The organism is Stenotrophomonas sp. SAU14A_NAIMI4_5 (assembly GCF_003086795.1).
Lineage (GTDB): Bacteria > Pseudomonadota > Gammaproteobacteria > Xanthomonadales > Xanthomonadaceae > Stenotrophomonas.
Genome location: NZ_CP026003.1, coordinates 3500330 through 3558000, shown reverse-complemented (window position 1 = coordinate 3558000; position 57671 = coordinate 3500330). Strand labels below are relative to the sequence as shown.

The window sequence follows — 57671 nt, the reverse complement described above, 5'->3', positions numbered from 1 at the left end:
CGTTTCGCCGGCGTCGGTATCGAGAACACCGAGGAGAACCGTCGTGCCTACCGCGAGCTGCTGCTGACCACGCCGAAGCTCAATGAGCACATTTCCGGCGCCATCCTGTACGACGAAACCATCCGCCAGTCGACCAAGGACGGCGTGCCGTTCGCCAAGTACATGGCCGACCACGGCATGATTCCGGGCATCAAGGTGGACAAGGGTGCACACCCGCTGGCCGGCTGCCCGGGCGAGCTGGTCACCGAAGGCCTCGACGGCCTGCGTGAGCGCCTGCAGGAGTACTACAAGCTGGGTGCGCGCTTCGCCAAGTGGCGTGCGGTCATCAACATCGGCGACAACACCCCGTCGGGCACCTGCATCGAGTCCAACGCCCACGCGCTGGCCCGCTATGCCGCCCTGTGCCAGGAATGCGGCCTGGTGCCGATGGTCGAGCCGGAAGTGATCATGGACGGCGACCACGACATCGAGACCTGCTACGAAGTCACCGAAGCCACCCTGCGTTCGCTGTTCGACGCGCTGTACCAGCAGAACGTGCTGCTGGAAGGCACCATCCTGAAGGCCTCGATGGTCATCTCCGGCAAGGGCTGCGATGAGCAGGCCGACGCCGAGGAAGTGGCCGAATCGACCGTGATGTGCCTGAAGAGCACCGTGCCGGCGATCCTGCCGGGCGTGGTGTTCCTGTCTGGTGGCCAGACCGACGAGCAGTCGACCGAGCACCTGAACGCGATGAACCAGCTGGGCAACCTGCCGTGGCCGCTGAGCTTCTCCTACGGCCGCGCCATGCAGCAGGCCGCGCTGAAGCTGTGGGCCAAGGACATGAAGGGCAACTACGCCGCTGCCCAGAAGACCGTGTACGAGCGCGCCAAGGACAACGGTCTGGCTGCGCTGGGCAAGTGGAACGGCTGAGCCGCCCGCTTCCCCGCATGAGGTAATACCGCAGACGCCGGCATCATGCCGGCGTCTGCTTTTGTGGGTATCGTTGCTGCTTCCGCGCGCAGGGCCTGTGCGTGCGGGATGTCCGCCAGGGCCAAGGAGAGTTCAATGCGTACCACCGCGATCGCGCTGGCCATCGCCACGGTGCTGTCCGTGGCAGGCTGCAGCCGCATCGGCCAGCCTGCGCCGACGCCCAAGGCGCCGGTCCTGCAGTTCGACAAGCCCGTGTCCGGCGAGATCACCTCGCGCAGCGGCATGAATTTCAACGATGGCAGCCACTACCAGCTTTACCAGATCACCGTGCAGGACAAGCAGCGCGTCGGCATCACGCTGACCGGCACCGTCCGCGGTGCGATGACCGTCTTCCACGACGGCAAGGTGGTGGCCCGCAGCCGCACCCACTACGAGGGCAGTGACGTTGCCGTCGCGTTCCGTGCCGAGGGCGGCGGCAGCTACCAGGTGGCGGTGAACGCCAATGCGCCGGAAACCTATGGTCCGTTCCGGCTGCGCGCGGAAGTGCTGAAGCCCCATGACGGCTCGCCGATCATCAACGCGGGCCATGTGTCCGACCTGCTGCTGGAGTCGTCGCAGGCGTACACGCTGCAGGTGGACACGGCCGGCCTCTACACCATCGACCTGCGTTCGGACGTGTTCGACACCCTGCTGGCGCTGGAGGGCGAGGGCCAGGATGCCGAGAACGACGATGGCGGCGAAGGCAGCGATTCGCGCCTCAGCCTGCTGCTGCAGCCGGGCCGCTACACGCTCAACGTCAGCAGCCTGGATGAGGAGGAGAACGGCGCGTTCACCCTGGATGTCCAGCGCAGCAACGCGCCGGCCGCGATGGTCGAGCAGGACGGCACGACACTTCCAGCGTCGGGCAGCGTGTTCACCACGCTTGATGGCGAAGGCCGCCGGCGTTTCCTGCTGCGCCTGGACGCGCCGAAGCAGGTGCAGTTGGATGCGGTGTCCAGCCAGGTCGATACCGTGCTGCACCTGGTTGGCGGCGATATCGACATCGAGGACGATGACGGCGGCAACGGCACGGACGCGCGCCTGCAGGAGACGTTGCCGGCCGGCCACTACACGGTGGACGTGTCCAGCGTGGAGGGCGATTCCGGCCTGGTGGAGCTGCGCATCCAGTAGATCCACGCCATGCGTGGATGGCCTTTCATCCAACTGCGCTGCCGCACCTCAATGCGCGGCGACGTACCCGGCATCACCCAGCGGCGGCAGCGGCAGGATGCGTTCGGCCTCCACCGCCTGGCCGGCCGCACTCAGCGCCTGCTGGTAGGCCTTCGCCGTGGCGGTATTGAACGCCACCAGCACGATGCGCATCGGCTGCGCATGGCTGCGCTGCCACGCCAGCGTTTCGGTCACCGCCACCTGCGCGGCCTGGTACAGCGGGTAGCCGTAGACGCCGCAGCTGATGGCCGGGAACGCGATTGACTGCACGCCCAGCGATTCGGCCAGCTGCAGCGATTTCCAGTAGCAGTTGGCCAGCAGGGCGGGTTCGTCGCGTTGGCCGTCATGCCAGACCGGGCCGACCGTATGCAGCACGTGCCGCGCGGGCAATGCATAGGCGTCGGTGGCACGCACTTCACCGGTCGGGCAGCGCACACCCGGGCGCAGTTCCGGCAGGCGCTCGCACTCGGCCAGCAAACCTGGGCCAGCCGCACGGTGGATGGCACCGTCCACACCGCCCCCGCCGAGCAGGGTTTCGTTGGCCGCGTTGACGATCGCATCCACCGCCAGGGTCGTGATGTCGCCCTGCCACACTTCGATCTTCATGCGTCCGTCTCCTGCCTGTTGTTGTTGCGCGCCGTGCCCGCGCTGGCTGCACCCACCGTAGTGGAGAGGGCATCCATGCTGCGTCATGACCGTCTCACGCGCTGCGATTACGGCCTTCACGCACGATGGGGGCAATAACCTTCACGCAGGCTGAAGTGGTAGCGCCGGGCCATGCCCGGCGGAAAAAGAAAACGCCGGGCATGGCCCGGCGCTACCGTGGGTTGACGACCCCGTGCCGCTTACGGCAGGCCGGCCAGCCAGTCGTCGTCGGAACCTTCGTTCACATCGGCGAACAGCGGCGTGGAGAAATAGCGTTCACCGGTGTCGGGCAGCATCGCCAGGATCACCGCGCCCGGTTCGGCGCGGGCAGCTACGTCCAGCGCGCTGGCGAGCGTCGCGCCGGCGGAGATGCCGACGAAGATGCCTTCCTCCGCCGCCAGGCGGCGCGCGGTGGCGATGGCGCGGTCGTCCTCGACGGTGAGCAGTTCATCGACCACGTCGCGGTTGAGCACGTCCGGCACGAAATCCGGGGTCCAGCCCTGGATCTTGTGCGGCTTCCAGTCATCGCCCTTCAGCAGGGCGGCGCCGGCCGGTTCGGTTGCCACGATGCGGGTCTGCGGGCGGGCGACCTTCAGCACTTCGCCGACGCCGGTGAGGGTGCCGCCGGTACCCCAGCCGCTGACAAAGTAGTCCAGGCGCTTGCCGGCGAAGTCGCGCAGGATCTCCGCCGCCGTGGTGTTGCGGTGATAGGCGGGGTTGGCTGGGTTGGCGAACTGGCTGGCCAGGAACCAGCCATGCTCTTCGGCCAGCTCGCGCGCCCTGCGCACCATGCCGCTGCCGCGTTCGGCGGCCGGGGTCAGGATGACCTTGGCGCCATAGGCGCGCATCAGCTTGCGGCGCTCCACCGAGAAGGTCTCGACCATGGTGGCGACGAATTTGTAGCCGCGCGCGGCGGCGACCATCGCCAGGGCCACGCCGGTGTTGCCCGAAGTAGCCTCCACGATCGTGTCGCCGGGCTTGAGCAGGCCGCGTTCCTCGGCGTCGAGGATGATGGCCAGCGCCAGGCGGTCCTTCACCGAGCCGCCCGGGTTGAACGACTCGACCTTGGCGTACACGGTGACGCCCTGCGGGGCCAGGCGCTGCAGTTTGACGATGGGGGTGTTGCCGATGGTGTCGAGAATGGAGTCGTACAGGGCCATGGAAGCGCTCCGGAAGCGGGCCGCGCCGGGGGCCGGCGGGCGGAAGGGGGAGGCTGGCCGTTCAGGCCAGCGGCTGCCGGCTGACCGTAGCGCCGGCTTATGACGCCCGGAAATGACCAGATACCTTTCTTAAACAACGTTTGGTTATAAGCTGGTGATGGCAATAGACCCTAGAGTGGACCTCCGCCCCCCGCGCCCCCGCCCGCCATGACGCTTACCCAGCTGCGCTACCTGGTCGCCATCGCCGACGCCGAGATGAACATCACGCTCGCGGCCTCGCGCGTGCACGCCACCCAGCCTGGCTTGTCCAAGCAGCTCAAGCAGCTGGAGGACGAGCTGGGCTTCCTGCTGTTCGTGCGCAAGGGGCGCAGCCTGGAATCGGTCACCCCGGCCGGTACCGAAGTGATTTCCCGCGCCCGCGCGGTGCTGGCCGAGGCCAACAACATCCGCACCTATGCCGCCAACCAGCGGCGCGAGAGCCAGGGCCAGCTGATCCTGACCACCACCCATACCCAGGCGCGCTTCGTGCTGCCGCCGGCGGTGGCGGCGATCAAACAGGCCTACCCGCAGGTGAGCGTGCACCTGCAGCAGGCCGGTGAGGCCGATGCGCTGGACCGCCTGAACCAGGGTGATGCCGATATCGCGATCATCAGCACGGCCGGTGGCGAGCCGACCGATGGCATCGCCGTGCCGCTGTTCCGCTGGCGCCGGCTGGTGGTGGTGCCCAAGGGCCACCCGCTGGACCGTGCCGGCCGCGCGCCGGACCTGGCCGCGCTGTCCCGCCAGCCGCTGATCAGCTACGAATCCTCCACCCGCCCCAATTCCTCGCTGCAGCGCGCGTTTGCGGCCAACGGGCTGGTGCCGGACCTGGCGCTGACGGCGCTGGATGCGGACCTGATCAAGACCTATGTGCGCACCGGCCTCGGCGTCGGCCTGCTGGCCGAGATGGCCGTGAGTGCCAACGACGAAGACCTGCGCGCGTGGCCGGCACCGGAGCCGATCACCGAGTGCATTGCGTGGGCGGTGCTGCCGCGTGACCGGGTGCTGCGCGATTACGCGCTGGAGCTGGTGCATGTGCTGGCACCGCAGATTGATCCGCGCGACCTGCGGCGGGTGCTGGATGGCAACCAGGCGGCAGCGTGGCCGGTGCCGCCGACGTGGGAGTCGCTGACCCAGACCATCACGGTCTGAGGGGTGGGTTTTCGGCAGGGCTTGCAGCCCTGCACCTGCCGGTAGTGCCGGCCGCTGGCCGGCAACCTCAAGAGCAACAGCGGGCATTCCGTGGGATGGCGGGGCACTGTGGGTTTGCGGGGACGCCGTAAACCCATCCATGGGGGCTTGGTCGCCGCATCCATGCGGCTCACACCCCGCAAACCCACAGTGCCCCGCCTTCGACAGTTGGCCGGCGGCTGTTGGAACCTGCTGCTGCTGGTGGGTGCCGACCGTTGGTCGGCACAACTGTCAGATATCGAAATTCTTCTGGGGTCAGAGCTCGGCCAGTAGATCCACGCCATGCGTGGATGAAATCTGTCAGATATCGAATGAATTCATCCGTGCCGACCAACGGTCGGCACCCACCATCAGCAGCAGGTTCCGACAGATCGCAGGAAACTGTCGAAGGCGGGGTGGGTCCGGTTGAGGGGGCGTGAGCCGCATGGATGCGGCGACCGAGCTTACATGGACGTACTTGCAGCGTCCCCCTCAACCGGACCCACCCCGCCATCCCACGGAATGCCGGCTTTTGAAGTTGACGTTGCCTTGGCTCGAAGCAGGTGCAGGGCTGCAAGCCCTGCCAGGACAAAAAAACAGGGCCGGACCCCGCCAGGGCCGACCCCCGCCTGGCGCCCTCTGCCAAGCAGCCTCGACTGTACGATGACAACGCACGACAAAGTGCGGCCGGATACATCCCGACATACGCCGACATTGCGCCCCCGAGCCTTGCATGGAACGGGTTCACGGCGCCACCGCAGCGCCGGTTCCACGCCGGTAAACGCTTGGCACATACCGCTTTCGCAGGCGCTTGCCTACACTCGGCGGCCATGCAACAACCAGGACCTTTCATGTTGGCTCGTATTGCTTCGACCCTGGCCCTTGGCCTCAGCCTGGCCGTCCTGGCCGGGTGCGCAGGCAAACAGGAGGCCGCCGCGCGTCGGCAGGGCGAAGCCGTGCCGGTCACCGCGCAGGTCGTGCAGCCCTCGCAGTGGAACGACACCCTGCAGGCGCTGGGCACGGCCAAGGCCCGTGAATCCATCAGCGTCACCGCCAAGGTCAGCGAGATCGTCGACCGCGTGCACTTCGAAAGCGGCCAGCAGGTCGCCGCCGGTGCGCCCATCGTGACCCTGCGCGGGCAGGCCCAGGAGGCGGCGCTGGTGCAGGCGCAGGCGACCTTCCACGAAGCCGACCAGCTGTACAAGCGGCAGCGCGAGCTGGCCACCCAGCGTCTGGTCTCCAGCGCCACCCTCGATACCCAGAAGTCGATCCGCGACGCCGCCGAAGCGCGCGTGGCGCAGATGCAGGCGGATATCGGTGACCGTCGCGTGCGTGCACCGTTCGCCGGCGTGCTGGGCATCCGCCAGGTCAGCCCGGGCACGCTGCTGACCCCGACCACCGTCATCGCCACCCTCGATGACATCGAGCGCATGCATGTCGATTTCCAGGTGCCCGAAGTGGAAATGGCCGCGCTCTCCAACGGCGACAAGGTCAGCGCGACCAGCGTCGCCTGGCCGGGCCGCACCTTCGAAGGCGAAGTGACCACCATCGATGCACGCGTCGATCCGGCCACGCGTGCGGTGACCGTGCGTGCCGACTTCGCCAACGCCGACCACGCGCTGCGCCCGGGCATGCTGCTGGACGTGCGCCTGTTCCGCCCCGAGCGCCCGGCGCTGGTGGTGCCGGAAATCGCCGTGGTGCAGGTTGGCCGCGATACCTTCATCTACCGCATCAAGGCCGACGACACCGTCGAACGCGTTGATGTGACCACCGGCGCGCGTCGTGCCGGCGTGGTCGAGATCCGCCAGGGCCTGCAGGGCGGCGAGCGCATCGTCGTCGACGGCACGGGCAAGCTGCGCGCCGGCCTGAAGGTCGCCGCCACCGACGCCGCGCCGGCCAACGGCACCGCACCGGCCAAGGCGCCGGCCGCGGCACCGGCCGAGGGCAACGGCGGATGAAACTGTCGGACATTTCCATCCAGCGGCCGGTGTTCGCCGTGGTGATGAGCCTGCTGCTGGTGGTGCTGGGCATCATGTCCTTCACCCGCCTGACCCTGCGTGAGCTGCCGGCCATCGATCCGCCCATCGTCTCGGTGTCGGTGGACTACACCGGTGCTTCGGCGGCGGTCATCGAAAGCCGCGTCACCCAGGTGCTGGAAGATGCGCTGGCCGGCATCGAGGGCATCGACACGATCAACGCGCGCAGCAGCAACGGCCGCTCGCAGGTCAGCATCGAATTCACCTCCAACCGCGATATCGAAGCGGCCGCCAACGATGTGCGCGACGCCGTCAGCCGCGTGGCCGACCGCATGCCCGAAGAAGCGCGGCCGCCGGAAATCGCCAAGGTCGAGAGCGATGCCGACCCGATCATCTGGTTCAACATGTCCTCCACCACGATGGACACGCTGGAACTGAGCGACTACGCCGACCGCTACGTGGTCGACCGCTTCTCCAGCCTGGACGGTGTGGCGCAGGTGCGCATCGGTGGCCGCCAGCGCTATGCCATGCGCATCTGGCTGGACCGCGACCAGCTGGCCGCACGTGGGCTGACCACCGGCGATGTGGAGACCGCGCTGCGCAACGAAAACGTGGAACTGCCGGCCGGCCGCATCGAATCGGCCGACCGCGATTTCACCCTGCGCGTGGAGCGCAACTACATCAAGCCCGAAGACTTCGCGACCATTCCGCTGGGCAAGGGCCGCGACGGTTACGTGGTGCGCATGGGCGATGTGGCGAAGATCGAGCTGGCCTCGGCCGAACGCCGCGCGTACTTCCGCAGCAACGGCGAACCGGGCATCGGCCTGGGCATCGTCAAGACCTCCACCGCCAACTCGCTGGACGTGGCACGCACCGCGCGCGCTGAGGCCGAGCGCGTGGCCAAGACATTGCCGGAAGGCACGCAGATCTTCGTCACCTTCGACAACACCACCTTCATCGAAGCGGCCGTGGACCGCGTCTACGCCACCCTGGTGGAGGCGATGCTGCTGGTGCTGGCGGTCATCTGGCTGTTCCTGGGCAGTTTCCGCGCCGCGTTGATTCCCGCCGTCACCGTGCCGGTGTGCCTGGTGGCCGCGTTCATTGCGCTGTACGCCTTCGATTTCTCCATCAACCTGCTCACCCTGCTGGCGCTGGTGCTGTGCATCGGCCTGGTGGTGGACGATGCGATCGTGGTGGTGGAAAACGTGCAGCGCCGCATCGACCTGGGCGAACCGCCGCTGGTGGCGTCCAAGCGCGGCACCACGCAGGTGGCCTTCGCGGTCATCGCCACCACCGCCGTGCTGGTGGCGGTGTTCCTGCCGGTGGGGTTCCTGGAAGGCAACACCGGGCGCCTGTTCCGCGAACTGGCCGTCGCGCTGGCCGCGGCGGTGGCGTTGTCCGCGTTCGTGGCCCTGACGCTGACGCCGATGATGGCCTCCAAGCTGCTCAAGCCGCACACCGGGCAGGCCCCGCGCGGCCTGCATGGCTTCGTCAACCGCCGCCTGGAAGGCCTGGCGGGTGCGTATGGCCGCGTGCTGGAACGCCATGTCGACCGCACCTGGATCTACCTGCTGGTGATGCTGGCCGCACTGGCCGCCACCTGGGGGCTGATGAAGATCCTGCCGTCCGAACTGGCACCGGCCGAAGACCGTGGCTCGTTCCAGATCATGATCGACGGCCCCGAGGGCGCCGGCTACGACTACACCGTGCAGCAGGTGCAGCAGGTCGAAGCGCTGTTGGCCCCGCACGTGGGCCCGGACAAGCCGATCGTGCGCGCCAACCCGCGCGTACCCGGCGGCTGGGGTGCCAGCGAGGAAATGCATACCGGCCGCGTCAGCGTGTTCCTGCAGCCGTGGCGGCAGCGCACCGACAGCACGCCGGACGTGGCCAATGAACTGCAGCAGGAACTGAACACCCTGCGCGGCGTGCGTGTGCGCACACAGGTGGGTGGCGGCCTGGTGCGCAGTGGCGGCCAGCCGTTCCAGATCGTGCTGGGCGGCCCGGCCTACCCGGAAATCGCCCAGTGGCGCGACCGCGTGCTGCTGCGCATGGCCGACAACCCCGGCCTGGTCGGCGCCGATTCGGACTACAAGGAAACCCGCCCGCAGATGCGCGTGAACATCGACCGCCAGCGTGCGGCCGACCTCGGCGTGCCGGTCACCGCCATTGGCTCCGCGCTGGAAACCATGATGGGTTCGCGCCGCGTCACCACCTTCGTCGACAACGGCGAGGAGTACGACGTGCTGGTGCAGGCCGGCCGCGATGGCCGCGCCAGCCCCGCCGACCTGGCCGCCATCCGCGTGCGCGCCACGTCCGGCGAACTGGTGCCGCTATCCAACCTGGTCACCCTCAGCGAAGTGGCCGAGGCCGGCACCCTGAACCGCTTCAACCGCCTGCGCTCGATCACCATCAGTGCGGGTCTGGCGCCGGGCTATCCGCTGGGCGAGGCCATCGCCTGGGCGCAGCAGGTTACCCGCGAGGAGTTGCCGCAGTACGCGCAGATCAACTGGAAGGGCGAGTCGCGCGAGTTCCAGAGCGCGGGCGGCGCGGTGCTGCTGACCTTTGCCATGGCCCTGCTGGTGGTCTACCTGGTGCTGGCCGCGCAGTTCGAAAGCTTCATCCACCCGCTCACCATCATGCTGACCGTGCCGCTGGGCGTGCTCGGCGCGCTGGTTGGCCTGTGGGTGAGTGGCGGCACGGTGAACCTGTTCAGCCAGATCGGCATCGTGATGCTGGTCGGCCTGGCGGCCAAGAACGGCATCCTGATCGTCGAGTTCGCCAACCAGCTGCGCGATGACGGGCGCACCGTGCGCGCGGCCATCATCGAATCGGCCGTGGTCCGCCTGCGCCCGATCCTGATGACCTCGATCGCCACCGTGGTCGGCGCCATCCCGCTGGTGGTGGCCGGCGGCCCGGGTTCGGCCAGCCGCGGCACCATCGGCATCGTGATCATCTTCGGCGTCACCCTGTCCACGTTCCTGTCGCTGTTCGTGGTGCCGGCGTTCTACGCACGCCTGGCTCCGTACACCCGTTCGCCGGAAGCAGTGAAGCGCGAACTGGAGAAGCAGGAAGCCGAATCGCCTTCGGTCGGCGGCCATGCCTGACCGGCATGCAAGTGGGGTCGGATCCCTTTCCCAAGGGGAAAGGGCTCTGACCCCCAGCCTGCAGGGCCAGGGCTTCACCCTGCGCCCCTGGCACCCCGACGACCTCGAATCGCTGCTGCACCACGCCAACGACCCCGCTGTCTCGCGCGGCCTGCGTGACCGCTTCCCGTACCCGTACACCCGCGAGGACGGCGAGGCCTTCCTGGCCGGCCGCGTACTCGCTCCCGGCACCCTCAACCTGACCATCGAGATCGACGGTCACGCCTGCGGCAGCATCGGCGCGCAGCCAGGCACGGCCGAGCGCGGGCATACCGCCGAACTGGGCTACTGGCTGGGCCAGGCGCAGTGGGGGCAGGGCGTGATGACCCGCGTCGTGGCCCTGTTCGCTCCCTGGGTGATGGACGAGCTGCGCCTGTTCAGGCTGCAGGCCGAGGTGCTGGACTTCAACGAAGGCTCGGCCCGCGTGCTGCTGGCCAATGGCTTCGCCGAAGAGGGCACGGCCCGCTGCGCCGTCTACAAGCGCGGCGCCCTGCACGACCTGCGTCGCTTCGCGCGGGTACGCACACAGCTGCCATGCCCGGCGGAGAACATGCCCCGCATCTGGCGCTACCGCAGCGACCTTCGATCAGGGAGAATCGGTTCCGTCCCTTCCAGCCGACGGGACGTCCTCACAACCCGCCGACTGGAGAGAGCGCGCGTGGAAGCAACCGTACATTTCATCAACAGCATCATCTGGAGCAAGGCACTCATCGTGGTGTGCCTCGGCGCCGGCCTGTATTTCAGCCTGCGCACCCGCTTCATGCAGATCCGCGGCTTTTTCGAGATGTGCCGCCTCACCGTGCAGGGCGAGAAATCCGACGCCGGCGTGTCTTCCTTCCAGGCCCTGGCCATGTCGATGGCCGGCCGCATGGGCATCGGCAACATCGCCGGCGTGGCCACCGCCATCGCCTTCGGCGGCCCGGGCGCCATCTTCTGGATGTGGGTGATGGGCTTCCTCGGCGCGTCCACCTCGTACGTGGAATGCACCCTGGCGCAGATCTACAAGACCAAGGATGCCGAAGGCCGCTACCGCGGTGGCCCGGCGTACTACATCGAAAAGGCCATGGGCCTGAAGTGGTATGCGCTGGCCTTCGCCATCGCCACGATCATCGCCGCCGGTTTCCTGATGCCGGGCGTGCAGGCCAATGCCATCGCTGACAGCGTCATCAACGCCTGCCGCGGCACCGCCGTGTGCGGCCCGCTGGACGGCCAGATGCTGGGCATGAGCTCGGTCGAAGCGCTGAAGCTGGGCATCGGCATCGCCGTGGCCCTGCTGCTGGGCGTGGTCATCTTCGGTGGCGTCAAGCGCATCGCCAACTTCGCCGAAGTGGTGGTGCCGTTCATGGCGGCCGCCTTCATCCTGATGGCCATCGTCATCATGATCATCAACTACGACCGCGTGCCGGAAATGTTCGGCATCATCTTCGACAGCGCGTTCGGTACCCATGCTGCGTTCGGCGCGATGATGGGCCTGGCAGTGGAGTGGGGCATCAAGCGCGGCATCTACGCCAACGAAGCCGGCCAGGGCTCGGGCCCGCACGCGGCTGCGGCGTCGGAGGTCTCGCACCCGGCCAAGCAGGGTTACGTGCAGGCGTTCGCCATCTACTTCGACACCATGATGGTGTGCACCGCCACCGCGTTCCTGATCCTGGCCAGCGGCACCTACAACGTGTACTCGCCTGCGGGCGCCAGTGCGCCTCCGATTTTCCAGGGCCTGGCCGGTATTCCGGAGGGCGCCGGCTATGCGCAGGCGGGTGTGGAAGCGGTGCTGCCAGGCTGGGGCGCGGCGTTCGTCTCGATCGCCATCTTCTTCTTCGCCTTCACCACCATCATGGCCTATTACTACATGGCCGAAACCAACCTGACCTACGTCAACCACAACAAGAAGCGCCCGCTGACCGTGCTGGTGCTGCGCCTGGGCATCATCGCCATGGTCGTGTTCGGCGCATTCCATAATGCGACCCTGGCCTGGGCGCTGGGTGATATCGGCGTGGGCCTGATGGCCTGGCTGAACATCATCGCCATCCTCATCATCCAGAAGCCGGCCATGTTGGCGCTGCGCGACTACGAACGACAGAAGAAGCTGGGCCTGGATCCGACGTTCGACCCTGATGCCCTGGGCATCAAGAACGCGGACTTCTGGCGCCAGCGCAAGCAGGAGAGTGTGTAAGTGAACAACCCTTGGAACAACCGCCGTCCGTCCGCCCGTCCGCCGCGCGCAACGCCGTTGCCGCGCGCGGAGGTGCCGGCTACCGGCGGTGGCGGTGGCGGCCGCGGCGGCAACGATGAGCTGCGCCTTTTCGGCCTGAATGCCGTGCTGGCCGCCTTCGAAGCGCGCCCGCAGGCGCTGCGCAAGCTGTACCTGCTGGAGGCGCGCATTCCGCGCCTGCAGCCCTTGCTGAAGTGGTGCGTGGCCAACCGCGTGGGCTACCGCGTGGTGGAAGACGGCGACCTGAACAAGCTGGCCGGCACCACCCACCATGAAGGCGTGGTGGCCGATGTGGTGCGCGCCCCGGTGCTGCCGCTGGCGCAGTGGCTGCAGCAGGTGGGCGAAGGCCCGGCACTGGCGCTGTGGCTGGATGGCGTGGGCAACCCGCACAACCTGGGCGCGATCCTGCGTTCGGCCGCGCACTTTGGCGCGAAGGCGCTGCTGCTGCCGGCCGGCAGCACGCTGGCCCTGTCCGGTGCCGCCGCGCGCGTGGCCGAAGGTGGTGCCGAGGCGCTGCCGCTGGTGCAGCTGCCCGATGACGCGACCGCCATGGCGCAGCTGCGTGCGGCGGGCTTCGGCCTGGCTGCGACCCTGGTCGAGGGTGGCCAGGACGTGTTCCGTGCCGAGCTGCCGGCACGCCTGGTTTACGTGATGGGCGCCGAGAGCGAGGGCATGGACCGCGCGCTGGCCAGCCAGTGCGACCAGCAGGTGTCCATCCCCGGCAGCGGCGCGGTGGAAAGCCTGAACGTCGCCTCCGCCACGGCGGTGCTGCTGGCACAGTGGGCCAGCCGCCGCAGCTGAGTGCCCGGATCGGGGTCAGAGCCCTCGCCACAGGCGAGGGATCCGACCCCCCAGCAGTTGAGCCCCCGGACCGGGGTCAGATCCCTCGCCAAGGGCGAGGGCTCTGACCCCATGCAGTTGCTAAGCATGCTTTGCAATCCGCAACGCCTGCTGGTTATTTGAAACTTTCCTTATTGGTCCGCCATTTCCGGCGACGCAGGGTGGAACTCCATCCCTCGTTGTAACCGGAGTGGCTGTCATGTCCCACCTGCAACGCACCCTGTCCGTCTCCCTGCTGCTGGCCTGTGCAGCCAGTACCAGCGCCCGTGCTGATGCCAGCGAGCACAGCCTGGAAAACGTAAATTTCATGGGGCCGCTGATCACCCCCAATCCCGCCGGCCTGCCGCAGGGCCGCTGGTTCCTCGAACCCTACCTGGTCCGCGTCGACAGCAACGCGCGCTACGATGCTGACGGCGAGCGCCAGCGCAGCGCGCAGGACAGCGGTGCATGGGCCGTGGTCATGCCGGTGATGTACGGCTTCAGCGACCGCCTGATGGGCCAGGTCAACCTCAGCGCCTCGCGCGCCGAATCCGGCAGCGGGCAAAGCGGCGGATTCCGTGCCGGTGATACCACCGCCCGCCTGCAGTACCTGCTGCAGGCGCCGAATGCCGATGGCACCCGGCCCGCGGTGTCGCTGGCGCTCACGCAGCGCTTCAGCACCGGCAGCCACGACCGCATCAGCGGCAATCCGCTGGATGCACAGGGCGATGGTGTGCAGCGCACCAGCCTGGCGCTGGGCGTGCAGCAGGTGGTGTGGATGCCGAACGGACGACCACTGCGCTGGCGCGGGCAGCTGATGGCTGGGCCTGCGCCCGCGCGAACGGCACTGTCCGGCGCCAGCATCTACGGCACCGGAGCGGGCTTCCAGGGCCACATCGCGCGAGGCTCGGTGATGGGGTTTTCGGTGGCCGGCGAGTACAGCTTCAACGACCGCTGGGTGGGGGTGATGGAAGTCGCCGCCAGCCGCGAAACCGGCCAGCGCCTGATCGGCTTCATGCCCACCGCCGACGGCAGCGGACGTCATGTCAATGAACTGCGCCCGGCCAGCCGCTCGCTGACCCTGGCGCCGGCGGTCGAGTACCACTTCAGTCCGTCGCTGGGCCTGATCGCCGGCGTCGAGTACACCGTGGCCGGCCGCAACACCGGACACATCGTCAGCCCCCAGGTCGCCCTGGGCGTGTTCTTCTGAGGGGCTGGCACATGATGAGCATCGAATCGATCGTCAACGTCCTGCTGGGCATCATCTGGAGCCCGTGGCTGGTCGTGCTCTGCCTGCTCGCCGGTCTGTATTTCAGCGTGCGCACGCGCTTCATCCAGCTGCGCGCGCTGCCGGACATGCTGCGGCTGATGTTCCGCCATGAGCGCTCTGCGGCAGGCGTCTCACCGTTCCAGGCGTTGTCGTTGTCCCTGTCCAGCCGGGTCGGTGTCGGCAACATCGCCGGTGTCGCCATGGCCATCGCATTCGGTGGCCCGGGCGCGATTTTCTGGATGTGGATCGTCGCCTTCCTCGGTGCCTCCAGCGCCTTCATCGAATCCACGCTGGCGCAGATCTACAAGGAGCGCGATGCCAGCGGCCAGTACCGTGGCGGCCCGGCGTACTACATCGAAAAAGGCTTGGGCCAGCGCTGGTATGCGGTGCTGTTCGCGCTGGTCACCGTGCTGGCCGGGGCGATGCTGGCGGGCACGCAGTCCAACGCCATCACCAGCGCGGTGAACGAGGCCTGGGGCATCCCGGTGGTGGGCACTACGGCGGTGCTGCTGGTCATCCTGGCGGCCGTGCTGTACGGCGGCGTGCGCCGCATCGCGCGGGTGGCCGAGTGGGTGGTGCCGATCATGGCCTTGGCCTATCTGCTGGTCGCGGCCGTGGTCATGGTCATCAACATGGACAAGGTCCCCGAGGTCTTCGCGCTGGTGCTGCGCAGCGCGTTCGGGGTGGACGCCGCGTTCGGCGCGATGATCGGTACCGCCATCCAATGGGGCGTGCGTCGCGGCGTGCTGTCCAACGAGGCGGGCATGGGCAGTGGCGCGCATCCGGCTGCGGCGGCGGAAGTCTCGCACCCGGTCAAGCAGGGCCTGGTGCAGTCGTTCTCGGTCTACATCGACACCATGGTGGTGTGCAGCGCAACGGCGTTCCTGATCCTGTCGACCGGGCTGTACAACGTCTACGACCCGGCGGTGAACGGTGTGCCCGACGAGGCGCGCCTGCTGCTGGCCAACCTGCCGGGTGTCGAGGCCGGTCCTCGCTTCGTGCAGCATGCGGTGGAATCGGCGCTGCCGGGCTTCGGCAAGTCGTTCGTCGCGCTGGCGATCCTGCCGTTCGCGTTCACCACGATCCTGGCGCTGTATTACATGGCCGAAACCAACGTCAGCTACCTGTGCCGCGATCGTCCCGGACGCGTGACCGTCACCGGTTTCCAGCTGCTGTTCCTGGCCGCCACCGGCTATTCGGCGGTCAACACCGCAACGGTGGCCTGGGCACTGGGCGATATCGGCGTGGGCATGATGAGCTGGTTGAACATCATCGCGATCCTGCTGCTGCAACGGCCCGCACTGGCAGCACTGCGCGACTACGAGCAGCAGAAGCGCAGGCAGCGTGACCCCTTGTTCAACCCGCAGGCCATCGGCGTGCGCAACACACGGGTCTGGGAGAGCTGAACGAAAGCGGGGTCAGAGCCCTCGCCCAAGGCGAGGGGTCTGACCCCGTGACTTCACCGCGACCGGGGTCGGATCCCTCGCGCATGCGAGGGCTCTGACCCCAACCACATCACCGCATCACTCGTTCGGCGGCGTGGTCGCCTTGGCTTCACTGCCGAAGCTGCCATCGGCCTCGGCCGCCAGGTAGGCGAACACGGTGTAGGCGGCCACGTTCTGCGCAAGCGCCTTCGGGTCGATCTTGTCCAGGGTGTCGTCAGCAGTGTGGTGCAGGTCGAAGTAGTCCGAGCCGTCCTGCGCCAGCCATGCCCACGCGCCGCCCTTGGCGGCCAGCGGGCCGACGTCCGGGCCCGGGCCGCCCTTGTCGGCCATGTACTCGATGCCCAGCGGCTTCATCACTTCAGCAATCTGCGCGGTGGCTTCGCGCGAACCTTCCGGGTTCGGCGATCCGGTGTTGAAGGCGTAGATGCGGCCGGCACCGAAATCGCTCTCGGCGGCCAGCTGATGCCGCGCCACGTCCTTGGCATGGGCTTCGGCGTAGGCCTTGCCGCCGTAGAGGCCCTGTTCCTCGTTGGCGAAGGCGACCACGCGGATGGTGCGCTTGGGCGCCTGCTTGAGCTGGCCGATCAGGTGGCCAGCGGCCATGGTGATGCCCACGCCCGCGCCGTCATCGATGGCGCCGGTGCCCAGGTCCCAGGAATCGAGGTGACCACCGATCACCACCACTTCCTTCGGCAGGCTGCGCCCGGTGATTTCACCGATGACGTTGTAGGAGGTGGCGGTGCCATCCCAGCCGCAGTCCAGGGTCACCTTCACGGTGGTGCTGCCGCGCGCCACCAGGCGCGCCAGCTGGTCGGCATCGGGCACCGACAAGGCAGCCGACGGCACCGGGGTCAGGCCGTCGTCGTAACGGGTGATGCCGGTGTGCGGCACGCGGTGCGAATCGGTGCCGGCCGAGCGCATCAGGAAGCCGACCGCACCCTTGCGGATCGCCTCGGACGGGCCCTTGCTGCGGATCGCGCCGCCACGGCCGTAATCACGGCCATCGCGGAACGGCAGCATCTGGTAGTCGACGAAGGCGATCTTGCCCTTCAGCGAGCCCTCCGGTGCAGCCTGCAGCGCGGCGAGGTCGGCAAAGCGCACGACTTCGGCTTCGACGCTGCCGCCGGGGCTGCCGCCCAGCGCGGTGATCTGCAGCGGCTGCTGGTGCTTGCCGGTCACGGCGGCGTGTTCACTGCGGCGTTCCCACTTGGGGAAGGTCACCGGTTCCTTCCACACCTTGTCGAAGCCGAGTGCCTTGAACTTGGCTTCGGCCCAGGCCACGGCGCGGGCATCGGCTTCGCCGCCAGCGATGCGCGGGCCGATCTCGGTGGTCAGCGATTCCACCACCTTCCAGCCGGTGTCATCGGCCAGTGCCTGGTCGCGCAGCTGGGCGGCCGTGGCCAGCGAGGCCGGGGGCAGGGTGGTGGTGCGCGGCGCCGCAAAGGCCGGCGCGGCCAGCAGGGCGAGGGAGGATGCGATGGCAAGGACGCGGCGACGCATGGACAGCTCCGGGAAGGGAATCAGCCTTGGAGCTTAACAGTCGTTCAGTGCCGCGCATGGGTGGGAGGTCACGGTGGCGGCGAACGCTGTTTTCCGGCCATGACCGGCAAAGCGAAAACCCCGCCGGGGCGGGGCTTTCATGCAATCACGGTAGTGCCGGCCGCTGGCCGGCTCCCCGCACGTTCCGAGGTTGCCGGCCAGCGGCCGGCACTACCGGTGGAACGCCTTACTTCTTCAGGCTGTCGCGGATCTCGCGCAGCAGCACCACTTCTTCCTTCGGTGCGGCGGGGGCGGCGTCCTTCTTGCGCGACAGGCGGTTGATCACCTTGATCACCATGAAGATGGCGAAGGCCACGATGATGAACTGCACCAGCGTGTTGAGGAAATCACCGTAGCCGATCACCACGGCCGGAATCTCCTTGCCATCCGGTCCGATACTGGCGGCCGACAACGTCCAGGCCAGATCGGAGAAATCCACCTTGCCGATCAGCATGCCCAGCGGCGGCATGATGATCTTCTCCACCAGCGCGGTGACGATCTTGCCGAAGGCCGCGCCAATGACCACGCCGACGGCGAGGTCGATGACGTTGCCACGCATCGCGAATTCCTTGAACTCGGTGAGCATTCCCATTCTTGTTCTTCTCCTGAGGGCGAGGGTTCGGGCGCAGGTTAACGCAGCCGATGTCAGCCTGCGATGACGCCGTGGCGTTCGGCCACGTTTTCCAGTCGTGCACTGAAACGGTCGCCCGGCTTCAATGCGGCCACGCCCGACGGCGTGCCCATGAACACCAGGTCGCCGGCGCGCAGCTGCCACAGCTTGGACAGCTCATGCAGGATTTCCGGCACGTTCCAGATCATCTGATCGAGCAGCGACTGCTGGCGCACCTCGCCGTTCACTTCCAGCGACAGGTTCAACGCGGCCAGGTCGCCCACTTCGCCGGCATGCACGATCTCGCTGATCGGCGCGGAGGCATCGAAGCCCTTGGCCGAATCCCACGGGTGGCCCTTTTCCTTGGCGGCGGCCTGCAGGTCGCGGCGGGTCAGGTCCAGGCCCACGGCATAGCCATAGATCAGCGCGTCGGCATCAGCTACGGCCAGTTCGCCGGCCGGCGCATCAACGCCGATGGCCACTACCAGCTCCACTTCGTGGTGCAGGTTGCTGGTCGCGGGCGGGTAGGGGATCACATCGTCGTGGCCGACCACGATGGCATCGGCCGGCTTGCAGAAGAACATCGGGCGGCCGCGGTCATCGGCGGCCGGCACCGCAGCGCCCATCTCACGCGCATGGTCGGCGAAGTTGCGGCCGACGCAGTAGATGCGGTGGACCGGGAACGTGCCACCACCGACCACCGGCACGCGCGGCACGACGGGGGCGGGGATGACATCGGAAACTACGGCAGTGGACATGCGGGGGTTCCAGTAGGAAGGCCCCTGCAGTCTAGAACGGTGTGGCGCCCACGTCAGCGGGCGGCCGCATCAGCGCGACATCGGCAAAGCTGACTTGCGCACCACGCGGTATTCGCCTTCGACGACGTTGGCATCGGCCGCACGGCGTGCGCCGACGGTCTTGCGCGAGGCCAGCAGCTTCCACGCCAGGCCGATCAGGATCATCGCCGCACCCACGAACACGCCGATGAACACCATCGCTGCCAGGATCGCCAGGCCGAGCAGGCCCACGGCAACGCGCACCAGCGGGTGGCGCGGCTTGCGCGGCGCGAACAGGGTGCGGAACTGGTTGAAGGCGGAAGCGCGAGTAAACATGGCGGCTCGATAGGGCTGGGATCAGCGAAACCAGAGTATCGGGATGCGCCACTGTCATTGAGTGAAAAACTCGTTAAATATAGCCTTTGCTTATTACGGATCAATGACTTGTATTCATGTCGCAGCCAGTCATATGAGCGGGCATGCGACAATCCTGTTTTCCGTAAGAGCCTCCCGCCATGACTGCCGCCGCTGCCCTGATCGCCCTTGATGCCCTTGCCGATGGGGCGTTTGCCGAGGTCGAAGCGGTGGTCGAAGGCGATGCCGAATCGCTGGTGCTGTACCGCGACGGCGCGCAGGTGCGCGCGTTCCTGAACATCTGTCCGCACGCCGGCCGCCGCCTGGACTGGGCACCGGGCCAGTTCCTCAAGAGCCGCGAAGGCCACCTGGTGTGTGCCGCCCACGGCGCCTCGTTCGCCCTGGACAGCGGCGATTGCATCGCCGGCCCCTGCAAGGGCGACCGCCTGCGCGCGGTGCCGGTCGACATCCGCGACGGCCAGGTCTACCTGGCCTGAGGCGAGGCTCAGGTAGGTGCGGACCGTTGGTCCGCACGAGGCTTCTCTGCAACAGAGCGTGCGGACCAACGGTCCGCACCTACCACACGCTTAGGGCCCTCAGAACATCAGGTTGATCATCACCACCACCACCAGCGTGTAGATCAGCGACAGCGGTCCGCCGACCCGCCACATCTCGCGCGGGGTGTAGTTGGCCGGGCCGGTGATCATCGAAATCACCGGGTTGGAGGCCGTCATCAGGTTGTTGGACGCCGACAGCGCCACGATCAGCGCGAATGCGGTCGGGTTGCCGCCTGCCGCCAGCGCCAGGTTCACCGCGATGGGCACCATCACGATGGTCGCGCCCACGTGGCTGATCACCAGCGAGAACACCGTGGTCAGCAGCGCCAGCGCCAGCTCCAGCACCCAGATCGGGATGCCGGTCGGCAGCTTGTCGATCGTGTGGCCGGCCACCCAGGCCGCCGCGCCACTGGAATCCATCGCCCAGCCGAGCGGAATCAGCCCGGCCATCATGAAAACCGTTTTCCAGTTGATCGAGGCGTAGGCCTCGTCCATGCGCAGCACGCCGGTCAGCAGCATGCCGGCCACGCCGGTCATCAGGGTCAGCGCCACCGGCAGCTTGCTGGTCAGCGCGATCAGGATGGTCAGGGCGAAGATCGCCATCGCGATCTTGAACTTGTGCGGGCGCTGCTCGCCGGTCGGGTAGTCGGTCACCACCACGAAGTCGCGGCTCTTGGCGGCCTGCGCCAGGTCGGTCCATATGCTGTGGAAGACCAGCATGTCGCCGGCGCGCAGCTGCACGTCGCGCACGTCCTCGCGGATTACCTGCTTGTCGCGGTTGATCGCCAGCAGGCTGATGCCGCGCTCCTTGCGCAGGCGCAGGTCGGCCGCGCTCTTGCCGATCACGTTGGAGGTGGGCGGCACCACTGCCTCGGAAATACCGGCGCGGCTGGGGTTGAACAGGTCGCCCAGGTGCTTCAGCCGCGAGGACATGCGCAGGAACTGGTTCTGCGCGAAATCGTGCACTTCCCCGCGCGGGCCCATCGCACCCAGCACGCTGCCGACCCAGATGCGCATCTCCGCCGGCGGCGCCAGGCGGGTGTCGTTGCCGGTCTTCAGCGCCAGCAGCAGCGGCGCATCGTGCAGGGTCTCGGCCTCGCCCAGGGTCATGCCCACCAGCGGGCTTTCGGCGGTCACCACCAGCTCGAACACATCGCCTTCGATGCCGTAGGTCTTGGCGAAATAGCTCTCGGTGCGCGCCGGGGTCACCCCGTCGTTGACCAGGCTTTCCTCTTCGATCAGCTTGCGGTCGCCGTAGTAGCGGAAATACAGCAGCGAGGCGATCAGCAGGGCCACGCCGATCGGCAGCGGCGCGAACATGCGCAGCGGCTCGATGGTGGCCAGGCCCGAGGGCAGGTTGTTGTTGGCCGAGGCCAGCAGATCGTTCAGCAGGATCAGCGGCGAGTTGCCGACCATGGTCAGCGCGCCGCCCATCACGATCGCCGCCGAGATCGGCAGCAGCAGCCGCTGCAGGGTCAGGCCGGTCCGTGCGACCAGCCGTGAGGCCACCGGCAGGTACAGCGCCATCACCGAGGGGTTCTGCATGAAAGACGAGTTCAGGCCGGCGATGGCCGTGGTCATCATCAGCAGCCGCTGTTCCACGCCATGGCCGCGCCGCAGCAGCCACGCCGCCAGCCGGTTCAGCGCCCCGGTGCGGTCCAGGCCCGCACCAAGGATGGTGGTGGCGATGATGCTCATCACCGCGTTACCCGAGAAGCCACCGAAGATTTCTTCCGGAGCGATCAGGCCGGTGACACCGAGCACCACCAGAACCACCAGCGCGACCACGTCGGCGCGGATGCGCTCGAACAGGAACATCGCCATCGTGAAGCCGACCAGCCCGAGCACGAGCTTCATGTCGTTGGTCAGCGTCAGCGCGGTATCCATGTGGGGCGCAGCGTCCTCGTGCGTGGGTCAGGTGCGGTCGTACAGCAGGTCCCAGACGCCGTGGCCCAGGTTCTGGCCGCGGGTCTCGAAGTGCGTTTGCGGGCGCCAGTCCGGGCGCGGCACGCTGCCACGCGGGCCGGCACGGTTGACTAGGCCGGCAGTGGCGTCGAGCACGTCCCACATCTGCTCGGCGTAGTCTTCCCAGTCGGTGGCGCAGTGCAGGCGGCCGCCCGGGCGCAGCTTGCGCACGATCAGCTCGGCGAACGCCGGCTGCAGCAGGCGGCGCTTGTTGTGGCGCTTCTTGTGCCACGGGTCCGGGAAGTAGATGCGCACTTCATCCAGCGCACCGTCGGCGATCTCGTTCTGCAGCACTTCCACGGCATCGTGGTGGTACAGGCGCACGTGGTCGGCGTTGTCATCGGCCAGCGCGTTCAGCAGGCGGCCCACGCCCGGGGCGTGCACTTCGATGCCGATGTAGTCGCGCGACGGATCGTGCTGCGCGGCGAAGCGCATGGCCGCACCATTGCCGAAGCCGATTTCCAGCACCTTGTGCGCCGGACGACCGAAGGTGGCGTCCAGGTCGCGCGGCTGGCCGTTGTAGTCGATGCCGAAGCGCGGCCAGCGTTCGTCGAACGCGCGCTGCTGGGCGGGGGTGAAGCGGCCCTGGCGCAGCACGAAGCTGCGCACCTCGCGGCGGCCCTCGCTCACGGTGAAGGGCTTGGGCGGGGCCTTGGAGCCGGCGCTGTCAAAAGGATTGGTCATCAGCCGATCAGCCCATCAATCGGGGAGGAGGCGCTGGCATAGCGCTTGCGCGGGATGCGGCCGGCCAGGAAGGCCTCGCGGCCGGCTTCGACGGCCTTGCGCATGGCGCTGGCCATCAGCACCGGGTGGCGCGCACCGGCGATCGCGGTGTTCATCAGCACGCCGTCGCAGCCCAGTTCCATCGCGATGGCGGCATCGGAAGCGGTGCCCACGCCGGCGTCGACGATGATCGGCACCTTGGCGTCTTCGATGATCTGCAGCAGGTTGTACTTGTTCTGGATGCCCAGGCCCGAGCCGATCGGCGCGGCCAGCGGCATCACCGCAGCGCAGCCGATCTCTTCCAGGCGCTTGGCCAGGATCGGATCGTCGGAGGTGTAGACCATCACGTCAAAGCCGTCCTTGACCAGCTGCTCGGCGGCCTTGAGGGTCTGCACCACGTCCGGGTACAGCGACTTCTGGTCGCCCAGCACTTCCAGCTTGGTCAGGTTGTGGCCGTCCAGCAGCTCACGGGCCAGGCGGCAGGTGCGCACGGCGTCTTCGGCGGTGTAGCAGCCAGCGGTGTTGGGCAGGATGGTGTAGCGGTCCGGCGGCAGCACGTCCAGCAGGTTCGGTTCGCCCGGGTTCTGGCCGATGTTGGTGCGGCGGATGGCCACGGTGACGATCTGGGCGCCAGCAGCCTCGGTGGCCAGGCGGGTTTCTTCCAGATCCTTGAACTTGCCGGTGCCGGTAAGCAGCCGCGAGCCATAGGTCTTGCCGGCGATCACCAGCGAATCGGGGGAGACAGGGAGGTTCATGACGCGATTATCGCTTATCCGCCTGAAGATGGGGTCACGCAGGATGCAGGGTCGGATCCCTTTACCCGCGGCAAAGGGCTCTGACCCGCTGATGGTGGTTCGGGGTCAGAGCCCCTCGCGATGCGATGGGATCCGACCCCTGGGCCTCAACCACCGCCCAGCGCGTGCACGATCTCCACCACATCACCTTCGGCCAGCACATGCTCGCCATGGCGGCTGCGGCTGACGATCTCGCCATTCACTTCCACCGCCACCCGGCGCTGCAGCAGCTGCTCGGCGGCGAGCAGGTCGTGGAGGGTCGCCGAAGCGGGCAGGGTGCGGGATTCGCCATTGAGCTGGATGTTCATCGGGGCATTGTCGCCGATGGCCCGCCGGGATCGGAACAGTTGCATCCTGGCCCGCACGCCACCTCCAGCACACCCCGTCCGCGCGGGTTCAGGCGACAATTCATGCGGCGGCGCAGCGTGAGCAATCGGCGGCACGGTGAAACCATTCACCGTGCGCCGGCGTACGTATGCGCTGGATCCCCAACATTTTCCCCCAGGAGTTTTTACATGCTGCTCAGCAAACGCCCGATCCGCTCCCTGATGGCGGCCGCGATCGCGCTCGCCGCGCTGCCGGCCATGGCAGGCGAATCCCCGTTCACCCGCACCGTGTTCTTCGGTGACAGCCTGACCGACAGCGGCTACTACCGCCCGCTGCTGCCGGCCGAAGTGCGTCCGGTCACCGGCCAGTTCACCACCAACCCGGGCTGGGAGTGGTCGCAGTTTGTCGCCGACTACTACGGCACCAACGCCAGCCCCAACGGCAACGGCCAGACCGGTGACAACTACGCCGTCGGTGGCGCCCGCGTGGGCGTCGACCTGACCCAGCCGGCGTTCGGCAACGTGCCGGTGCCGTCGCTGAAGACCCAGTTTGCCAACTACCTGGCCGCCAACGGTGGCAAGGCCGACCCGAACGCGCTGTACACCGTCTGGGGCGGCGCCAACGACCTGTTCTCGATCACCGCCCCGGCCCAGGCGCCGGCCGTGATCGGTGCCGCGGTCACCACCCAGATCGGCATCGTGGCCAGCCTGAAGCAGGCCGGCGCGCAGTACGTGATGGTGCCCAACCTGCCCGACGTCGGCATCACCCCGGGGTTCATCGACCGCGGCGCCGCCGGCCAAGCACAGGGCACCGCCCTGTCCAACGCCTACAACAACGCCCTGTACGGTGGCCTGAAGCAGGCCGGCATCGAGTTCATTCCGCTCGATACCTACACCCTGCTGCACGAAATCATCGCCAACCCGGGCATGTACGGCTTCAGCAACGTCACCGGCCGCGCCTGCCTGGTGGCCTCGTCGCTGACCTGCAGCCCGCTGGCCTACGCCACCCCGGATGCGGCCAACAGCTATCTGTTTGCCGATGACGTGCACCCGACCTCGGCCGCGCACCAGATGTTGGGCCAGTACGCCATCTCGATCCTGGAAGGCCCGCGCCTGCAGCAGATCCTGACCCATTCGGCGCAGACCATCGGCCGCTCGCGTGCCGACCAGGTCAGCCTGCACCAGGCCGGCCGTCCGGCCGACGGCATGTCCTGGTGGGGTGGCGTGCGCGGCGACATGCAGCGCTACGACCACGCCGATGTGTACGACGGCGTGGCTCCGGCCGGCCTGTTCGGTGTCGACTGGGCGCGTGACGGCATGGTCGTCGGCGGCTTCGCCGGCTTCGGCCGCATGAACGCCGACTTCGGCAACAGCCGTGGCGACTTCACCCAGAAGGACACCACCGCCGGTCTGTTCGCCGGCTGGTACGGCGACCGCATCTGGGTCAACGGCCAGGTCAGCTACACCTGGCTGTCCTATGACGTGAACCGCAAGGTCCAGCTCGGCCCGGCCACCCGCGAACACGGCGGCTCGCCGGACGGCAGCAACCTGACCGCAGCCCTGAACGCCGGTTACGAGTTCGGCACCGAAGGCGGCTTCCGCCACGGCCCGATCGCCTCGGTGATCTGGCAGAAGGTGAAGATCGACGGCTATACCGAATCCGCCGATGCCAACACCCTGGCCACCGCGCTGGGCTACGGCAAGCAGGACGTCGATTCCACCGTCGGCCGCATCGGCTGGCAGGCCCGCTTCGATGGCGGCGCCGTCAAGCCGTACGTGCAGGTGACCTACGACCACGAGTTCGAGGACACCAAGCAGGCCAGCGCCTGGGTGCAGAGCCTGCCGGACGTGGGCATGTACCGCGTGCCGGGCATGGACTTCGACAAGAACTATGCAACCGCCATCTTCGGCGCGCGCATGGAACTGTTCGGCCTGCAGAGCAACATCGGCCTGAGCGCCACCACCCTGCAGAAGCGTGCGCAGGACGCGACGCTGTTCGCCAACTTCAGCGGCAGCTTCTGATCCAGACGGGGTCTGATCCCTTTCCGCAGGAAAGGGCTCTGACCCCATTGCCCAACACGGGCCGCTCCGCATAGACTTTCACCCTGCAATGCGGGCGTAGCTCAATGGTAGAGCTGTAGCTTCCCAAGCTACTGACGAGGGTTCGATTCCCTTCGCCCGCTCCATGATTCCAACTCAGTCCGCAAGTGATTGACTGGGTTGAAGATTCAGTCCGATTGATGATTCCGAGCGATGCCCCTTGAGGTATCAATCGAGGTATCAATCATGCCCAAGCCCTTTTTGCTGGCACGCCCAGCTGGGCTCTACGCACGCTTCTTTGTGCCTACAGATCTGCGAGCCCTCGTTGGCACGCGTTACCTTGTCCGTTCGCTCGGGCCATGCCGAGGCGACCACGCCAGGTTGGTGGCGGCCATGATGGGAATGGCACTATGCTCAGCGTTCGATGCCATGCGGAAAGGGATTGCCGTGGACGTGGACGAGCTGCTGAAGAAGGTTCGCAACGGAGAAATTCAAGAGTTGATCCTGCACGATGTGAAGTTGCCTAACGGCACTCGCATTGCTCAGGCGCAACTGGAAAATCCGGCGGATGCAGCGCTGTTCGGTGACCTGATGGCCCGAGCTGCGACTGATGAGACCTCCGGCACCCCGGGTCAAAAGATGCCCAAGCGCCCGAAGATCGATTGGGACGCCAGTGAGTCGACCACGGGAAAGGCCGCAGGCGGGCTGATGCTGTCGAAGGCCGTCAGTGATCACTTGGCTGACCTTACAGCGGCTCGTCTTCATCAGAAGACCGTGTTGGAGAGCCGGCACACGCTGCGGTTGCTTGCCGGGATCATCGGGCAAGACGTGCCGGTGTCGACCCTCAGCCAAGACCACGTCCGACGCTTCTTTGAAGGCGCGCGCTGTTGGCCGTCCAATGCGACCAAGCGGCCGGCCTACCGCGACCTCTCGGTCCAGGAAGTCATCAAGTTGGCAAAAGCCAACGCCGAACCTGAGCCGGCCGCCTGGACGATGGCCAAGCATCGGCAGCGCCTCAGCGTCTTCTTAGTTTCACTAGTGCAAGGCAAGCATCTGACGGTCAACCCTCTGGATGGCATCCGGGCTATTTCCACCCCAGATGCGGAGGACAAGGGATCGCCCTTCACAGACGCTGAGCTGCAAGCAATCTTTGACCCGGTCGAGTTCCCCAAGTGGGCATCCAAATACGCTCACCGTTGGTTTGGGCCCATCTTGGGCCTCTATTCGGGAGCACGGGTCAACGAGATTGCCCAGCTCCGCTTGGATGACATCGAGACCATCGATGGGGTGCCCGGCTTCTTCATTCGGCAGGGAGCGAAGGGCCAGAGCATCAAGAACCGAAACAGCCGACGGTTCGTCCCACTGGCCAAGCCGGTCATCGAGTCGGGGTTCTTGGACTACGTGGAGGATGCGCGGCGTGCTGGCGGTGAGCAGCTCTTCCCGGATCTGCCCAACTCAACGGGGCTGGGGTTCGGGCGGCAGCTGAGCCGCCAGTTCTCCGTCTACATCAAGAGGCAAGGTGTTTCGGCAAAGGGGCAAGGGTTCCATGGTTTCCGCCACACGATGGCTTCTAGGCTGGACGAGGCCGGTGTATCAGCGTCCGCCATTGCTGCGATTACAGGGCACGGCACCGGACAGACCGTCTTGGAGAAGTTTTACATCGATAGGCGTAGCTTGCCGGACCGTGTCGCGAGCCTTGAAAAGTTCAGCGCATCCGTCTCTCTCCCCCCTTACGGCGCAGAGCAATTTCAGCCCTCTAAACGCTGCGATTGAACTGCAACCAGGGGCGGCGCTTACTTGTTAGGTGATTTGCAGATCAGACGCAGGTCAAGCGTATTTTTTTAGCTTCTATGGCGACTACCCACACCTGCTGGTTTCTAGAATGTTTAATGCGGGAAGATTACTGAGGACGGAGCAAAGATCATGGCTGATGATAATAAAAAACTTCTGGTTGTCGAGCTTGTAAAGCGACATCACGATGGGCAGGCTGATATTGCACAATATGTCCATAGCCATTGGATATGCGACGCAAGCGATATGATCGGATTCGACGGTAATGCCTCCAGCTTGGAACATGCATTTAATGCTTGCAGCCACCTTCTTGCCGCCGACGAATCGGAGGTGCACGACTCGTGGAGGAATCCTTTCGGCGAAGAGATTTGGGAGGTCTTGCAGTCAGCCGGAACGGTGGATGGATTGAATGGCGTGGCCGTCGTGGAGGTTGTGTTGCACTCGCGTGCCGGGCCGGTCTTTGTGAAAAGGCCTCGTCGATTCCTCGTTATCCAGCGAGGAATGAACAATGCAATTTATGCCTGCGACACCTTGGAGCTTGCTTTCAGTTTGGCTAGGCGTATTTTTGCCAATGAGCTCGCCATTGAAGGTGATTTTCTCGCCATTCGAAGGCCATCGCGCGCTAATCGCTATCGCGCACGCTGAAGTCCGTGCCGTCGGCTCTGACGACACGCTTCATGTCTTCAGGGCTCGGCCATCCGAAAAACCGATTTCCAATCCAGCGCGACGCGAGGGCTGCGTCGATAGGGTTGGTGACGAAACCTCTACTCTCTGCTAGAGCCAGCAGGGAATCCGCTTCTTCAGCCGCCTTGTGTGATGATGTCCGCGACAATGCAGTTAACGCGGCCGTAGTCCAGAAGTATCTGGCATCCATAACAATCTTCCAATGAGGAGACTGTCTTACTACCAAGAACGTTTTTTCTGTCAAGTGGCGTTTCTGCGCCGAACACACAGAGCGCGCTTAGCAGAGGCGGCGGGTCGTTACCCACCGCCATGACCATGTGGATGCGGTTTCCTGGCGCCGCTCTATGCCGCTCCAGACATGGCTTGGCGGAAATTCTAGTCCGCCAGTGCCTGATTGAGCTAAGCCATCAGGACTATGTGTCTCACGCGTGTCTTCAGGCTTATGGGGTGGGCTTACCCGCTTGCGGTAGGGCGTGACTTCAAGGGGAGTGGTTTTGAATGATCTCGGAAATTGGGTCCAAAATCCCGCTGAAACCAGAGAAGTCGATGTCCTTGTAATAAGGCTTCACGATCTTCTCCGCAAACCATGCTTTCCCATATTCGTCGTCCTTAAGCTTTTTGTTAGACAAGTTAAGCTTTTTCCCGGAAAGGGTCTTGGCTAACGTTGCTGCGCTGAAGAAGTGCTCAATGCAATGGCTTGCAGAGCCCTTGCTCGAAGTCAGTAGGACATAGAGATTGTCGTAAACCCTTAAATACTGGGTCCCATTCGGCATCTCAAGCTTATAGTGCTTTTTGATCGCTGCAATGACAGCATTGGATCCATTGTCGTTGTCGAAAATGACTATGACGGGATTCGCCCCTTTCGGGGCCTTAATACGCCGGTAGTTTTCTCGGTAGGAGATAATGAAGTTCGTCAAAGGGTTGTCGCCGCCGGTTAGGCTAAAAATTCTCTCCCGCGTCTTTGTATGGGGCAGTAGTTTAACGAGCAGATCCTTGGATCCTGGCGCCATGAGTAGTGGATAGGACGCCCCTAATCGCCTGATTGCGGCACTTATGTATATGTTGTCGGTCTTTCCTTCGAAAAGGATAACCGGCTTATCGTTGCTTGCGAATGTTGTAAAGAAAAGAAAGCGATGTAGCAGCAGCTCTGTAGAGCTCAAGGCTGGCGGAGGAAGCTCGTCTGACTGCCGGTAGCGCTCCACTTGTAGCAAAAATCCCAGCATGCCCTCGAGTTGTGGCCGAGTCCCGTCGATGGACACCATGGTCGTTTCGTCTGCTACAACAATGGATTTTTCTCGGTGATAGGTGCCGGTTGAGCATAGATTATTGACCATCGCCCGAACCGCTCTACGATAGTCAGCATTCACATTGACGTGCCTGTTGACGACAATGCCTGTTACATCTTGTCGGGAGCGGCGGTGGAGAAGTCGTGTCTTGGCGTGGTTGATTCTGAAGCCGCAGGCCACAACTGCTTGCTCAACTTCTTTCGCAAGTGCCCACTTTGACGCGGAATCTACTTTAGTGGCGATGCCATTGGGGAAATCAGGCTGCGAGGTGGACATTGTGATGTCGTCCGCGTAGCGAGAGTAGGCGCAGCCGTGAGCGCGGGCCATCTTGGACAACCTAATGTCCAGGATGTTCCCAATCAAGTTAGAGATTACAGGAGAAGTGGGGGCTCCCTGAGGAAGCATGTCCTCATGACAGGCTATCTGAGCAATCAGGGTCGCGACATCCGGATGCAGCCGAAAGTTACGATTGCCGATTAGGAATCCACGGACTCGTCCAAAGTTGATGGTTCCAAAGAAGTCTGACAGGTCGAAGTTGAGCACGTAACGCTGGCGTCGGTGCACGTCGGCGTTGGTAAGAATGGATCGGCCTAGCTTAAACCCGTGAGCGACGGTGCGCTTGACTCCCAAATCCTCTTCAATTTCCTTTTCGCATGCCTGCAGTAGTGTCGAGAGCTTTCCTTGAGCAAGCTTCAACTGTGGAGAAGGTGCGTGGATCGTCCGCTTGCCACCTGAGCGTTTGGGGATGTCGAAAGTGCTGTATTTGGCTGCAAATGGCGTTCCCCAAGCTATGTAGCCGAGAGTTTTTGCCTGAAAGCCCAGTAGTCGCGCCAAGTCGCCAATCGTGGTGCATGCTTTTAGCTTGGCCAACTCACTCATCTGACATCCTTGTGAGAAAGAGGAGGGGTTGCAGGAACTCCTTCGCACGCATGGCGAGCGTATAGCGGCACTCGGGCCATTCGGCAAATCCACCTAGCAAATGTTTCTGATGCCGCGAAACTACGGCAACCAAATCTTCCTGCAACCCCGACTCAAACATAGCTCATGTCGACTCGGAGCGCGAGAGCGCCCCAAACGTCGCATACCCAGAAGGCCGTGGGTGGCGGTGCCTGCTGCTTTGGCCTTGGATTGGACTACTGAGTCAACTGGGCATAGAGCACAAACAGGAACATCGGGAGTCCACTCAGCAGTCCGAAGACCCAGAACGCGCCCAGCAGGGTTAGCGGGGTCATGACCCACCACTGCCACCAGGTGAAGCCATGATCCCGCTGTCGAGCTTCCCAAGCGGCTCCAAGGTGAAGGCGTTCTACCTTCCTTGTCCCTCGCCGGGCCATGAGGGGCCCGACAATGAACCCGAAAGGTCCCAGGAGAAGCAGCGTTCCCGAATACCACCAGAAGAACCGGTCTCGGGGCGTCATGAGCTTTCGGCTGGCGGAGGGCGCTTGGTTCAGCAGGCGAGGGGGCTGAGAACTCATTTGGCGTAGGCCTTCCAAGTGCCCGATTCCTTGGCATACCGAAGATTCTTGCTGACCGGGACAGGCACCTGCTGGCCGCCAATGTCGATGGTCACCTTCCCCGAGGTGTCGCATCGGTAGCCCTCCGAGTCATGGGCCTCTACGCACCCAGTGAGTTGGAAGTCTTTGATGCTGGTGATCTGGCCCGCTCCGCTCTGAGTCAAAAGAGTGGCCATCGCCTTCTCGGCATCACTGTTGGAAGGCGGACCGCCGCAGCCGGTCAGGGTGAGTGCAAAGGCCAAGCCGGCCAGGGGGAGCCACTGTGCTTTCATCGTTCGTTCCTTGATTGGTGTGGTGGGGCGGCGGCGGCAGGCGCTTGCCGCCTAGGTGTCAGGCGATCGTCACGGGCTACTTATCGCGGTTCCCTTCCGGCTTGAACCCGGCAATCCACATTCGACCGTCTTTAAAAGGCGTCAGAAGCCCCGAGGCGCCCGGGTGCAGGTCAGCGGTCTGGATGAATCCAGAAACCCACGCCACCCGCAGCGCCACATCGACGGCTCGGTCGGATACACCCGGACGAGAGACGTTGACCACGAAAGGCTGGGCAGGCGGGTTCGGACCGGTAGAGCGGCTGGTCCCCGTGTTGGGCTTGCTCGACGGCACTCGGACGCCCATCAGGCTGTCGCGGCCTTTCCAGAGGGCGGCCGTGTTGAGTTCGGCGGTATCGCCCAGGTCGTCTGTCTCGGTCAAAGCGGCGTTGGCGCACGTTCGGAAGGTTTCCATCGTAGAAGCGCTGGGGCTGGTCCAGATCTTCGCTTCGACCGTCCAGCAAGGCAGGGACGCCCCCCATTCCTGGAACGTCAACGCCACGCGGGGCCAGTCGAGCCGTCCTTGCTGTGCCAGTTGGCGGTTGTCCGCCTTGAAGAGCCCAGGCAGCCTTCCCGACCCACTGACGGGGGTGTAGACGGACCCAGCGCTGGCACTCGGCTTGGAGCCACCTTGGCCCGGCTGGACCCCAATCATCTGCCCGCCAGCATTCTTCAGGCTGGTGCCCAGCTGCCTAAAGAAACCAGGACGGTTTGGCGCTTCCTCTTGCTCGGGGTGGCTCTGTGCGGCCGCCACTTGGGTGGCCAAAAGCAGCGCGGCAGCCAGGCCGGCAGCCATCCTCGTTTGGTTCTTCATTCGCAGCCCCTATAGACCGCCAAGTCAGCGGCATTTACGATAATCGCAGATGTGCAATCCGGTTCCAACCGTCAGACTTGGAGGGAGTTCAGCTGTGGTGCAAGAATCCAGATGCCGCAACCCAAGACGCCCGTCACGGTTTACGGAAAGCGCCTGCGCAGTGCGCGGGTGGCGAAAGGCTGGACTCAGGCCCAACTGGCCGAGCGCATTGGGATGGTGGACTCGGTGTCTGGGGCGACTCGAGTGAGCCGATACGAGACGGGGCAGCACGACCCGGACCCGGCTACCTCTCAGGCCTTGGCAAAAGCCCTCGGCCTACCGGTGGCCTATTTCCACGCAACCTCGGACACGCTGGCTGAAGTCATCCTACTGATCGCCAAACTTCCACTTTCCAAGCAGAAGGAAGTGTTGAAGAGGCTGCGTGAGATCGTTGACTAGAGCGAGAAGTAGTTAAGGCTGGCCCCAGCTGAGGATGGAGACACGCGGTTGGCACGCTCAGGATGATCTGAGGCCTCTGGCTTGAACTCTTCTCAAGACTCAGTCCAAAGAGGAGTTGGCGATGTCGGTAGAACAGCGACGGGGGCGATGGAGCCTGCGGCAGCCCTTGTGTTTTGGCTGCAAAGAGCAGTCGAGGCAGGTGAGCGGTCCAGGGCCAGCGCCCTGAGAAGCCCGTAGCAACGTGCCTTGTGGACTGAGCCGGGCCTTTTCAACTGTGCTATGTGGGTCCGGCAGCGGGTGTTGAACCACTCCAGCAACTGGCGTAAAAGTTGTATCCGTCAACGGGGCCAAGCATGGAGGCTAGATATGTGTTGGAAGTGCCAAGGTTATGAAGAGCCGCCGCTGGTGACATGCTGGGATCACTGGGACTGGCAAGCCGAACAGAATGGGGACCGGGAGGCACGGGTTCGTCGTATCGGGAGGGGGATGGCAGCGCTGGCAGCTTGCGAGCGCAAGAAGCTGGAGGAAGTGACGCTATCTGCGCTGAACAGCGCTCTGCCGCGCGGTCCGCGTCCTGGGTTGTAAGAATACTTGGCCGCCTCAACTAATTTCGATAGCTTCAAGTCATGAAGCACCATAGCTCCAAGGCCTCGTCATCGGTAGCCAGGATGGCGGCATTGCCCGGGTTACCGGGAATGAATCTCCAGCTGCCTACTGCGGCTGGTGGGGTCGCTTGACCATGCAGTGGCTGCTCCAGGGCGCCATGATGATGTCGTCGTGCTTGGGTTCCCGCGAGCGATCCATAACGAGGGTGTCAACGGGTGAGGTGCCGAAGTCCACCATAGAAGTGCCGGTATCGGTTTCCACAAGAAAGGTGGCGGCCGGGCTGCTGATCTCGCCCACGTAATCCTCAGCCGACGACGGGATCTGCACGTTACTCGGGATCTCGGGAGCGGGAGGGACATCGGCTCGCGTGCACCTCAGCTGCGCCGAGAACTGTCGAAGGGTCGAGCAACGGACCCGTCCCCAAGAAACCAGGAACACCGGGTGGGACCAGCACCAGGGCAGGCTACTATTGGGCCAAATCCCCGCGATTAGCATTTTCCTGAAAGGGCCAAGCCCCTCCGCCCCTCTGCGCCGCTCGAAGCAGAGCGCCGGCATGGAACCCGCGAGGCGACATCTAGTTCAACGTTTCACGTGTTATCAGCCCAGGAGCATCGAATGAGTTTGACGGACCGAATCATCGAAATGCAGAGCCGACCGCCTGAGCCGGACCCGGCTGCATTCTCAGATATGGCTACCCGAGAAGTGGATGATGGGTGGCTGGCCACCGCCCCTCAAAGTGAGCAGACCAAGGCGATGCGGCTTTGGTTCCTTGAGCGCTATTGCGACCCCCAGACCGAAACTCCATACAACTCTGATGCTGGCGCTTACTTCTTTCTGCGAGGCGGTCCCTACGATCCGAACGATGTCCTACAAGAGCGCTTTGACAACGTTGTGAGCTACGAGGTGATTGCAGAGCTTGTGGATGAGCTTCATCAGGAGGTAGGTCACGAGTGGGCACCAACGGAGCTCACTGCGGAGGACGAGTGGGATGATGTCTTCGTTGATCGGCCTGACGGACCGATTCAGCGGTTGGAAGAAAGGTTGGTTGAGCTTCGGACGATGACCGAGCTGCAGGGTCTTCCTATGACTCGAATTCTTTTGCGGCAGCTGGTGTATGCGGCAGTCATTACAACCCTGGAAACGTTTCTCTGGGAGCAGGCGGCGTATTGGCTGGAACGGGATGCTGCAGCGCTAGGTCGGCTCATTCAACAGCATCCGCAGACACAACAGCGGATATCTCAACTGGGTGGTGACAGTGAGGGCAACAGGGCCACGATTGCCGCTGAGCTCACTCAGGGGCTGAAGGCGAAGGTTTGGCACCGCTGGGAGAAGAACGGACCCTTCTTAGGGCATTTGCTTGGCATCACCATGCCATCGCATGCGGCCCTGGAGGCCCCCACCAAGATTCGTCATGATATAGCGCACCGCGGGGGGAAAGACACCGAGCACAACCCTCACAACATCAGCCAAGCAAGCGTTGATGAGTTGATTGCGGTTGTCACTTCATACGCCCAAGAAGTCCAGGCAGCGATAAACGGGCGACAAGCTTGACGCAGTGAGCAGCAAACGGGGGTCCACATCGCCACCAGCTACGCGCTGCTCCAAGGTGAAACCACCTGCTGGAGGTGCTTGGCTGTAACGAAGGTCATGGCTATATGCGTGCCGGGCTTCATCGACAACGAAGATTATGAATGCCCGGAGGAGATAGGCGCAGCCATGCAGTTACGACAATGACTATTCAAGTCAATCCACATAGATGCTGCTCGCCTCTTTCTGACAAATCCACCCAGCTAAGGAAGACAGAAGCGGCTATCTTCGTTTGCCGAAGTTCTACTCGAACCCTTCTGGCTCCCTCCTGCTAGATCTTCCCAGATCAGTCATCCACTCAATGCGGTTGGAAAGCTCTTTGCGGATCCGACGTCTTTCTTCAGCTTCCTTCTGCGTGGCGGGAGCTGGCAATGTATCCAGCATCTTGATGCCGGAACTCATGTGAGGAATCTCCCTGCTGGAGAATGAGCTGCTGATCAGGCGGCTGCCAAGGATAGCGACCGCTGAGAGCTTGTCTGTAGATAGTTCGTAGATCCTGCGTGCTAACGAAAAAGCGCCACCCTCATCTATTTCTTGGGTCGAGGTTGCGGCTTCCAAACGGCACATCCTCATCGCAAACTTAGCTCTCAGGTCCGGGTCTTTCATGATCCATATCAGAAGAACTTCGTCTGGAACGTGGTTGCTCAATCCCCGCTCTGCACTGGAGCTCTCGAGCAACAGCAGTTCGGCAGCATCCTCAGATTGGCTGAGCAACGGGTGGCTCATAAGATACGTCAGGCACTGTTCGGGAAATCTCATCAAGGCGGGACCAATCAAGCGCCCCTTAGAATTGCGATCGAAGAGGCCGCTTCCACGACGGTGCTTAATGACCTTGTCTATCAGATCCTTGAGTGACTCGAATCCACTTGCATGCCTCGCGGCGTAATCGAAGACCTGTTCCAACTCATGTTCGACCATGGTTTGGTCCACCTTCAAGCTGGTCCAGTCGTAGCGCAACAGGAAGCTTAAGCAATAGGCACCAAGTTCGGCCTGTTCAGATTTTGCCAATTCCTTAGAGCTGAAGACTTGCATGTGCAAGGTGTCGAGGGCGGTATGGACGCCACTCATCCCTCGTCTCGCAAGGGTGTCAATAAGCCTCCCAAACTCAACGACCCGATGCGGTGCCAGTGTGCGTCCCATGCTAAGCCAAGTGAAATCTTCAACAGGAGCCGCCCCATGTTCAATCGCATCTATAGTGCGCACTAAGGCGCGGTCATCAAAGACGACTGCCAACTGGAGTTCCGAATACCAGCGAGCCCAGATAGGGCTGCGTATAGAGTTGTCTAAGAAAGCGTTTGTCTGGTTCAGGTCGCGCTCCGACCACCCAGACATTACGCCCCGCAGGAAGAGCGTGCTCAAGCGCGACTCATCGGTGTCGCCTAAAATCCTGCCGATGGCGCCAAGAAGGGAGGGGATATCCTCAGCTGCGGCCGCGACCCCTTGGCCGAGGGAGAAAGGCATTCCGCGGGAGCCTCGGTCCATAAGCCGAGGAAGCATCTCCATCAGTAGCGCCTTATCCTTCCCGAGTTCCTTGCCAACAGATACTGCTTCGAACTGGGACTCCTGCTCCCGCTCGACGTATTGATCTACCTCAAAATCTTCATCGTCAAAGAGCTCTCGTGAGTGCAGTTTTGCCACCACACGTTGGCGCAGCCCGCGAGGGGCAACCGTCTGGGCAAACGTGGCGACCCGTCGGCGCAGGTCTTCACTAATATTTGTTCGGCGTAGCAACAGCTTTGCCGCAGTCCAAGCCTCCGGCCAGCCATCCTCCGTCTGGAAGACAGGCGTGAGCTGAACGAGCGAATCGATAGTCTTGTCGTCCAAGTGCAGAAGGTCCCTGGCGCGCTTTCCAATCGTAGAGCGGACAAGCGCCCCACGCTCGTTTGCGGACGAGGCGAAATCGCCCGCAACCGCCAAGAACTCGGCGAACCAGAGCTGCTGATCGTCCAACGATTGTGGCCTCCAGCCGTAGTCTCGACTGCGAGCTCCGAATCGATGGTTACCCGAACTAGACAGCCCAAGTGTCTGGAGCGAAGCATCAAGGCAATGCAGTCCTATCTCAAATACATCTTCGTCATGTGAACTAAGCATCTCCCGGATTGCGCTAGTGCGCATCCCAATGGGGGCGTGTGTCCCCGAGTGCACAACTTGGAACAGGGTGGTTAGGTTCTTTCTGGTGCCATTGTTGTCGCCCTTTGTGGACTGATCCAGCCCTACCAGCGCTTGCAACGCGGATACGGACCGGCTGAAAAGATTTGGGTCGTATGCGATGGCGTTCACCAAGCTAGAGAGATCCGGAATCTCATGTGCCAGGCGATTTCCTAGCTCGCCATCATGCAAGAAGTCTTCGACTGCAGCGAGTGCCATGGAGGGGTTTATTGGCGCAACCCTTTTGAACGTGAGCATCTCCTCGTTGTTAAGAGATGCTATCTTTGAAAGAGCACCGCCTTTCGATAGCCAAGACGTGACTACCTGACTGCCAACGCTAGAGTTACCTAGGTTGCTTAGGCGATTGCCAAAAGATGCCTTGACGCGCGATGTGGCGTTGTCAAAAAGGCTGTCTGTCACCTTTGATGGACTGATTTCTTGAAGACACTCATTGGCCAAATAGTTTGCGATCGCTTGGGGCAGAATCGCGCGCATCTTTCCTCGCGACTGTAAGAGCCCTCTTCGTTTGAGGTCAGCCATTTGGCGATAGAAGGTGCTGGGCGAGACTTCTGCGAGTTCGGAGAGCACCCTGAGCTCTGAGCCCTCCTCCATGTCTTCTCCGTTGAAGGAGTAGAGCAAGCTGGCAGCACGCGCGCAGCGCAGCAACTCATCGCCTGTGTCAGCCCGTTGATGAAACAAACGTCGGAATAGTTCGCCATCTTCAAGAGATGAGAGCTGGCCCGATTGAGGAGCCGTCTCGGCAATCGCCATGGCAAGGCGGGCGTTACCATCACTTGCTCGAACAATCACGTCGCGGTCGGGGTAGCTCAGGTGCTTATAGCGTTCCCGAAGGATCTCATCTATGGTCGCGTCAGATGCACCTTCCAGCTCGTAGGCCCGAGTTGACGGGGCTAGCTTGTCTCTGACGTCATATTCAATGGTAAGGAGGCCCAGGCTGATGGATGCCTTGATGCAAGCCTCCACTAGAGCGTTGTGGGTGTCCTGTCCGCAGTTGTCGATGACCAAGACTGTTGGGCCTGCTGACAGGGAAATCGCTCCTAACATCTCTTCAGGCGAGGGTGAGGGTCGGTCACCGATATCGGTATAGATCGCGCTGTTGGGCGACAGGGCTGGCTCATGCGCCTCAATCCGAGGGTCAAACAGAGCTTGGGCGAGCCTCGTTTTTCCCAAGCCTGAAAGACCCAAGAGCCGGACTGCGCTCCCAGCCCTAAGGTCGCGTCGTATAGCTACAACCGCTTCCGCAACCGTCCCCAGCTCCGTTCTCTCAGGAATTGAAACTCGGCCTTCCTCGTCCAAGATGAACTCTCGGTCGAGAGTTGTTTCCCTGTATGCCCAGGGCCCATATCCCTTCCAGCCTGACAGTGGCTGACCGAGCACTTCTCTTAGCCAAATCGCTATAGCTGGATGCGATTCGACCCAGCTCGCAACCTCCTGTGCCCCGTAGAAGTCCACTTCTACCTTCTTGGATAGGCCGTTGCTAGCTAGGACACCTCGCATGGCCTCAACTCGAGCCGTCCTGACCTTGAATGAAGGATTCTCTTTCGTTGAGACGATAAGATAGAGGCCATGCTCCTTGGCGAGGCCAGAAATGCACGGTCGCAGGCGACCTTTCGGCTGCATCTCGCCGTTAATTCTCTGTGGCCCGAAAGGCTTCTTCTCCGCTTTAACTTGGACCATCGCTACGCTGCGGGTGAGCTTCTCGTTCAATCGCTTCGTGGGCTTGCAGGTAATCTCGACATCCACTCCATCGTCAGTCGCCCTCTGATCGCCGCCGTAGAAGACACAGGGAGGCAACCCTGAGCGAGCTATGTCTCTCTCGCAAAGCCTGCCGATTAGTTGCCTGGCAGTCGTGTCATCCAAGCGCTGGATCATTTCTGGTTGGATTCTGAAGAAAGGATGCATGGCTTCAGCCTATAGCGGTCGCATGGATGATCGCAGTCAATCGGCCCCAGCTCAATGCCGGCAGCTCATGGCTCAAAGCAGACACGGTCTAGGATGCGAAACGAGTCTCCATTTAGAATTGCCTTAAGGTTGATTTTTCGCAAAGGACTTTGTGTGTTCGAGCGGACATGGCTGCGCGACGAATAGGTGCCGGGGTGCAAGGCTTGGATGTCCTCCCGCACTGGTGCTGACTGTTCGACCACAGTAGTTGAAGTTGAGAGAAGTCCCCGGCTCGCGAAGGACTTCACATCTTCTGCGGATGACTTAGGGGTAGAACTTGCGAGGGTCCGACAACGCCGCCTTGAACTGCCCCGTTTGGTAGACCGGAAGCACCACGTCAGGGTGATACTTCTCCAGGACTGCGATCTGCTTCGTTCGTGCCTGCGCTGGCTTCTTGTGGAAATAGGCCTCGTGCAGCACAGGGACCCGCTTGCTGATGGAGTGGCCGGTGACCAGGGCAATGTCCTCATCTGCCACCCCCATGTGATGCAGCTCCGTGGCAAGGGTGTGCCGGAAGGCGTGGAACCCAACGCCTTTAGGAAATCCGAGATCCTTCATGTATCGGCTGAACTGATTGAGGACGCCTTGGCTGTAACGGGCATTGGTGTCGCCATTGTCGCGTCGCACGCCGGCAGACAGGTGGGGGAAGAGGCGAGGATGGCCACAAGCGCGGATGTCCTCCACGAACGCCAGGAAACCAGCGTCGAGCAGCGGTTGGGGAATGGGGAGCGTTCGGAGGGCTGCTTTGCCTTTTAGGCTTTGGCGGCTTCGATTCCGGTCTTTATGGCCAAGGTCGCTGTCGATGGTCTTTTGGATGCGGATGCACCATACGCCGCTCTCCTGAACGATGTCGTGCAACTTGAGCTGAGCCACTTCATTGATACGTGCGCCGGTATATAAGCCAATCATGGGCACCCACCAACGATGCGGGGATTTCATTGCCCACGGGATGAAGGTCTGAGGGGCGAAGATGCGCTGCATATCCTGCTCATCAAACAGCCTCTCGGCTTTGTTGGGGTCAATAGCCAGGTCTTTCTTGACCTCCGCGAAAACGCGCATGGGCGAGGCGATGATGGCCTTTGCTTCTTCCAATCGCCCGAAGAACGTAACCAAGAACCTGCGGTGCTTTTCAGCTGTGGCGGGAGCAGGCGGATCGACGCACAACTTCTTGCCTCGAGCTACCGCCTGCTCGAACGTCCAATCGCGATACATCGGGTCCGACAGTAATAGCGGCGGAGACCAGCGCAGAAGGTCCCACAACCTATAGATGTGGGTATGGTCGATTCGAGAAACAGGAATGTCCCCGCAGGCCATCTGGAGCAGCTTCAATGTCCGCGCCGTGGACTCGATGGTGTTGCGTGTCAGGCCCATGCGCTCGCGGTCAGCCAAGTAGTCCCGGATCTCGATAGACAGCAATCGAGCAGGGGCGGCCACGGGGAGCGGCTCGGGGTAGCGCGTGCCATTCTTTCCAAGGTTCGCTCGACGGGTCCGTTCACAGGCGTCGTTGATGATCTCTTGAGCGTGGATGGCTGCTTCTCGGCCAGTCACGATCATTTCGCCGATGCGGACGCGGCCAATGCGAACGTCTGTCAGCTTGAGCGTGCCGGTTGGGTCGGCCAAGTAGGAGTTGAGGTGTTGGGAGGAGGAGGAGGTCACTGCGTTGCTTCCATCTGAAGGATGGAAGTACAGATACTGCGGGCCTAAAAATCGTCAACGAAAAACGGGCTTTTTATTCATGGCCTTAGGCATTGCCTGAGAGGTGCCGTTTTGCGTCTCGGCCTGGCCAATCGTACCGCCCCCAAATGCGCACGCATTTGTATTTAAATCAATGATTTGCGTTCGGATGAGCGGCCCATTTTCGGAGTCATTACCGTACTGTTTAACCGAAATAAGCTAACCATTCATTTTTTGAAAGATGAATGAGTGATAAACGGATGGAAATATTGGTGAGATGTAACCAATGTTTTTCCTATCATCCGGCTGCCACAAGTGGTGGTCAGGAGAGACGTTATGGCGAAGAACGAGCAGACGAGCCCGAAGGCGGCGAAGGCCGCAAGTGCAGTTTTGCGTGACGATCGAACCGGCAGTAAATCCAAGACGGCGGCGGGCTCTGCCCTGAGTCAGGCCCCGGACAAGGCCAAGAAGGGAAAGAAGTAGTTTCAAGGACCGGCACCGGTCGGTGCCGGTCTCTATTGCACCACAGGGCAAGGGAGCCAAGATGACAGGGATTGCGTTGCTTCCGTCGTCATCCAGAGGTGAGTCAACGCCGGATCTAAATAAGCACGAGTGGACCGATGAAGTTCGATTTCTCCCGTATTGCGGTGACCTTTACTGGGATGGCATGAACGGGCAGCGGACCCTACTGTTGGGGGAGTCGCACTACCGGAAGGAGGGGGTGACCGATTCGCTCGATGTCACCCGTCCCTTCACTCGAAATACTTTCCGGGGGATGGCGGAGCCGCTCCGGGAAGGCGAGGATAGTCCCTTCTTCAGGGCGCTGGACCTGGTGCTCACCGGGCGACACGACTTCCCACTGGGGGAAGCTGCGGACGCATGGCGGCGAGTAGCGTTCGCCAACCTGTCTCAAGCCTTCGCCGGTTCCCAGGCCAATCACCGCCCGCGCAATGAGGCGCTGAGGAAGGGGGGTGACGCGCTGGTGCGGGAGATCTTGCCTGTTCTTAGGCCAACTGTTGTCCTCGTGCTGGGCAGGACCACTTGGCGGTTCCTTCGGCATGGCCGTCGCGAGGGAGGCATTCCTCCATTTGTGGCGGAGCAGGTGAACCGTGGACACAGCAAAAGGCGATACCTTGAACACCGGGATGTTTGGTCGCTGGACTATGTTGGGGGCTCAGCGCTCATGACCTGGGTCTATCATCCCTCTTGGAATGTGGACACGTGGCAGGACAGGGCCGGAGCGCTGCGTTACCTGGCATCCCTGCGGTGCCAGTCCTGAGAGTGGTAAGAGTGGTTTTTGGGCCGAGGACTAGTGCATGAGCGAATCAGCCGAAGTGTCAAAAGTGGTCCGAAAAACAGCTCAGAGTGGCAAGCTGGACTATGTCCCTGTCGTTGTCCTCAACGAGAACACGAGGACCAAGTTGCACGTGGTCGGGTGGCTGATTCCTCACACTAGCCACACTGAGTTCTCCATAAAGCTCGAGGGGTTCAAGAAGACCAAAGCCTCGCCCTGGGAGGAGGATCCGATCAAGACCATCACCTTGACCGAGACCTCCACGCTCAAGCTTTTCAAATACCTTCAGACCCACTTGCCTTTGGCCCAGCAATCTGAAGCAGGGGAGTTCATTCTCATCAGGGTGGCGAACGGGACCGTCGACCTCACCGGGCATGACCCGCAATCCTTGGTCGGCGCGCTGACCAAGGTGTTGTCGCAAGCAGAGCTGGTCAAGCACTTGGCCAGCACTGAGCTGACACATGAGTTGACCGAGGCGCTTCGGGGATCCATTCGGCTCAATGAAATGCGCTCAGCGGTTGCTGAGCTGCGTGCAAACTTGGGCCGTGGTGAGTCGGCCGAGCAGGTCTACCAATCTTGGTGCGAAAGGCACTGCTGGGCCTTTGGGAACGCCTACGTGGTCAGGGACGAGGTGAGGGCAATCACCACAGGAGACAACATCGACTTGATGTTGCCTAGCGTGATTGCTGGATATAGGGACATCGTCGAGCTAAAGCGGCCGGATATGGATGTGCTGCTCTATGACAGGGGTCACAAGAACTACTACTTCTCTGCGGACGTTTCAAAGGCCATCGGCCAGTGCCACCGTTACCTGGACATGCTTCATGACTTTGCAGACAAGGGATTGGTTGACCACAAAGAGGTAGTGGCCTACCACCCCCGGGCCACGATCGTCATTGGGCGCTCTTATGACTGGACGGATGAGCAGCAGCGAGCACTTCACGGCCTCAATCGGCGTATGCATGGAATCACGGTCATCACCTACGACCACCTCCTGGCTCAGGGAGAGCGGTTGATAGAGATGATGGTGCCGACGGCGGGCCTTGAAGCTGCGGCGGTCGAGGCCGTCGAACCCGACGACGACATTCCTTGGTAGGCCATGTCCAGGTATAAAGAGATTCCCCAACCCGAAGGACGTCGAGATGAGCGTTGCAGTCTACAAAGATACCCCTCATCTAAAAGTATGCGAGGGAAGCTCGGAGTTGGGCTCGACTCCATACATCTCGTTCGAGGAATATTTGACTATTCCAGGACTGGAGGACGCGGATATTCGCTTGGAGTTTGCTAACAAGCCGGGTCTGGAAGAAGTGGAAGACCTGCGGCGCAGGCTGAAGAGCGCCGGGCTGGTCTTTGTGGTCCAGCGGGGAGCTTAGGCTGCTGAGAGGGGAAGAGAGGGTTGTGGGCTGCGTTGAATGCAGCCCGCCGCGTTTGTGTTCAAGGAGGCTGCTCTGCCATGGAGTGGGTCAGGAGGCGGGATGGATCATTTCGAGAGCGTAGTGCTGGACTTCCTCCGGGCGGACCGAAGGTTGTTCATCAATGCACAGTGTTGCATCCAGCTGAACCCTGGGAGCAATCCTGATACCAGTGGGCCTCACTGGTATTGCGACGCGGTCGCTGTGAGCGTCCGGGACCGAGCGGCCTACCTTTGCGAAATCTCTTATGCGGACCGCCTGCCTGCGCTGTTGAACCGCCTGAAAAGCTGGGATCAGCACTGGCTTGCCTTGAAGGAGGCGCTGGCGAGGGATTGTGGTATCCCCGTCGATTGGACGGTTCAGCCATGGCTGTTCGTTCCCAACGACCGCTTGGATCGCTTGCTTTTGGGCACGCGTGCGCTATCAGTGATGCCAGAGCCGCGGATAACGGCCTTGGAGGATGTCCTCCCTTGGCGCTACCGATCTTGGGACCGTGGAGACTACCAGGATTTTTCATCATGACCGATGGTTACATTGCTGCTCTCCACCCTACGTTGGTCGGATCATCGTCGAGCTGCTGGAAGCTGGCTTGCGCTCACATCTACACGGATATGTGGTGCGGGAGGCGCGGTTGAAGATGAAAAACCGAGACATTGGAGCGGAGATCGCGGCCGCGCGAGCTGCTTATCGACCGCCGACGCTTCACGCGAAGGTCAATCTTTTCGCTATTCGATGTTTTCGGGACACAGGAGACGGGGACTACATCGCTGCGCGGTTGGCCATGAGAGCGAGGCTGTATCCGCAGTATCTGGCGGCAGCGGAGCAGGCTGTCGAGAAGTATCTGAAATGCATCCTCATGCTGAATCGTTGTGACACGAAGCGCCTAGGTCACAGAGTAGCGGACGCTTTCGCCGACGTTCGATCCAAGCTCTCAATCGATCTTGAGCTCACCGAGGTGGAACAAGAAGCATTGGACAATCTGGTCCGCTGGGACTTTGATCGCTACCTGGTTCGGTCTTACCATGTGGAAGATAGCGAGCTGGGTGGCTTGGATTTGCTCGTCTGGCGTCTACGTCAGTATTGCGAGCCCCTTGACGTTGCCCACTATGCTGACACCCCGTCTTCGGAGCTCTTCAGGAACAGTGTCGCTGCGATTGCCGCCCGAAGCATCGCAGCCCCGAGAGTGGGGCACCTCCCCAATGGCGATTTGGAGAAGATCTTGGCCGATAAGAAGCACCCTGCCAGGGAGGGGTTGGTGTGGCGCAATCTCCGATTCAACAGTGCCAATCGAAGGCGCACGCGCGTCTCTGCGGGCTGGCGCGTGGTGAACTCGCCTCTTGATATGACTGATGATCAGGCTGTCGTGGACGACGCTAAGCGTTGGATGAAGCTGGGCTGATGCTGGGCCTTGATTGCAGACCGCCTGATAGAATGCAAGATGAAGGCTAAAGCGATGTCTTATTTCCCACCCGCCTCCTGCAGGACACTACTTGGCGGCTCTCTAGTCGCGGCAAGGTGGAGCCGAGCTTAGAGTCCTTCATCGCCCGAAAGGTCACTCGAGGGGAGAGCAAGCGGCGCTATATCGAGCGCCGGGACATCTGGTCGCTGGACTACGCCGGAGGCTCAGCCCTCATGACCTGGGTCTATCATCCTTCCTGGAACGTAGACACGTGGCAGGACATGGACGTGCTGCTTTACGACAGAGCCCGCAATAACTTCTATTTCTCTGCGGACGTTTCCAAAGCGGTGGGTCAACGCCGCCGATACCTCGACATGCTCCACGACTTCGCAGACAAGGGCTTGCGAGACCACGAAGAGGTAGTGGCCTACCACCCACGCGCCACCATCGTCATTGGGCGCTCCCATGATTGGACTGATGAGCAGCAGCGCGCATTCCACGGCCTCAATCGGCGGATGCATGGAATCACGGTCATGACCTACGAACACCTCTTAGCTCAAGGAGAGCGCCTATCGGAGATGATGCTGCCAGAGTTCGGTGAAGAGCCAAAAGCTGCAGCTGAACGTGAGGATGACCTTTGCGTTCAATGGTAGGCTCCGCGAAGGCGCGAGCGCATCCCGCGACTCACCCAGGCTACGTTCAGATAAACAACGTGCCAAAAGCGGTAGGTTTCTTGTCCATCTGGCAAGGAAAATCCTACACCGGTTAGCCCCGCTGACGCAGACAGGTGAATAAACGGCGCACGCCCTAGCATAAAAAAGCCCAACACCTCATAAAGGTATCGGGCTTTTTCCGCTGCTAAAATTCCACCAAGGCAAACTAGGCGTTAAATTTCTTGAACTCCGCGCATCACAGCCTCCCAAGAAGATTAATCTTTATAGTAGACAACACTAGCGAAGTTCATTCCATTTGTCAAGGTGGTGAGGTCGACTTCGGAAATGAGTGACTTCCACCCGGCTTTATAAGAAGGGTCAATCCGAGTTTTCGTTTTTAGTTGGTTGCCCTCGCCAACTTCTTCGTAAACTTCTCTATGATTAATTTCATCGGGTCGTGCGTCTCCGTGATGCTTCGGAAAATTTGCGTCCCTGAAGTGGGTAACAATCTCAAGTCTGTCTGTGGTCTTGCCTGGTGTCATTCGAAATGATTCCCAGCACAATCCTTCTTGCTCGTAGCGAGCGAGGCCGTTGTATGTTTTTTCAACTTTGACGATTCGAATCATATCTCCACTTGCCAACGGGCGATCTAAACCTACTAAGTTGGTAATGCCCATCCGAGAGCCTTCAATGCGGAAGGGGAGAAGGAGGGCCATCCTCGAATTTCCGTTTGAATCGTAAACCTGAAGGTCGACATCTCTAAGGAGTGAGCTGTCAGATCCGGCGTAATAGTTAAATTGAAGAAACTGAAGTCCAGGATTTCTTTCTCCGTCGATGTGAACTTCCATCTGGATGCTCTCGACTACATTCAATCCCAGTGCCTCGTACGTTACCTCATGTCGAACGAGGCTGGCGTGATAAGTGGCGCTTTTAGCTTTGGTGAAAAAATCTAGAGCTCGTTTGCGCACAAGGCTCGAGGCAGCTGCTACATCTACGGGGTGCGTAGAGTGCAGGTCGTGGCCTGACGCTCCATAGTATCGATCTTTCCAAGCTAAGACTTTGCTCTTGATGGAGACAACTTCATCATTGAACCCTCTCCTAGAGTTTTCGGTAAAGATGCTCTTAAAGTCGAGCGTTGATCTGTGCTGCGGAAGTCTAATCACATTAGACTCCTTGATTCCTAGGACGGAGCTCTCCACTCGCTCGTCGACTAAGCTGTCTATTATTGCTTTTCCGTATTCCAGAAGTGTTGTTTTTTTGGAGACCGCTCGCGAGGCTTTGTCGAAAGAAAAGGCCAGGACAGCACAGCCCTCAGGGAGATTCTTCGCTGCTTCAATCGCTGGCAGGTTCTGGAAAATGCCTCCATCGATTAGTTCAGGCCTATTTGATTTTTTTGGCGTTCGAAAAACAAAGGGGATTGCGGCGGAGTCCACGAGTGCATCCACGAGGCGCTCTGATGAATTCTGGCTGATATCTCTAGAGGTGTTGGCTCGAATGTCTGAACGAAGAATCCGCAGTTCATAACGTTTGTCAACCAGGTCCTCAAGTGGAAGTAGGGCATCTACACCGCCAAAGGCGAATATTTTTATTAGCAGGTCTTCCACATCCTTCTCGCTATAGATGGGAAGGCCCCGGAGCCAGCGGAATGCGATTTTTGCTTTTTTAAGTCGAGACGCGGGGAATGACTTGCTGACCTCCCGCTCAAGTTTAGGTAGCTCTTCAATAACCTTTGGGATGTCGCAGTTGGTGGCCAACATGGCGGCCGCAATCGCTCCTGCCGAAGTTCCTGAGGCGCGTATTATCTTTAGTTTTTTTTCTTCTTGGTGTGCGCGGCAAGCTTGCGCAGCTGCTAACAGCTCTAATACGCGGGCACCCCCGCCCTGAAATGCAATGGATACGTCCATATTTCCTTTGGAATTTTGATCGGTTGTCGATACTGCAAGTAGATCATATCGCGAGTCAACTGGAGAACTCGCAGTCACTACGTGTCCTCGGCAAGGTCATCTCGCGAGACAGTCGGTCGGCGAAGTTGGCAATAAGAGGCGAAGAGCGCACTTAGGCATCCTGACGGATGCGTGCGCCAAGGGCTTCGCCCCTGGAACCCCAAGCCTCTGGGAGGCTTGCCAAACGCAGAAGCTGATCCATAAAGACTCCTGTTTTCAGGAGTTTTTATGGCTATCTTCCACGCATCAGTCAAAACCTTCAGCCGAGGCAAAGGCCAATCCGCTGTCGCCGCGGCCGCCTATCGAGGTGGCTTGCTGCTGTCCGATCTCATCACCGGGCAGCAGCATGACTACCGCCGCAGGAGCGGCGTCGTTGAGACTTTCTGCCTCGCGCCTTCACATGCGCCCGACTGGGCACTGGTGCCCGGCGAGCTTTGGGCCGTGGCCGAAGCTGCCGAGCGCCGCAAGGACGCCACGGTCGCCCGGGAGTTTGAGCTGTCGTTGCCGCACGAGCTCTCCGACGAACAGCGCGCGCACTTAGCGTTTGCCATTGCCGAGGCGTTGGTGGATCGCTATCAGTTCGCTATCCAAGCCAGCATCCACTCCCCAGGAACCCCGGATGGGCTCAATCATCACGTGCACCTGCTTGCCAGCACCCGGCGCATTGGGCCGGAGGGATTCGGGGAAAAGACGCGAGAGCTGGACGGCGGCGTGTCTGGAAAAGTACAAGTCCAGTGGGTTCGGGAGATGGTCGCTGAAGCGACCAACGCACACCTTGAAGCGGCTGGCCTGACGGTCACGATTGACCACCGCAGCTTGGCAGAGCAGGCTCGGGCGGCGGCGGACCGGGGTGACGAGCTCCAGGCGATGGCATTGTCTCGAGAGCCGACCAAGCACTTGGGCAAGGCGGCCGCCGCGCTGTCCCGGAAGGGCATGGACAGCCGGCTGGTGGCAGAGAATGACGCCATCGAAGCGGGCAACACCGAACATCTGGACTATCTCACCCTTCAAGCTGGGCGTGAGGGCAGGGCAGTTCCCATGTCGGCGTCGGTCGGTCATGCGCAAGGTGGCCGACCGGCCTCCATGCAGGGCTTGGCTCCCGGACTCGATATTCGAGGCGTGTCCGGAATGCGGCTGCCTCAGGTCCTGGGCCGCCAGCACGAAGCAACCGAAGGCCCGCGCCCCATCAGTCTCGCCGAGCGCGTGGCTCAGGCCCTGCGTGACCTCCAGGACATCGCGCGCGCCAGGGCAGACCTCTCGACCCAGCGCATCCGTGCTGGTCTCGAATGGGCCCGAGCTGAACTGGCACGGGTGGGAGAGACGGTCCCATTGAGAGAGTGGATCACCACGGCGGTTCTCCAGGTCCGGGCACTGCGAGCCGCTATCCTCGGGCGCGCTTTACGGTTGGTGTCGCTGGGCAGGGCCGAACGCCTACATCACTTGGCTCAGCACGAGTGGGAGCGGTTCAACACTGACTACCCCCTGGGAACCAATGGCTATTCAAGGCCGGAATGGACGCAGCGACGGGAACGCCGCTTGTCGGCCCTTGAGCAGCGGACAAAAGAGTTGGAGAAGGCACGTTCGCGTGGGTCAGCTGACGCGCTGGCAGAGGTGGACGCGGACATTCTTCGCAAGGCGATCGAACTGGAGACCCTCCCTTCGCCGTCCCAGCTCGCTCTTGAACGGCAGACCATTTCGCCGGTTGCAAGGGACTCCCCCGCTCCCGTTTTGAAGCCACGGCCGCCCACCCTCCACTGAAAGACGAAGCCCCGCAGATGCGGGGCTTCGTCTTTCAGTGAATCGTCGGTCCAGAAGGCTTTCGAGGAACCGGCGCGGGAGCCAGCCCGCGTGCCTTGCGCCATTCGTCGGGCGAAACGAACGTTGGCGGCACCTGATCTCGGCTTACAGTCGCCGCCCGTGGGGCAGGTCGCGCCCCGGCGCTGGGCACATAGGCTTGCTGCGCTTGTCCGGCAGGTGATGCTGCGAACCGGCGCATCAGAGCGGCGGCTACATCCAGGGCGTGTTGAATATCGGCTTCGCGTTCGGCGACGTCTCTGGTCCCGCTTTGCGCCATGAGGGCGGGCAGGAGGCGGCTGGCGATGCGAAGTTCTACGTTGGCAGGCATTGGATCTCTGAAGCTCTCAGTATGAAGGGTCTTCACATCGAAGCACTTCGTCCCAGATTGGCAAGAGACGGAATCTGCGTTGGTTCACAAATATTGAATTTGACTCTCAATGCCTAGGGATGACAGAAGCCTGCCGGTAACAAAGTCATGCAGCTGTCGATTCGGGTTGTGGTGCCAGTCTGACTAACCAATGACCGCCGGGCGCTTGTGTGGCTGTCAGCAGGTCGTATGTCTGGATCATGTCCAGGAGGCCGGAGTGGCCGTACGCCTTCGGCGAGAAGGATGGGTCAGTCCGCTTCAGATAGTGGCCGAGTGTCCCTAGCACCACTTCCCCGTCCGTCGTCCCATCGGCCAGTAAGGCAACCGCGTCGACAAGGAAGCGAGGGCGGCGTTTGGGAACCGGCTTGGCCACTTCGGCTTTGCTGGGGGCGACTTTAGCGGTCGGGGCAGGCGACTCTTCGCAGGTCGCATTCGACTCCGTTGGTTGCCACTCAAAAAACTGGTCGCAGGCGTTACGCAACGCCTCTGGCGTCTTAGCTTCACCCACGATGCAAACCGTGGCGCCTCGCTCTCGAAGCTTACGACACAGGTAAGCGAAGTCAGAGTCACTGGTGACCAAACAGAAGGTGTCTGCGCGCTGGTCGAACATGGCTTCTAAGGCGTCCAGCGCCAACGCGATGTCCGCCGTGTTCTTGCCAGGGGCGTATTGGTATTGCAGGCATGGGGTAAACGCTTGCCGGACGAGTGTTTCCTGCCAACGCTTGGTCAGCGTGGAGTGGTTGCCGTAACCCCTCCGAACCACCACCCGTCCGAACTGAGCTCCCATCAGTAGGGCATGGTCAACGATCTCAGGATTTACATTGTCACAATCGACCAACACAGCCACTTTGCTATCGGGAGCGGCGGATCCGTTTGCCATTTTGTTGGTCCTTACGCTGCGATACGTGCATCAAGGCCTGCATGCTCCCTCAAGAGGTAGAGCAGGCCGCCTCCATCGATCAACTCGATGGGCTTATCCTTTGCGAACTCGAACGCCGCAGTGCCGTAGCCGCTGGTGCAAACTAGGATGCCTTTGCTGGCACCTTCGTTGAGCATGGTTCCGTAGAGGTCCCGAACCGCGCTGACGCCCGCTGTGTCCTTATAGCGCTTGGCTTGAATGACGACCTTTCCACCCAGCACCGGGCGGGTGTCGAAGGCCACCGCATCCACGCCGCCGTCGCGGGAGCTGCGTGTCAGCTTCGTATCCAACCCCATTTGACTAAAGAGATTCGATACCAGCGCTTCGAACTCACCAGGGGTCAGCTCCAGCAGATTGGGCCGCGACTCCAGGCCCGAGAGCACGTCTGTCTGGGCAATGAAGCGCTTATCGACCATGTTGAACTCAACAATCGGCTTGATGGCTTGTAGCTCATCCGGCCGGCTGGATACCTGAGCGCCCAAGTTTCGGAGGCATGGGATTTTTTCCACTCGGTCCAGCCGTAGTTGCAGGAAGGCGGCCTTGGTCGCGCGGACCGAGACCACAGGGACGCGGACCTCTTGCCCAGTGGTGGGGTCGTGTGCATCGACCACGCCATTGAAGGTCACCAACGCTAAGGCATCCGCTTGGTCGGCTTCAAACACCTCGTGCAGCGTGCGCAAGGTGATGGAGGCGATGATGTCCTGGTAGAGCGCTTTGATGTCGCTTGCCTTACGCGCCTTGGCGTCGATAGCATCCCGGGTCTTGACGTAGCGGTAGTCCGATTCGGCAGGAATGACGGACACCTCTGGGAGGTCATACTCTATGACCAGTTCCTTGAATTCCTCTGCGTAGGCCAGCTTGAAGGACTGCGGGAAGCCCTCGGCGGGGTATTCCGAGCGTGTCAGCACCATGTCGTTGTAGGCGACGACGGCGTCTGGCTCGTGCGCGTTGTAAGCCTGCTGAAAGGCATCAACTTCCGCGTTCCGACGAGCCACATCGGCATCGTAGAGGGCGCGAGCCGCCTCATGTTCGGTTCGTAGGTCGGTCAGGCGTTTTCTTTTTTGCGCTTCCGCACTCTGAAACTGCTCCAGAGCCTGTTGATGGGTATCTCGTGCTGCCGTTTGAGCCGCCAAGTGTCGCTTTCCAGCGCCCGGCCAGAACCGTGCAAGGCCGGTGGGGGCGAGCACGTCAACCGGGGCTGGGGCCACGCCTGGCATCAACTCCTTGGGTGTCTTGAAGGTGGGGTGAGGATCCGTGTGCCGCAGGCTGTCGAAGCTGATGGTGTCATTCACCGAGAGGGTGTGAAGGAGCAACCCCTCCAGCTCCTCCAGCCGGTCTTTTAGCTCGGCGTTGAGGTCGTCGGCCTCCGCCTGTCGATCCTGAAGGTATTCGGCCTTGGCCAAACGGGCTGCCGCCTTTTCTTCCTTTTCCATCGCGCGCAGCTCCCGCATCTGCTGAGCGGCTGCCATACGCTGATGGCGCTCCAACTGTCTCAGCTGCGTGGCCTGCATCCGCTCTCGGCGCTTGCTCTCCCGCTGCGCTGCGGCCGCTGCCCGGCCAGCTGCCCGCAAAAATCCTTCCAGGCCGCTCCGTCGTCCCATGGTGTTGCATCCCCCTGATGAGTGCCCAGAGAGTAGCGCGTTCCCATCTGCCCAAGAACACCGAGGGGGCTAGACGATGGGCTGAAGACATCAGGAAGGCCGTGGGGTATCATCCGAGGCATCATTTTGGATCACCCTCCTGCTGGGATAAGCTAGGGAAATCAATCGGTTGGCGTGGGAGGATTCTGTTCCCTTCGCCCGCTCCAGCTTCCAGAACCCCGGTAACGGCCGCGCCGTTGCCGGGTTTTTTTTTCGGCCGTGAGCGAGGGTTTCAACAATCCTCATGGCGGGCAGGGCCAGCGGCCCGCTAGCGTTCTTCAACGCCAAGGGAAACCCGAAGCATGAAGAACCACAAGGACATCGTCGCCCTGCTGCACCAGATCTTCCTGTCTGCTGGCACCGGCTCAAACAAGCAGCTCGAAGCGGTGCGCGCGCTGGGTCGGGCCGGGGGGCCGCAGGCTGCAGAGGTCATCGAACAGATCTACCGTGAAGCCTTCAGTGGTTCGACCCTGCAGATGACCTGCGTGGCGGCCCTGGGTGAAGCCGCGCGGGGCTGCGCCGCAGACGCGGCGGACAGCGACTGAAGGCACGTCGACAGGCCTGTGTCGGCAGCATCATCCCGCCGCAACGCCGCCGCGCTATGCTGCGCGCCTGCCGTCCACTGCCACCGCGATGAAGCTCGCCATCCTGTCCCGCAACAGCTCGCTGTACTCCACCCGCCGGCTGGTCGAGGCGGCCCGTGCACGTGGCCACACCGTCCGTATCCTCGACCCGCTGCGCTGCTACATGCGCATCGCCGCCGATGGCTTTTCCATGCACTACAAGGGTCGGCCGATGACCGGCGTGGACGTGGTCATTCCGCGCATCGGTGCCTCCATCACCCGCTACGGCACCGCCGTGCTGCGCCAGTTCGAACTGATGGGCGCGCGCACCCCCAATCCGTCCGACGCGATCCTGCGTTCGCGCGACAAGCTGCGCGCGCACCAGCTGCTGGCGGCCAAGGGCATCGACATGCCGGTGACGGTATTCGGCGACAACCCGGACGATACGGTCGACCTGCTGTCGATGCTCGGCCCGCCGCCGCACGTGGTGAAACTCAACGAGGGCACCCAGGGTCGCGGCGTCATCCTCACCGAGAAGGCCAGCGCCTCGCGCGGCATTGTCGAAGCCCTGCGCGGCCTGTACGCCAACTTCCTCATGCAGGAGTTCATCGGCGAGGCCAAGGGCGCTGACCTGCGCTGCTTCGTGGTGGGCGACCAGGTGGTGGCCTCCATGCAGCGGCAGGCGCCGGAAGGCGACTTCCGCTCCAACCTGCATGCCGGTGGCACGGCAGTGCCGGCCAAGGCCAGCCGGGCTGAACAGCAGGTGGCGGTGCGCTCGGCCAAGGCGCTGGGCCTGTCGGTATGCGGGGTCGACCTGATCCGCTCCGAGCGCGGCCCGCTGGTGCTGGAGGTCAACTCCACGCCGGGCCTGGAAGGCATCGAAGCGGCCTGCCAGGTGGACGTGGCATCGCGCATCATTGCCCACGTCGAGAAGATTAAAAAGCCTTGATTATCAATGCCTTGAAATTTTCCTGAAGGATCGCCGCCAGGTTTAACACGCCTTTAATCGGGCCCGGCGTAGGCTTCAGCGAACCGCAGCTCTGCCTCTCAGCAGGATCGGTAATCGGGATACGACTTCAGGCCCAGGCGGGTAGACCGCCTGGGTCTTTTTTATGCCCGGCCCAGCCCCGGCGGACCCCGGTCAAAGGTCCCTTGTGGCGGGGCGGGGCGGCTCGTAGAGTTGGGCCTTCGTTCCGGGATGGATCGGGAGGTTGGCGATGTACCGCATTACCGTGGTTGCGATGTTGCTGGGCCTGTCCGCGGCGGCCCAGGCCGCATCGGAAAAGCCCGTGGTCCAGATGGATCGGCAGGCCCCGGTGGCCGAGTAGGTGCGCAAGGTCGAAAAGGCGCTGGACAACGGCGAGTACGCCGAGATTTCAGCCGATGACCGTGCCCAGGTCCGGCAGTCGCTGGAGCGCATCACCCTGCGCGTGGGCGACCGGCAGACGGCGCAGGAACTGCCGCCAGCAGTGCAGAACGAGGTCTTCAACGACCAGGAGCGGATCAACACCATCCTTAGCCGCGCCCATGCGGACAGCCGCCTGGTCTGCCAGCACACCCGCTCCACGGGCAGCAACATGCCCAAGAGCCGCTGCCTGACCGTGGCCGAACGCCGCCGGATCGAGGAAAGGGGCAAGGCGCTGCTCAACGACCAGCGCAGCTACAGGACGCTCTCGCCGCCGCCTGCCGGGCGCTGACGGATGGCAATCGCACACCCTGCCGGCAGTCACTTGTAGGCGCATCTGCACGCTCGTAGAGTGGGCCATTCTTCACGGACGATAACAGGGGAAACTATGCATCGCATGACCACGCTTGGCTTGGCCTTGGGCCTGGGAATCACCTTGGCGTTCACTGCACATGCCCGTGCCGACAAGGATGGCCGGGTCGCGCTTGACGCGACCGCGCCGGTGGCCGAGCAGATCGACGCCATCGAAAAAGCGATGAGGTCCGACAATTACAGCGAGATCAGCCTGGAGCAGAAGAGCGAGGTGCAACAGGCGCTGGGGCGCATCCGCCTCAAGATGGGGGACCATCAGCGGGTGGATGAACTGAGCCAGGAGGCTCGCGTCGAGATCTTCAACGACCAGGAAAAGGTCAACACGATCCTGACCAACGCCCACGCCGACAGCCGCATGGTCTGCCGTCGCGAACGCACCATCGGCAGCAACCTGCCGCAGCGGGTGTGCATGACGGTGGCGCAGCGGCGCCAGGCCGAAGAGGTCAGCCGCAAGACGCTGCAGGACCGCCAGAACAACTACAACTACAGGAAGTGAGCCGGGCCGCCCGCAGTCCGCACGAAATGTTAAGACTGCAACCTGTATCGTTCAGCGGGTAGACGTGGCGTCCACCCGCTCAGGCGCATCTTGAGCGCGTTGGCATCCCCCGACGACCCTTAATGAATCAGAGGTCCCAGTGCGTATTCTCGTAATCGAAGACAACAGCGACATCGCAGCCAACCTTGGCGATTACCTCGAGGACCGGGGCCACACGGTGGACTTCGCTGCCGACGGTGTGACCGGGTTGCACCTGGCCGTGGTGCACGAGTTCGACGCGATCGTGCTGGACCTCAACCTGCCGGGCATGGACGGCATCGAAGTCTGCCGCAAGCTTCGCAACGAAGCGCGCAAGCAGACCCCGGTGCTGATGCTGACCGCGCGCGATTCGCTGGACAACAAGCTGGCTGGTTTCGATTCGGGTGCCGATGACTACCTGATCAAGCCGTTCGCCCTGCAGGAAGTGGAAGTCCGCCTCAACGCCCTGTCGCGCCGCGGCAAGGGTGTGCAGACCCGGGTGCTGGAAACCGGCGACCTGGAATACAACCTGGACACGCTGGAAGTGCGCCGCCAGGGCAAGCTGCTGCAGCTCAACCCGACTGCGTTGAAGATCCTGCAGGCGCTGATGGAGGCCGCTCCGGCCGTGGTCACCCGCCAGGAACTGGAAACCCGCGTCTGGGGCGAAGAGCTGCCGGATTCGGATTCCCTGCGCGTACACATCCACGGCCTACGCGCCGTGGTCGACAAGCCGTTTGAAGTGCCGCTGATCCAGACCCGCCATGGCATCGGATACCGCATCGCCCTCCCGGAAGCCTGATTCGGTGGCAACCAAGGGGGAGCGTCGGCGCACGCCCTATCGGCGGCGCCTGCGCAGTCGCATCATCGTCTCGTTCGTGTTGTTGGGCTTCTGCCTGACGACACTGTTCGCATTCGCCACCAACTGGGCCCGCATGCGTGTGGAAACCCAGCTGGTAGAGGATGTGATGAACCGCAACATCGACGAATACGCTCGGCGTTATTACGAAGATCCCCTGCGCAGCCCCGACCTCCCGGTGCAGCAGATCCGCGCATTTGCCTATCCAAAGGACAAGTTCGAGCGGGTGAGGGAGGAGCGTGCGCAGTGGGCGGCCTTCCCCGATGGCATCCATACCGTCACCGGTGACGAGCACGGTGAGCAGTATTCTTACAAACTGGCCGTGCGCAAGACGCCTGACGCCTGGTTCTTCCTCGCCTATGACATGACCGACAGCGTGCGCGGCGGGCAGCAGCTCAACCGCGCGCTGGTGCTGTCGGTGCTGGTCTTCAGCCTGCTGTCGCTGGTGCTGGGCTGGTGGTCGGCGTCGAAGGTGATGAAGCCGGTGTCCGACCTGGCCGCGCGGCTGCGTGCCTATCGCGGCGGCACCAGCGATCCCGAGCCGCTGGCGCCGCGTTTCCCCGACGACGAAGTGGGCCAACTGGCGCAGGCGCTGGATGACTATTCCTCACGCCTGACCGAGGTCGTGCAGCGCGACCGTGAGTTCAATGCCGACGTCAGCCACGAACTGCGCACGCCACTGGCGGTGATCCGCGGCGCGACCGAGCTGCTGCTGACCCGCCCCGGCCTGGACGAGAAGGTGCTGCAACGCCTGCAGCGCATCCAGCGTGCCGAACAGCAGTGCAGCGATCTGATCGGCGCCTTGCTGCTGCTGTCGCGCAACGAGCGCGGGCAGGGCACCAGCAACGTGGCGCGGGTGGCCGAGCAGCTGCTGGATGCACATCGCGCACAGCTCGGCGGCAAGCCGCTGGAGCTGGTGCTGGAAGGCGAGCGCGACCTGGTGATCGATTCCCCCGACGCCGCCCTGTCGGTGGCGCTGGGCAACCTCATCGGCAATGCCGTGAAGTATTCGCAGGATGGCAGCGTGCGCGTGCACGTCAGCAGCAATGCGGTGTCGGTGACCGACAGTGGTCCTGGCCTGAGCGAAGAAGATGCCGCCAAGCTGTTCCAGCGCGGTTATCGCGGCACCCATGCCGGCCACTCGCAGGGCGGCGGCATCGGCCTGTCGATCGTCAGCCGCCTGTGCGATCTGTACGGGTGGCAGGTGAGCGTGCGCCCCGGTGGCGATCGCGGTGTGATCGCCACGCTGACGTTCTCGCCGAAGCCGCTCTGACGCCAGCTTGCTGCGGTGGGTGCGGCGCGGGGTGAATGGTGGGTGCGGACGCCCGATATGTGGTGGGTGCGGACCGTTGGCCCGCACTATGGATGACCGCGCCGGGTGAATGGTGGGTGCGGACGCCCGATATGTGGTGGGTGCGGACCGTTGGTCCGCACTGTGGATGACCGCGCCGGGTGAATGGTGGGTGCGGACCGTTGGTCCGCACTGTGGATGACCGCGCCGGGTGAATGGTGGGTGCGGACCGTTGGTCCGCACTGCGGATGACCGCGCCGGGTGAATGGTGGGTGCGGACCGTTGGTCCGCACTGCGGATGACCGCGCCGGTTGAATGGTGGGTGCGGACCGTTGGTCCGCACTGCGGATGTCCTCATCCACGCATGGCGTGGATCTACTGAGTTGCTCCATTGTCGTAACTGGCATTCATGGCCTCGGCTTCTGTCGACGGACCAGCGTGCTTTCCCGTGCCACGGACCGCTGTGACGCATTTGCCTCCTGACATTCGCCCGCGCGGATGGCCAGATGCCCCGTCACCTGCGAGGAGCCCGGCCATGTCACACCGTACCCGTTACCCCAACCTGCACCAGCTGGTCGGCGATTCCATCGACGTGCTCTCCGCCGATGTCGCCACACGCATCGAGGCCGTGCTGAAGGATCCCGGTGACCTGATGTCCATCCTGCAGGAGAGGGTGGAGGCCGACGATGCCACCGACCACGCGGCGACGCGTGCCGGGCTGACCGACCAGCAGAGCGGTACGGTGGCCGGTCTCAG

Annotated in this window: 48 protein-coding genes, 1 tRNA gene and 2 pseudogenes (2 of these 51 running past the window's edge); 31 read left to right on the top strand and 20 right to left on the bottom strand. The window is 62.7% G+C overall.

Annotation, left to right across the window (positions count from 1 at the left end):
• Together C1925_RS16440 and C1925_RS16435 are read left to right on the top strand one after the other, a co-directional pair.
• Positions 1 to 909, top strand: the 3' portion of a protein-coding gene (locus C1925_RS16440) for a class I fructose-bisphosphate aldolase (RefSeq protein ID WP_108769822.1). 96 nt of this gene lie to the left of the window's left edge; only the last 909 of its 1005 coding nucleotides appear in the window; its start codon lies off the left edge, out of view; the stop codon is at positions 907 to 909.
• A 135-nt stretch (positions 910 to 1044) separates the two neighbouring features.
• Complete coding sequence (locus C1925_RS16435; protein WP_108769821.1) at positions 1045 to 2079, top strand: ABC transporter substrate-binding protein; 1035 nt, start codon at positions 1045 to 1047, stop codon at positions 2077 to 2079.
• Positions 2080 to 2127: 48 nt separating this feature from the next.
• On the opposite strand, the gene C1925_RS16430 is transcribed toward C1925_RS16435, so the two are convergent.
• The gene (locus C1925_RS16430) at positions 2128 to 2724 is read right to left on the bottom strand and encodes an O-acetyl-ADP-ribose deacetylase (RefSeq protein ID WP_108769820.1); all 597 of its coding nucleotides are present in this window, start codon (positions 2722 to 2724) and stop codon (positions 2128 to 2130) included.
• A gap of 239 nt (positions 2725 to 2963) precedes the next feature.
• Positions 2964 to 3923 (bottom strand): cysteine synthase A, encoded by a 960-nt coding sequence (cysK, locus tag C1925_RS16425; RefSeq protein ID WP_108769819.1) that lies wholly within the window; start codon positions 3921 to 3923, stop codon positions 2964 to 2966.
• 207 nt (positions 3924 to 4130) lie between these two features.
• Here cysK and C1925_RS16420 point away from each other — a divergent pair, with 207 nt between their 5' ends.
• From C1925_RS16420 to C1925_RS16390, 8 genes and pseudogenes are all read left to right on the top strand, one after another.
• Entirely contained in the window at positions 4131 to 5114 is a 984-nt protein-coding gene (locus C1925_RS16420) for a LysR family transcriptional regulator (protein ID WP_108769818.1), read from the top strand.
• 869 nt (positions 5115 to 5983) lie between these two features.
• Positions 5984 to 7090 carry an efflux RND transporter periplasmic adaptor subunit gene (locus C1925_RS16415; protein ID WP_108769817.1) on the top strand — a complete coding sequence of 369 codons (1107 nt, stop codon included), beginning with the start codon at positions 5984 to 5986 and terminating at the stop codon, positions 7088 to 7090.
• A complete protein-coding gene (locus tag C1925_RS16410) occupies positions 7087 to 10212 on the top strand; it encodes an efflux RND transporter permease subunit (RefSeq protein WP_108769816.1) in 3126 nt (1041 codons plus the stop codon). The genes C1925_RS16415 and C1925_RS16410 overlap by 4 nt, the downstream gene beginning before the upstream one ends.
• Positions 10205 to 10684, top strand: a pseudogene (locus C1925_RS21155) (GNAT family N-acetyltransferase); the annotation flags it as partial. The gene C1925_RS16410 and the pseudogene C1925_RS21155, both read left to right, overlap by 8 nt.
• Positions 10685 to 10909: 225 nt before the next feature.
• A complete protein-coding gene (locus tag C1925_RS16405) occupies positions 10910 to 12421 on the top strand; it encodes an alanine/glycine:cation symporter family protein (RefSeq protein ID WP_174213554.1) in 1512 nt (503 codons plus the stop codon).
• A gap of 57 nt (positions 12422 to 12478) precedes the next feature.
• Positions 12479 to 13261: a TrmH family RNA methyltransferase gene (locus C1925_RS16400; protein ID WP_234456183.1), complete on the top strand. Its 783-nt coding sequence runs from the start codon at positions 12479 to 12481 to the stop codon at positions 13259 to 13261.
• A 238-nt stretch (positions 13262 to 13499) separates the two neighbouring features.
• On the top strand, positions 13500 to 14489 hold the full coding sequence (locus C1925_RS16395; protein WP_108769813.1) for a hypothetical protein: 990 nt from the start codon (positions 13500 to 13502) through the stop codon (positions 14487 to 14489).
• 14 nt (positions 14490 to 14503) lie between these two features.
• Complete coding sequence (locus tag C1925_RS16390) at positions 14504 to 15955, top strand: alanine/glycine:cation symporter family protein (RefSeq protein ID WP_108769812.1); 1452 nt, start codon at positions 14504 to 14506, stop codon at positions 15953 to 15955.
• A gap of 117 nt (positions 15956 to 16072) precedes the next feature.
• On the opposite strand, the gene C1925_RS16385 is transcribed toward C1925_RS16390, so the two are convergent.
• The 4 genes from C1925_RS16385 to C1925_RS16370 form a co-directional block, all read right to left on the bottom strand.
• On the bottom strand, positions 16073 to 17494 hold the full coding sequence (locus C1925_RS16385; protein WP_108769811.1) for a M28 family peptidase: 1422 nt from the start codon (positions 17492 to 17494) through the stop codon (positions 16073 to 16075).
• 226 nt (positions 17495 to 17720) lie between these two features.
• Positions 17721 to 18125, bottom strand: a complete 405-nt coding sequence (mscL, locus tag C1925_RS16380; RefSeq protein ID WP_079222971.1) for a large-conductance mechanosensitive channel protein MscL — start codon at positions 18123 to 18125, stop codon at positions 17721 to 17723.
• A gap of 53 nt (positions 18126 to 18178) precedes the next feature.
• Positions 18179 to 18901, bottom strand: coding sequence for a fumarylacetoacetate hydrolase family protein (locus C1925_RS16375; RefSeq protein ID WP_108769810.1), 723 nt, complete (start codon positions 18899 to 18901; stop codon positions 18179 to 18181).
• Positions 18902 to 18970: 69 nt separating this feature from the next.
• Entirely contained in the window at positions 18971 to 19255 is a 285-nt protein-coding gene (locus tag C1925_RS16370) for a hypothetical protein (RefSeq protein ID WP_108769809.1), read from the bottom strand.
• A gap of 179 nt (positions 19256 to 19434) precedes the next feature.
• On the opposite strand from C1925_RS16370, the gene C1925_RS16365 reads away from it, so the two are divergent.
• Entirely contained in the window at positions 19435 to 19770 is a 336-nt protein-coding gene (locus C1925_RS16365; protein ID WP_079222968.1) for a Rieske (2Fe-2S) protein, read from the top strand.
• Between the two features lie 99 nt (positions 19771 to 19869).
• Here the strand turns inward: C1925_RS16365 and C1925_RS16360 are convergent, their stop codons facing one another.
• The 4 genes from C1925_RS16360 to thiS all read right to left on the bottom strand — a co-directional run bounded on the left by C1925_RS16360 (position 19870) and on the right by thiS (position 23620).
• Positions 19870 to 21717, bottom strand: coding sequence for an SLC13 family permease (locus C1925_RS16360; protein WP_108769808.1), 1848 nt, complete (start codon positions 21715 to 21717; stop codon positions 19870 to 19872).
• Positions 21718 to 21744: 27 nt separating this feature from the next.
• Positions 21745 to 22479, bottom strand: a complete 735-nt coding sequence (gene trmB / locus C1925_RS16355; protein ID WP_108769807.1) for a tRNA (guanosine(46)-N7)-methyltransferase TrmB — start codon at positions 22477 to 22479, stop codon at positions 21745 to 21747.
• Entirely contained in the window at positions 22479 to 23273 is a 795-nt protein-coding gene (locus C1925_RS16350) for a thiazole synthase (protein WP_108769806.1), read from the bottom strand. The genes trmB and C1925_RS16350 overlap by 1 nt, the downstream gene beginning before the upstream one ends.
• Before the next feature lie 146 nt (positions 23274 to 23419).
• A complete protein-coding gene (thiS, locus tag C1925_RS16345) occupies positions 23420 to 23620 on the bottom strand; it encodes a sulfur carrier protein ThiS (protein WP_108770743.1) in 201 nt (66 codons plus the stop codon).
• Between the two features lie 207 nt (positions 23621 to 23827).
• On the opposite strand from thiS, the gene C1925_RS16340 reads away from it, so the two are divergent.
• The 4 genes from C1925_RS16340 to C1925_RS21015 all read left to right on the top strand — a co-directional run bounded on the left by C1925_RS16340 (position 23828) and on the right by C1925_RS21015 (position 28114).
• Positions 23828 to 25660, top strand: a complete 1833-nt coding sequence (locus C1925_RS16340) for an autotransporter domain-containing protein (RefSeq protein ID WP_108769805.1) — start codon at positions 23828 to 23830, stop codon at positions 25658 to 25660.
• A gap of 90 nt (positions 25661 to 25750) precedes the next feature.
• Positions 25751 to 25824: transfer RNA gene (locus C1925_RS16335), tRNA-Gly, on the top strand.
• A gap of 67 nt (positions 25825 to 25891) precedes the next feature.
• Positions 25892 to 27451, top strand: a complete 1560-nt coding sequence (locus tag C1925_RS16330) for a site-specific integrase (RefSeq protein ID WP_108769804.1) — start codon at positions 25892 to 25894, stop codon at positions 27449 to 27451.
• 150 nt (positions 27452 to 27601) lie between these two features.
• The gene (locus C1925_RS21015) at positions 27602 to 28114 is read left to right on the top strand and encodes a hypothetical protein (protein ID WP_159097549.1); all 513 of its coding nucleotides are present in this window, start codon (positions 27602 to 27604) and stop codon (positions 28112 to 28114) included.
• Between the two features lie 518 nt (positions 28115 to 28632).
• Here the strand turns inward: C1925_RS21015 and C1925_RS16320 are convergent.
• The 4 genes from C1925_RS16320 to C1925_RS16305 form a co-directional block, all read right to left on the bottom strand.
• Entirely contained in the window at positions 28633 to 30318 is a 1686-nt protein-coding gene (locus C1925_RS16320) for a retron Ec67 family RNA-directed DNA polymerase/endonuclease (RefSeq protein WP_108769802.1), read from the bottom strand.
• 254 nt (positions 30319 to 30572) lie between these two features.
• Entirely contained in the window at positions 30573 to 30914 is a 342-nt protein-coding gene (locus C1925_RS21385) for a hypothetical protein (protein ID WP_108769801.1), read from the bottom strand.
• On the bottom strand, positions 30911 to 31225 hold the full coding sequence (locus C1925_RS16310; protein WP_108769800.1) for a hypothetical protein: 315 nt from the start codon (positions 31223 to 31225) through the stop codon (positions 30911 to 30913). Before C1925_RS16310 ends, C1925_RS21385 begins: the two co-directional genes overlap by 4 nt.
• A 76-nt stretch (positions 31226 to 31301) precedes the next feature.
• Positions 31302 to 32057 carry a hypothetical protein gene (locus C1925_RS16305; protein WP_108769799.1) on the bottom strand — a complete coding sequence of 252 codons (756 nt, stop codon included), beginning with the start codon at positions 32055 to 32057 and terminating at the stop codon, positions 31302 to 31304.
• 129 nt (positions 32058 to 32186) lie between these two features.
• Between C1925_RS16305 and C1925_RS16300 the strand changes: the two genes are divergently transcribed.
• Complete coding sequence (locus tag C1925_RS16300; RefSeq protein ID WP_108769798.1) at positions 32187 to 32513, top strand: helix-turn-helix transcriptional regulator; 327 nt, start codon at positions 32187 to 32189, stop codon at positions 32511 to 32513.
• A gap of 711 nt (positions 32514 to 33224) precedes the next feature.
• Here C1925_RS16300 and C1925_RS21010 read toward each other — a convergent pair.
• Complete coding sequence (locus C1925_RS21010) at positions 33225 to 33446, bottom strand: hypothetical protein (protein ID WP_159097548.1); 222 nt, start codon at positions 33444 to 33446, stop codon at positions 33225 to 33227.
• A gap of 288 nt (positions 33447 to 33734) precedes the next feature.
• Here C1925_RS21010 and C1925_RS16290 point away from each other — a divergent pair, with 288 nt between their 5' ends.
• Positions 33735 to 34670 carry a hypothetical protein gene (locus C1925_RS16290; RefSeq protein ID WP_108769796.1) on the top strand — a complete coding sequence of 312 codons (936 nt, stop codon included), beginning with the start codon at positions 33735 to 33737 and terminating at the stop codon, positions 34668 to 34670.
• Positions 34671 to 34949: 279 nt separating this feature from the next.
• Here C1925_RS16290 and C1925_RS21005 read toward each other — a convergent pair whose 3' ends face one another.
• Both C1925_RS21005 and C1925_RS16280 read right to left on the bottom strand, forming a co-directional pair.
• Positions 34950 to 38582, bottom strand: coding sequence for a hypothetical protein (locus C1925_RS21005; RefSeq protein WP_159097547.1), 3633 nt, complete (start codon positions 38580 to 38582; stop codon positions 34950 to 34952).
• Between the two features lie 498 nt (positions 38583 to 39080).
• Positions 39081 to 40472 carry a site-specific integrase gene (locus C1925_RS16280; protein WP_108769794.1) on the bottom strand — a complete coding sequence of 464 codons (1392 nt, stop codon included), beginning with the start codon at positions 40470 to 40472 and terminating at the stop codon, positions 39081 to 39083.
• 354 nt (positions 40473 to 40826) lie between these two features.
• Here C1925_RS16280 and C1925_RS21150 point away from each other — a divergent pair, with 354 nt between their 5' ends.
• The 6 genes from C1925_RS21150 to C1925_RS16250 all read left to right on the top strand — a co-directional run bounded on the left by C1925_RS21150 (position 40827) and on the right by C1925_RS16250 (position 45248).
• Positions 40827 to 40973, top strand: coding sequence for a hypothetical protein (locus tag C1925_RS21150; protein WP_174213515.1), 147 nt, complete (start codon positions 40827 to 40829; stop codon positions 40971 to 40973).
• A gap of 833 nt (positions 40974 to 41806) precedes the next feature.
• Positions 41807 to 42880: a Shedu anti-phage system protein SduA domain-containing protein gene (locus tag C1925_RS16270; protein WP_108769792.1), complete on the top strand. Its 1074-nt coding sequence runs from the start codon at positions 41807 to 41809 to the stop codon at positions 42878 to 42880.
• Positions 42881 to 42926: 46 nt separating this feature from the next.
• Positions 42927 to 43157: a hypothetical protein gene (locus C1925_RS16265; protein WP_108769791.1), complete on the top strand. Its 231-nt coding sequence runs from the start codon at positions 42927 to 42929 to the stop codon at positions 43155 to 43157.
• 102 nt (positions 43158 to 43259) lie between these two features.
• Positions 43260 to 43718 carry a hypothetical protein gene (locus tag C1925_RS16260; RefSeq protein ID WP_108769790.1) on the top strand — a complete coding sequence of 153 codons (459 nt, stop codon included), beginning with the start codon at positions 43260 to 43262 and terminating at the stop codon, positions 43716 to 43718.
• Positions 43719 to 43827: 109 nt separating this feature from the next.
• Entirely contained in the window at positions 43828 to 44595 is a 768-nt protein-coding gene (locus C1925_RS16255; protein ID WP_159097546.1) for a HEPN domain-containing protein, read from the top strand.
• A gap of 233 nt (positions 44596 to 44828) precedes the next feature.
• Positions 44829 to 45248, top strand: coding sequence for a Shedu anti-phage system protein SduA domain-containing protein (locus C1925_RS16250; RefSeq protein ID WP_108770742.1), 420 nt, complete (start codon positions 44829 to 44831; stop codon positions 45246 to 45248).
• A gap of 275 nt (positions 45249 to 45523) precedes the next feature.
• Here C1925_RS16250 and C1925_RS16245 read toward each other — a convergent pair whose 3' ends face one another.
• Complete coding sequence (locus C1925_RS16245) at positions 45524 to 47152, bottom strand: patatin-like phospholipase family protein (RefSeq protein ID WP_108769788.1); 1629 nt, start codon at positions 47150 to 47152, stop codon at positions 45524 to 45526.
• A gap of 267 nt (positions 47153 to 47419) precedes the next feature.
• Between C1925_RS16245 and C1925_RS16240 the strand changes: the two genes are divergently transcribed.
• The gene (locus C1925_RS16240) at positions 47420 to 48949 is read left to right on the top strand and encodes a MobA/MobL family protein (protein WP_108769787.1); all 1530 of its coding nucleotides are present in this window, start codon (positions 47420 to 47422) and stop codon (positions 48947 to 48949) included.
• Positions 48950 to 49461: 512 nt separating this feature from the next.
• Here C1925_RS16240 and C1925_RS16230 read toward each other — a convergent pair.
• Together C1925_RS16230 and C1925_RS16225 are read right to left on the bottom strand one after the other, a co-directional pair.
• A complete protein-coding gene (locus C1925_RS16230) occupies positions 49462 to 50235 on the bottom strand; it encodes an NYN domain-containing protein (protein WP_108769785.1) in 774 nt (257 codons plus the stop codon).
• 11 nt (positions 50236 to 50246) lie between these two features.
• Complete coding sequence (locus C1925_RS16225; RefSeq protein ID WP_216821978.1) at positions 50247 to 51785, bottom strand: restriction endonuclease; 1539 nt, start codon at positions 51783 to 51785, stop codon at positions 50247 to 50249.
• A 431-nt stretch (positions 51786 to 52216) separates the two neighbouring features.
• Between C1925_RS16225 and C1925_RS16220 the strand changes: the two genes are divergently transcribed.
• From C1925_RS16220 to C1925_RS16190, 7 genes and pseudogenes are all read left to right on the top strand, one after another.
• Complete coding sequence (locus C1925_RS16220; protein ID WP_108769783.1) at positions 52217 to 52459, top strand: hypothetical protein; 243 nt, start codon at positions 52217 to 52219, stop codon at positions 52457 to 52459.
• An 88-nt stretch (positions 52460 to 52547) separates the two neighbouring features.
• Complete coding sequence (gene rimK / locus C1925_RS16215) at positions 52548 to 53426, top strand: 30S ribosomal protein S6--L-glutamate ligase (protein ID WP_108769782.1); 879 nt, start codon at positions 52548 to 52550, stop codon at positions 53424 to 53426.
• 268 nt (positions 53427 to 53694) lie between these two features.
• Positions 53695 to 54174 (top strand): annotated as a pseudogene (locus C1925_RS16210) (hypothetical protein).
• A gap of 105 nt (positions 54175 to 54279) precedes the next feature.
• Entirely contained in the window at positions 54280 to 54750 is a 471-nt protein-coding gene (locus tag C1925_RS16205) for a hypothetical protein (RefSeq protein ID WP_254051338.1), read from the top strand.
• 139 nt (positions 54751 to 54889) lie between these two features.
• Positions 54890 to 55567 carry a response regulator transcription factor gene (locus tag C1925_RS16200; RefSeq protein ID WP_108769780.1) on the top strand — a complete coding sequence of 226 codons (678 nt, stop codon included), beginning with the start codon at positions 54890 to 54892 and terminating at the stop codon, positions 55565 to 55567.
• Between the two features lie 4 nt (positions 55568 to 55571).
• Positions 55572 to 56897, top strand: a complete 1326-nt coding sequence (locus tag C1925_RS16195; protein WP_108769779.1) for a HAMP domain-containing sensor histidine kinase — start codon at positions 55572 to 55574, stop codon at positions 56895 to 56897.
• A 553-nt stretch (positions 56898 to 57450) separates the two neighbouring features.
• Positions 57451 to 57671, top strand: partial view of a hypothetical protein gene (locus C1925_RS16190; RefSeq protein WP_108769778.1) — the 5' portion only. The gene runs 196 nt beyond the window's last position; the window shows 221 of its 417 coding nt (coding positions 1-221); its start codon is at positions 57451 to 57453; its stop codon lies beyond the right edge, outside the window.

Coding starts and splice junctions, on each gene's coding strand:
- C1925_RS16435 (WP_108769821.1), top strand. CDS start 1,045: ATGCGTACCACCGCGATCGCGCTGGCCATCGCCACGGTGCTGTCCGTG.
- C1925_RS16430 (WP_108769820.1), bottom strand. CDS start 2,724: ATGAAGATCGAAGTGTGGCAGGGCGACATCACGACCCTGGCGGTGGAT.
- cysK (WP_108769819.1), bottom strand. CDS start 3,923: ATGGCCCTGTACGACTCCATTCTCGACACCATCGGCAACACCCCCATC.
- C1925_RS16420 (WP_108769818.1), top strand. CDS start 4,131: ATGACGCTTACCCAGCTGCGCTACCTGGTCGCCATCGCCGACGCCGAG.
- C1925_RS16415 (WP_108769817.1), top strand. CDS start 5,984: ATGTTGGCTCGTATTGCTTCGACCCTGGCCCTTGGCCTCAGCCTGGCC.
- C1925_RS16410 (WP_108769816.1), top strand. CDS start 7,087: ATGAAACTGTCGGACATTTCCATCCAGCGGCCGGTGTTCGCCGTGGTG.
- C1925_RS16395 (WP_108769813.1), top strand. CDS start 13,500: ATGTCCCACCTGCAACGCACCCTGTCCGTCTCCCTGCTGCTGGCCTGT.
- C1925_RS16390 (WP_108769812.1), top strand. CDS start 14,504: ATGAGCATCGAATCGATCGTCAACGTCCTGCTGGGCATCATCTGGAGC.
- C1925_RS16385 (WP_108769811.1), bottom strand. CDS start 17,494: ATGCGTCGCCGCGTCCTTGCCATCGCATCCTCCCTCGCCCTGCTGGCC.
- mscL (WP_079222971.1), bottom strand. CDS start 18,125: ATGGGAATGCTCACCGAGTTCAAGGAATTCGCGATGCGTGGCAACGTC.
- C1925_RS16375 (WP_108769810.1), bottom strand. CDS start 18,901: ATGTCCACTGCCGTAGTTTCCGATGTCATCCCCGCCCCCGTCGTGCCG.
- C1925_RS16370 (WP_108769809.1), bottom strand. CDS start 19,255: ATGTTTACTCGCGCTTCCGCCTTCAACCAGTTCCGCACCCTGTTCGCG.
- C1925_RS16365 (WP_079222968.1), top strand. CDS start 19,435: ATGACTGCCGCCGCTGCCCTGATCGCCCTTGATGCCCTTGCCGATGGG.
- C1925_RS16360 (WP_108769808.1), bottom strand. CDS start 21,717: ATGGATACCGCGCTGACGCTGACCAACGACATGAAGCTCGTGCTCGGG.
- trmB (WP_108769807.1), bottom strand. CDS start 22,479: ATGACCAATCCTTTTGACAGCGCCGGCTCCAAGGCCCCGCCCAAGCCC.
- C1925_RS16350 (WP_108769806.1), bottom strand. CDS start 23,273: ATGAACCTCCCTGTCTCCCCCGATTCGCTGGTGATCGCCGGCAAGACC.
- thiS (WP_108770743.1), bottom strand. CDS start 23,620: ATGAACATCCAGCTCAATGGCGAATCCCGCACCCTGCCCGCTTCGGCG.
- C1925_RS16340 (WP_108769805.1), top strand. CDS start 23,828: ATGCTGCTCAGCAAACGCCCGATCCGCTCCCTGATGGCGGCCGCGATC.
- C1925_RS16330 (WP_108769804.1), top strand. CDS start 25,892: ATGCCCCTTGAGGTATCAATCGAGGTATCAATCATGCCCAAGCCCTTT.
- C1925_RS21015 (WP_159097549.1), top strand. CDS start 27,602: ATGGCTGATGATAATAAAAAACTTCTGGTTGTCGAGCTTGTAAAGCGA.
- C1925_RS16320 (WP_108769802.1), bottom strand. CDS start 30,318: ATGAGTGAGTTGGCCAAGCTAAAAGCATGCACCACGATTGGCGACTTG.
- C1925_RS21385 (WP_108769801.1), bottom strand. CDS start 30,914: ATGAGTTCTCAGCCCCCTCGCCTGCTGAACCAAGCGCCCTCCGCCAGC.
- C1925_RS16310 (WP_108769800.1), bottom strand. CDS start 31,225: ATGAAAGCACAGTGGCTCCCCCTGGCCGGCTTGGCCTTTGCACTCACC.
- C1925_RS16305 (WP_108769799.1), bottom strand. CDS start 32,057: ATGGCTGCCGGCCTGGCTGCCGCGCTGCTTTTGGCCACCCAAGTGGCG.
- C1925_RS16300 (WP_108769798.1), top strand. CDS start 32,187: ATGCCGCAACCCAAGACGCCCGTCACGGTTTACGGAAAGCGCCTGCGC.
- C1925_RS16290 (WP_108769796.1), top strand. CDS start 33,735: ATGAGTTTGACGGACCGAATCATCGAAATGCAGAGCCGACCGCCTGAG.
- C1925_RS21150 (WP_174213515.1), top strand. CDS start 40,827: ATGGCGAAGAACGAGCAGACGAGCCCGAAGGCGGCGAAGGCCGCAAGT.
- C1925_RS16270 (WP_108769792.1), top strand. CDS start 41,807: ATGAGCGAATCAGCCGAAGTGTCAAAAGTGGTCCGAAAAACAGCTCAG.
- C1925_RS16265 (WP_108769791.1), top strand. CDS start 42,927: ATGAGCGTTGCAGTCTACAAAGATACCCCTCATCTAAAAGTATGCGAG.
- C1925_RS16260 (WP_108769790.1), top strand. CDS start 43,260: ATGGATCATTTCGAGAGCGTAGTGCTGGACTTCCTCCGGGCGGACCGA.
- C1925_RS16250 (WP_108770742.1), top strand. CDS start 44,829: ATGACCTGGGTCTATCATCCTTCCTGGAACGTAGACACGTGGCAGGAC.
- C1925_RS16245 (WP_108769788.1), bottom strand. CDS start 47,152: ATGGACGTATCCATTGCATTTCAGGGCGGGGGTGCCCGCGTATTAGAG.
- C1925_RS16240 (WP_108769787.1), top strand. CDS start 47,420: ATGGCTATCTTCCACGCATCAGTCAAAACCTTCAGCCGAGGCAAAGGC.
- C1925_RS16230 (WP_108769785.1), bottom strand. CDS start 50,235: ATGGCAAACGGATCCGCCGCTCCCGATAGCAAAGTGGCTGTGTTGGTC.
- C1925_RS16225 (WP_216821978.1), bottom strand. CDS start 51,785: ATGCAGGCCACGCAGCTGAGACAGTTGGAGCGCCATCAGCGTATGGCA.
- C1925_RS16220 (WP_108769783.1), top strand. CDS start 52,217: ATGAAGAACCACAAGGACATCGTCGCCCTGCTGCACCAGATCTTCCTG.
- rimK (WP_108769782.1), top strand. CDS start 52,548: ATGAAGCTCGCCATCCTGTCCCGCAACAGCTCGCTGTACTCCACCCGC.
- C1925_RS16205 (WP_254051338.1), top strand. CDS start 54,280: ATGACCACGCTTGGCTTGGCCTTGGGCCTGGGAATCACCTTGGCGTTC.